General features: G+C 61.5%; 55 protein-coding genes (2 of these 55 only partly in view). 26 read left to right on the top strand and 29 right to left on the bottom strand.

The window, feature by feature from the left end; genetic code table 11:
• From AB4048_RS08685 to AB4048_RS08705, 5 genes are all read left to right on the top strand, one after another.
• Positions 1-662, top strand: partial view of a GntR family transcriptional regulator gene (locus tag AB4048_RS08685; RefSeq protein ID WP_442201536.1) — the 3' portion only. The gene continues 103 nt to the left of window position 1, outside the view; 662 of the gene's 765 nt are visible here — the last part of the coding sequence; its start codon lies off the left edge, out of view; the stop codon is at positions 660-662.
• Between the two features lie 39 nt (positions 663-701).
• Positions 702-956: a type II toxin-antitoxin system prevent-host-death family antitoxin gene (locus AB4048_RS08690; protein ID WP_442201537.1), complete on the top strand. Its 255-nt coding sequence runs from the start codon at positions 702-704 to the stop codon at positions 954-956.
• Between the two features lie 9 nt (positions 957-965).
• A complete protein-coding gene (locus tag AB4048_RS08695) occupies positions 966-1,388 on the top strand; it encodes a hypothetical protein (RefSeq protein WP_442201538.1) in 423 nt (140 codons plus the stop codon).
• A gap of 101 nt (positions 1,389-1,489) precedes the next feature.
• A complete protein-coding gene (locus AB4048_RS08700) occupies positions 1,490-1,786 on the top strand; it encodes a type II toxin-antitoxin system RelE/ParE family toxin (RefSeq protein ID WP_442201539.1) in 297 nt (98 codons plus the stop codon).
• Positions 1,787-1,791: 5 nt separating this feature from the next.
• Positions 1,792-2,094 (top strand): addiction module antidote protein, encoded by a 303-nt coding sequence (locus AB4048_RS08705; RefSeq protein WP_442201540.1) that lies wholly within the window; start codon positions 1,792-1,794, stop codon positions 2,092-2,094.
• Positions 2,095-2,218: 124 nt separating this feature from the next.
• Here the strand turns inward: AB4048_RS08705 and metH are convergent, their stop codons facing one another.
• Positions 2,219-5,986, bottom strand: coding sequence for a methionine synthase (gene metH, locus AB4048_RS08710; protein ID WP_442201541.1), 3,768 nt, complete (start codon positions 5,984-5,986; stop codon positions 2,219-2,221).
• A 107-nt stretch (positions 5,987-6,093) separates the two neighbouring features.
• Here metH and AB4048_RS08715 point away from each other — a divergent pair, with 107 nt between their 5' ends.
• The 3 genes from AB4048_RS08715 (at position 6,094) to AB4048_RS08725 (ending at position 8,213) form a co-directional block, all read left to right on the top strand.
• Positions 6,094-6,435 carry a FitA-like ribbon-helix-helix domain-containing protein gene (locus AB4048_RS08715; RefSeq protein WP_442201542.1) on the top strand — a complete coding sequence of 114 codons (342 nt, stop codon included), beginning with the start codon at positions 6,094-6,096 and terminating at the stop codon, positions 6,433-6,435.
• Positions 6,432-6,875, top strand: coding sequence for a type II toxin-antitoxin system VapC family toxin (locus AB4048_RS08720; RefSeq protein WP_442201543.1), 444 nt, complete (start codon positions 6,432-6,434; stop codon positions 6,873-6,875). The genes AB4048_RS08715 and AB4048_RS08720 overlap by 4 nt, the downstream gene beginning before the upstream one ends.
• A 78-nt stretch (positions 6,876-6,953) precedes the next feature.
• Positions 6,954-8,213, top strand: coding sequence for an AGE family epimerase/isomerase (locus tag AB4048_RS08725; protein WP_442201544.1), 1,260 nt, complete (start codon positions 6,954-6,956; stop codon positions 8,211-8,213).
• 65 nt (positions 8,214-8,278) lie between these two features.
• On the opposite strand, the gene AB4048_RS08730 is transcribed toward AB4048_RS08725, so the two are convergent.
• Entirely contained in the window at positions 8,279-8,773 is a 495-nt protein-coding gene (locus AB4048_RS08730; protein WP_442201545.1) for a heme-degrading domain-containing protein, read from the bottom strand.
• Positions 8,774-8,973: 200 nt separating this feature from the next.
• Between AB4048_RS08730 and AB4048_RS08735 the strand changes: the two genes are divergently transcribed.
• The 4 genes from AB4048_RS08735 to AB4048_RS08750 all read left to right on the top strand — a co-directional run bounded on the left by AB4048_RS08735 (position 8,974) and on the right by AB4048_RS08750 (position 11,217).
• Positions 8,974-9,924 (top strand): polysaccharide lyase, encoded by a 951-nt coding sequence (locus AB4048_RS08735; RefSeq protein WP_442201669.1) that lies wholly within the window; start codon positions 8,974-8,976, stop codon positions 9,922-9,924.
• Positions 9,925-10,015: 91 nt separating this feature from the next.
• Positions 10,016-10,312: a hypothetical protein gene (locus AB4048_RS08740; RefSeq protein ID WP_442201546.1), complete on the top strand. Its 297-nt coding sequence runs from the start codon at positions 10,016-10,018 to the stop codon at positions 10,310-10,312.
• 317 nt (positions 10,313-10,629) lie between these two features.
• On the top strand, positions 10,630-10,836 hold the full coding sequence (locus AB4048_RS08745) for a hypothetical protein (RefSeq protein WP_442201547.1): 207 nt from the start codon (positions 10,630-10,632) through the stop codon (positions 10,834-10,836).
• A 123-nt stretch (positions 10,837-10,959) separates the two neighbouring features.
• A complete protein-coding gene (locus AB4048_RS08750) occupies positions 10,960-11,217 on the top strand; it encodes a hypothetical protein (RefSeq protein WP_442201548.1) in 258 nt (85 codons plus the stop codon).
• 175 nt (positions 11,218-11,392) lie between these two features.
• Here the strand turns inward: AB4048_RS08750 and AB4048_RS08755 are convergent, their stop codons facing one another.
• Together AB4048_RS08755 and AB4048_RS08760 are read right to left on the bottom strand one after the other, a co-directional pair.
• Complete coding sequence (locus AB4048_RS08755) at positions 11,393-11,770, bottom strand: VOC family protein (RefSeq protein WP_442201549.1); 378 nt, start codon at positions 11,768-11,770, stop codon at positions 11,393-11,395.
• A 153-nt stretch (positions 11,771-11,923) separates the two neighbouring features.
• On the bottom strand, positions 11,924-12,829 hold the full coding sequence (locus AB4048_RS08760; RefSeq protein WP_442201550.1) for a LysR family transcriptional regulator: 906 nt from the start codon (positions 12,827-12,829) through the stop codon (positions 11,924-11,926).
• A 193-nt stretch (positions 12,830-13,022) separates the two neighbouring features.
• Between AB4048_RS08760 and speB the strand changes: the two genes are divergently transcribed.
• Positions 13,023-14,069 (top strand): agmatinase, encoded by a 1,047-nt coding sequence (speB, locus tag AB4048_RS08765; protein ID WP_442201551.1) that lies wholly within the window; start codon positions 13,023-13,025, stop codon positions 14,067-14,069.
• Between the two features lie 157 nt (positions 14,070-14,226).
• On the opposite strand, the gene AB4048_RS08770 is transcribed toward speB, so the two are convergent.
• The 6 genes from AB4048_RS08770 to AB4048_RS08795 all read right to left on the bottom strand — a co-directional run bounded on the left by AB4048_RS08770 (position 14,227) and on the right by AB4048_RS08795 (position 20,411).
• Positions 14,227-15,660, bottom strand: coding sequence for an aldehyde dehydrogenase family protein (locus AB4048_RS08770; RefSeq protein ID WP_442201670.1), 1,434 nt, complete (start codon positions 15,658-15,660; stop codon positions 14,227-14,229).
• A 17-nt stretch (positions 15,661-15,677) separates the two neighbouring features.
• A complete protein-coding gene (locus tag AB4048_RS08775; protein WP_442201552.1) occupies positions 15,678-16,412 on the bottom strand; it encodes an MBL fold metallo-hydrolase in 735 nt (244 codons plus the stop codon).
• 4 nt (positions 16,413-16,416) lie between these two features.
• Positions 16,417-17,520 (bottom strand): ABC transporter ATP-binding protein, encoded by a 1,104-nt coding sequence (locus AB4048_RS08780; protein WP_442201553.1) that lies wholly within the window; start codon positions 17,518-17,520, stop codon positions 16,417-16,419.
• Positions 17,517-18,305, bottom strand: coding sequence for an ABC transporter permease (locus AB4048_RS08785; protein WP_442201554.1), 789 nt, complete (start codon positions 18,303-18,305; stop codon positions 17,517-17,519). The genes AB4048_RS08780 and AB4048_RS08785 overlap by 4 nt, the downstream gene beginning before the upstream one ends.
• A 3-nt stretch (positions 18,306-18,308) precedes the next feature.
• Positions 18,309-19,172 (bottom strand): ABC transporter permease, encoded by an 864-nt coding sequence (locus AB4048_RS08790; RefSeq protein ID WP_442201555.1) that lies wholly within the window; start codon positions 19,170-19,172, stop codon positions 18,309-18,311.
• A gap of 150 nt (positions 19,173-19,322) precedes the next feature.
• Positions 19,323-20,411: an ABC transporter substrate-binding protein gene (locus AB4048_RS08795; RefSeq protein WP_442201556.1), complete on the bottom strand. Its 1,089-nt coding sequence runs from the start codon at positions 20,409-20,411 to the stop codon at positions 19,323-19,325.
• A 115-nt stretch (positions 20,412-20,526) separates the two neighbouring features.
• Here AB4048_RS08795 and AB4048_RS08800 point away from each other — a divergent pair, with 115 nt between their 5' ends.
• Positions 20,527-21,150, top strand: coding sequence for a TetR/AcrR family transcriptional regulator (locus tag AB4048_RS08800; protein ID WP_442201557.1), 624 nt, complete (start codon positions 20,527-20,529; stop codon positions 21,148-21,150).
• A 23-nt stretch (positions 21,151-21,173) separates the two neighbouring features.
• Positions 21,174-21,572, top strand: a complete 399-nt coding sequence (locus AB4048_RS08805) for a YybH family protein (protein WP_442201558.1) — start codon at positions 21,174-21,176, stop codon at positions 21,570-21,572.
• A gap of 96 nt (positions 21,573-21,668) precedes the next feature.
• On the opposite strand, the gene AB4048_RS08810 is transcribed toward AB4048_RS08805, so the two are convergent.
• The 9 genes from AB4048_RS08810 to rpoD form a co-directional block, all read right to left on the bottom strand.
• The gene (locus AB4048_RS08810) at positions 21,669-22,034 is read right to left on the bottom strand and encodes a hypothetical protein (RefSeq protein WP_442201559.1); all 366 of its coding nucleotides are present in this window, start codon (positions 22,032-22,034) and stop codon (positions 21,669-21,671) included.
• Between the two features lie 238 nt (positions 22,035-22,272).
• Positions 22,273-22,575 carry a hypothetical protein gene (locus AB4048_RS08815; RefSeq protein WP_442201560.1) on the bottom strand — a complete coding sequence of 101 codons (303 nt, stop codon included), beginning with the start codon at positions 22,573-22,575 and terminating at the stop codon, positions 22,273-22,275.
• A gap of 146 nt (positions 22,576-22,721) precedes the next feature.
• Positions 22,722-23,144, bottom strand: a complete 423-nt coding sequence (locus AB4048_RS08820) for a secondary thiamine-phosphate synthase enzyme YjbQ (protein ID WP_442201561.1) — start codon at positions 23,142-23,144, stop codon at positions 22,722-22,724.
• A 1-nt stretch (position 23,145) separates the two neighbouring features.
• Positions 23,146-24,030, bottom strand: coding sequence for an MBL fold metallo-hydrolase (locus tag AB4048_RS08825; RefSeq protein ID WP_442201562.1), 885 nt, complete (start codon positions 24,028-24,030; stop codon positions 23,146-23,148).
• Positions 24,027-24,953, bottom strand: coding sequence for a cation diffusion facilitator family transporter (locus AB4048_RS08830; protein ID WP_442201563.1), 927 nt, complete (start codon positions 24,951-24,953; stop codon positions 24,027-24,029). The genes AB4048_RS08825 and AB4048_RS08830 overlap by 4 nt, the downstream gene beginning before the upstream one ends.
• A gap of 172 nt (positions 24,954-25,125) precedes the next feature.
• Positions 25,126-25,419, bottom strand: coding sequence for a GYD domain-containing protein (locus tag AB4048_RS08835; RefSeq protein WP_442201564.1), 294 nt, complete (start codon positions 25,417-25,419; stop codon positions 25,126-25,128).
• A gap of 174 nt (positions 25,420-25,593) precedes the next feature.
• The gene (locus tag AB4048_RS08840) at positions 25,594-25,755 is read right to left on the bottom strand and encodes a hypothetical protein (RefSeq protein ID WP_442201565.1); all 162 of its coding nucleotides are present in this window, start codon (positions 25,753-25,755) and stop codon (positions 25,594-25,596) included.
• Positions 25,756-25,909: 154 nt separating this feature from the next.
• The gene (locus AB4048_RS08845; RefSeq protein WP_442201566.1) at positions 25,910-26,887 is read right to left on the bottom strand and encodes a DUF930 domain-containing protein; all 978 of its coding nucleotides are present in this window, start codon (positions 26,885-26,887) and stop codon (positions 25,910-25,912) included.
• A gap of 149 nt (positions 26,888-27,036) precedes the next feature.
• On the bottom strand, positions 27,037-29,097 hold the full coding sequence (rpoD, locus tag AB4048_RS08850; RefSeq protein ID WP_442201567.1) for an RNA polymerase sigma factor RpoD: 2,061 nt from the start codon (positions 29,095-29,097) through the stop codon (positions 27,037-27,039).
• 598 nt (positions 29,098-29,695) lie between these two features.
• Between rpoD and AB4048_RS08855 the strand changes: the two genes are divergently transcribed.
• Positions 29,696-30,490: a class I SAM-dependent methyltransferase gene (locus AB4048_RS08855; protein WP_442201568.1), complete on the top strand. Its 795-nt coding sequence runs from the start codon at positions 29,696-29,698 to the stop codon at positions 30,488-30,490.
• A 53-nt stretch (positions 30,491-30,543) separates the two neighbouring features.
• Here AB4048_RS08855 and tdh read toward each other — a convergent pair whose 3' ends face one another.
• Positions 30,544-31,581 carry an L-threonine 3-dehydrogenase gene (tdh, locus tag AB4048_RS08860; protein ID WP_442201569.1) on the bottom strand — a complete coding sequence of 346 codons (1,038 nt, stop codon included), beginning with the start codon at positions 31,579-31,581 and terminating at the stop codon, positions 30,544-30,546.
• A gap of 174 nt (positions 31,582-31,755) precedes the next feature.
• Positions 31,756-32,943: a glycine C-acetyltransferase gene (locus tag AB4048_RS08865; protein WP_442201570.1), complete on the bottom strand. Its 1,188-nt coding sequence runs from the start codon at positions 32,941-32,943 to the stop codon at positions 31,756-31,758.
• A gap of 358 nt (positions 32,944-33,301) precedes the next feature.
• Between AB4048_RS08865 and AB4048_RS08870 the strand changes: the two genes are divergently transcribed.
• A complete protein-coding gene (locus AB4048_RS08870) occupies positions 33,302-35,035 on the top strand; it encodes a hypothetical protein (RefSeq protein WP_442201571.1) in 1,734 nt (577 codons plus the stop codon).
• A 142-nt stretch (positions 35,036-35,177) separates the two neighbouring features.
• On the opposite strand, the gene recQ is transcribed toward AB4048_RS08870, so the two are convergent.
• Both recQ and dnaG read right to left on the bottom strand, forming a co-directional pair.
• Positions 35,178-37,058 (bottom strand): DNA helicase RecQ, encoded by a 1,881-nt coding sequence (recQ, locus tag AB4048_RS08875; RefSeq protein ID WP_442201572.1) that lies wholly within the window; start codon positions 37,056-37,058, stop codon positions 35,178-35,180.
• Between the two features lie 97 nt (positions 37,059-37,155).
• On the bottom strand, positions 37,156-39,168 hold the full coding sequence (gene dnaG, locus AB4048_RS08880; protein ID WP_442201573.1) for a DNA primase: 2,013 nt from the start codon (positions 39,166-39,168) through the stop codon (positions 37,156-37,158).
• 942 nt (positions 39,169-40,110) lie between these two features.
• Here dnaG and AB4048_RS08885 point away from each other — a divergent pair.
• Positions 40,111-40,959 carry a hypothetical protein gene (locus AB4048_RS08885; protein WP_442201574.1) on the top strand — a complete coding sequence of 283 codons (849 nt, stop codon included), beginning with the start codon at positions 40,111-40,113 and terminating at the stop codon, positions 40,957-40,959.
• A 27-nt stretch (positions 40,960-40,986) separates the two neighbouring features.
• Here AB4048_RS08885 and AB4048_RS08890 read toward each other — a convergent pair whose 3' ends face one another.
• Positions 40,987-41,439, bottom strand: coding sequence for a GatB/YqeY domain-containing protein (locus AB4048_RS08890; protein ID WP_442201575.1), 453 nt, complete (start codon positions 41,437-41,439; stop codon positions 40,987-40,989).
• 333 nt (positions 41,440-41,772) lie between these two features.
• Here AB4048_RS08890 and carA point away from each other — a divergent pair, with 333 nt between their 5' ends.
• The gene (gene carA, locus AB4048_RS08895) at positions 41,773-42,978 is read left to right on the top strand and encodes a glutamine-hydrolyzing carbamoyl-phosphate synthase small subunit (RefSeq protein WP_442201671.1); all 1,206 of its coding nucleotides are present in this window, start codon (positions 41,773-41,775) and stop codon (positions 42,976-42,978) included.
• Between the two features lie 70 nt (positions 42,979-43,048).
• Here the strand turns inward: carA and AB4048_RS08900 are convergent, their stop codons facing one another.
• Positions 43,049-44,446 (bottom strand): MATE family efflux transporter, encoded by a 1,398-nt coding sequence (locus AB4048_RS08900; protein ID WP_442201576.1) that lies wholly within the window; start codon positions 44,444-44,446, stop codon positions 43,049-43,051.
• A gap of 215 nt (positions 44,447-44,661) precedes the next feature.
• Entirely contained in the window at positions 44,662-45,903 is a 1,242-nt protein-coding gene (locus AB4048_RS08905; RefSeq protein WP_442201577.1) for a TCR/Tet family MFS transporter, read from the bottom strand.
• Between the two features lie 206 nt (positions 45,904-46,109).
• Here AB4048_RS08905 and AB4048_RS08910 point away from each other — a divergent pair, with 206 nt between their 5' ends.
• A complete protein-coding gene (locus AB4048_RS08910) occupies positions 46,110-47,090 on the top strand; it encodes a sterol desaturase family protein (RefSeq protein WP_442201578.1) in 981 nt (326 codons plus the stop codon).
• Here the strand turns inward: AB4048_RS08910 and AB4048_RS08915 are convergent, their stop codons facing one another.
• Positions 47,091-48,044: a LysR family transcriptional regulator gene (locus tag AB4048_RS08915; protein ID WP_442201579.1), complete on the bottom strand. Its 954-nt coding sequence runs from the start codon at positions 48,042-48,044 to the stop codon at positions 47,091-47,093.
• A 110-nt stretch (positions 48,045-48,154) separates the two neighbouring features.
• Between AB4048_RS08915 and AB4048_RS08920 the strand changes: the two genes are divergently transcribed.
• Positions 48,155-49,150: an aldo/keto reductase gene (locus tag AB4048_RS08920; protein ID WP_442201580.1), complete on the top strand. Its 996-nt coding sequence runs from the start codon at positions 48,155-48,157 to the stop codon at positions 49,148-49,150.
• A gap of 76 nt (positions 49,151-49,226) precedes the next feature.
• On the opposite strand, the gene ypfJ is transcribed toward AB4048_RS08920, so the two are convergent.
• On the bottom strand, positions 49,227-50,159 hold the full coding sequence (gene ypfJ / locus AB4048_RS08925) for a KPN_02809 family neutral zinc metallopeptidase (RefSeq protein ID WP_442201581.1): 933 nt from the start codon (positions 50,157-50,159) through the stop codon (positions 49,227-49,229).
• A gap of 90 nt (positions 50,160-50,249) precedes the next feature.
• The gene (locus AB4048_RS08930) at positions 50,250-50,738 is read right to left on the bottom strand and encodes a DUF2306 domain-containing protein (protein ID WP_442201582.1); all 489 of its coding nucleotides are present in this window, start codon (positions 50,736-50,738) and stop codon (positions 50,250-50,252) included.
• Positions 50,739-51,018: 280 nt separating this feature from the next.
• On the opposite strand from AB4048_RS08930, the gene carB reads away from it, so the two are divergent.
• From carB to AB4048_RS08955, 5 genes are all read left to right on the top strand, one after another.
• Entirely contained in the window at positions 51,019-54,504 is a 3,486-nt protein-coding gene (gene carB / locus AB4048_RS08935; RefSeq protein ID WP_442201583.1) for a carbamoyl-phosphate synthase large subunit, read from the top strand.
• An 11-nt stretch (positions 54,505-54,515) separates the two neighbouring features.
• Entirely contained in the window at positions 54,516-54,773 is a 258-nt protein-coding gene (locus AB4048_RS08940; protein WP_442201584.1) for a DUF4258 domain-containing protein, read from the top strand.
• Positions 54,770-54,964, top strand: coding sequence for a DUF2283 domain-containing protein (locus AB4048_RS08945; RefSeq protein ID WP_442201585.1), 195 nt, complete (start codon positions 54,770-54,772; stop codon positions 54,962-54,964). Before AB4048_RS08940 ends, AB4048_RS08945 begins: the two co-directional genes overlap by 4 nt.
• A 197-nt stretch (positions 54,965-55,161) precedes the next feature.
• The gene (gene greA / locus AB4048_RS08950; RefSeq protein WP_442201586.1) at positions 55,162-55,638 is read left to right on the top strand and encodes a transcription elongation factor GreA; all 477 of its coding nucleotides are present in this window, start codon (positions 55,162-55,164) and stop codon (positions 55,636-55,638) included.
• 40 nt (positions 55,639-55,678) lie between these two features.
• On the top strand, positions 55,679-56,480 hold the 5' portion of the coding sequence (locus tag AB4048_RS08955) for a glycosyltransferase family 4 protein (protein ID WP_442201587.1). 242 nt of this gene lie beyond the right edge of the window; only the first 802 of its 1,044 coding nucleotides appear in the window; it begins with the start codon at positions 55,679-55,681; the stop codon falls past the right edge of the window.

The raw sequence follows: 56,480 nt of genomic DNA on the forward strand, positions 1-56,480 counted from the left end.
GAGCCGGGACATTGAAGCACGGCGACGCATTGCCGCCCGAGCGCGATATTGCCGAATTCGCCGCCGTCAGCCGGGTGACCGTCAGAAAGGCAATCGACGATCTCGTCACCGAGGGCGTTCTCGTTCGCCGGCACGGCTCGGGCACCTTCGTCGCCCGCCCGGTCTCCAAGGTCGAGCAACGGCTTTCGCAGCTGACCTCGTTCACCGAGGACATGGCGCGGCGCGGCATCAAGGCCCGGTCGGAATGGCTGCACAAGGGCGTTCATACCCCCTCGCCCGACGAAATGATGATTCTCGGTCTTGCGACCGACGTGAAGGTCTCGCGCCTCAGCCGTCTGCGCATTGCCGACGACCAGCCGCTTGCGATCGAGCATGCCAGCGTTTCCGGCGAATTCCTCCCCGATCCCTCGGTCGTCACCACCTCGCTCTACGAAGAACTGGAGCGCCGCCAGGTGCGGCCGGTGCGCGCCGTGCAGCGGATTTCGGCCACCAACATGAAGGAAAGCGACGCCGGCCTGCTCGGCGTCCCCGTCGGTGCCGCCGGTCTGTCGATCGAGCGCATCTCCTACCTCGGTTCGGGCCGCGCCGTTGAATTCACCCGCTCCCTCTATCGCGGCGACGCCTATGATTTCGTCGCCGAGCTGACGATCGGGCCGAGCTGAGAATACAGCTGACCTTCCTATATGGATCAGGAGGCAATCATGGCTCAAACAACCGCTCTTGAATTCCAGCGTAAATTCGGCGAATTCCAGCATCAGGCGCAGCGCGAACCGCTTGAAATCACACGTCATGGGCGACGCGAGCTTGTTCTGATGTCAGCAGATCACTACGACTGGCTGAAAGCCGCGGCGCAACGCACCCATCGCACAGCGGACGCCCTGTCGGTTGTCATCGATGCGGTCGAGCGTGCAGAAATGGACCCCGCACATTCCGACCTCGACGAGCTGCTGAAATAAGGCGGCGGCATGTCGCTTCCCGATCCAAAGCCCGGTCTCGTCGTTCGCTATGACTACCTTTGGACGCGGGAGGCGCAAGTGAGCCGTGCTCAGGGCAAGGACCGTCCGACGTGTATTGTCGCGGCGAGTGACCATCTTATTCGTCCGCGGTACGTCCTGTTACCGATCGCCCATACGCCACCCGCAGGCGACACGGTCGGCATCGAGATACCGCTTCGCGTCAAGCAAGCCATTGGCCTGGACGACGAACCGAGTTGGGTCATCGTCTCCGAGCACAATATTGACGAATGGCCGAACGGCGGACTTGCGCCGATATCAGCCGGCTCTGGAAACTTCGCTTGCGGCTTCATCCCGCCTGGCCTTTTTGAGAGTATCAGGCAGGAATTCCTTCGGTTGGCACGCGCAAGACAAAGCAGCGACGTGCGCGGGTGAAGGGTAGGCGCGACTGGCAGCGCCGGGCTGATATCGCTTTCGCGCCAATGAACGCTAATTCGAAATGCTGCTGAACTGTAGCTTATGAGCTACAGTGTGCTATGATCGAAATTCGGGAAACCGACATCTATGCTAAGCGGTTCTTCCGGCTGAAAGATGAACGGGCGAAGGCTCGCATCAATGCACGCATCTATCGCTTGTCCATGGGAAATCCCGGGGACGTCAAACCGGTCGGCGAAGGTGTAAGCGAACTGCGCATCGATTGCGGCCCCGGCTACCGCGTTTATTTCATCAAGCGAGGCAATATCCTCGTCATTCTCTTGTGCGGTGGCGACAAGAGCACGCAGAGCTCAGACATTGCGGCGGCGAAAACGCTGGCGCGGGACGTAGAGGAATAACGGACATGGCTGTCAAGACAAGCAAATGGGACATTGCAGAGCACCTCGATACCGAGGAAAAGATCGCCCTCTTCCTGGAAGCGGTGTTTGAGGACGGCGATCCCGCGACCATCGCGGCCGCCATCGGCGATGTAGCTCGCGTTCATGGCATGACCCAGATTGCAAAGGATGCCGGGCTGTCCCGTGAAAACCTCTATCGCGCGCTAAGTGCCGAGGGAAATCCCGAGTTCAGCACCATCATGAAAGTGATCAAGGCGATGGGATTTGATCTGTCGGTCACTCCGCACAAACCTGGCGTGCACGCCTAAATCGAACAGCATCGCGGCTTCCAACATATATTTCCAAATAAGATCAATGGATTGCGGCTGGAAGATGAATCATTTCCAGCCGCATTAAGAACTTGAATCAGTTTGCGAACGTCAATGCCGCCCCTCAGGCGGCATCCTCGATCGGCGCGTCGTTTTTCGCCGGGACGTAGTTCAGCACCGGTCCGAGCCAACGTTCTATTTCGGAAACCGGCATGCCCTTGCGAACGGCATAGTCCTCCACCTGATCCCGCTCCACCTTGGCGACACCGAAATAATAGGCGTCGGGATGGCCGATGTAGAGGCCGGAGACCGAGGAGCCGGGCCACATGGCGTAGCTCTCGGTGAGCTGCACGCCCGTCGCCGCTTCCGCGTCGAGCAGGCGGAAGAGCGTCGCCTTCTCCGTGTGGTCGGGCTGCGCCGGATAGCCGGGCGCCGGACGAATGCCGGCATAGGCTTCCTGCAGGAGTTCCTCGCTCGTCAAATGCTCGTCCTTGGCATAGCCCCAGAATTCGCGGCGGACGCGCTCGTGCATGCGCTCGGCGAAGGCCTCTGCCAAACGGTCGGCAAGCGCCTTTACCAGGATCGAGGAATAGTCGTCGTTGGCACGCTCGAAGCGTTCGGCGATGGCGATCTCCTCGAAGCCGGCGGTGACCACGAAGCCACCGACATAGTCCCCGACCCCGCTTTCGACCGGCGCGACGAAATCCGACAGCGCCACATTCGGCCGCCCGTCGCGTTTCGAAAGCTGCTGGCGAAGCGTGTAGAAGGTCGCAAGTTCTTGGCCGCGCCCATCGTCCGTGAACAGGCGAATGTCGTCGCCAACAGCACCCGCCGGCCAGAAGCCGATCACCGCGCGAGGCCGGAACCAATGTTCCGCAACGATCTTTTCGAGCATCGCCTGGGCGTCGGCAAAGAGCTGTCGGGCCGCCTCCCCTTGCTTTTCATCCTCAAGGATCGCCGGGTAGCGACCCTTCAACTCCCAGGTCTGGAAGAAGGGCGTCCAGTCGATGTAACGCGCGAGCTCCGCCACGTCATAGTCATCGAAGACCTTGGTTCCGAGGAATTGCGGCCGTGCGGGCTTGTAGTCCGCCCAGTCAACGCGGGCGGCGTTCTCGCGGGCGCGGGCAAGCGGCAGGCGGATCTTTTCCGCCTCGGCACGGGCGTGCGCCGCCGCGACCTTCTCATATTCCTCCTGCATGGTCGCGAGGTAGCCTTTGCTGTTTTCCGGCGACAGGAGGTTCGAGACGACGCCGACGGCGCGCGATGCGTCGGTGACATAGACAGCCTGACCGCGATCATAGCGCGGATGGATCTTGACCGCCGTGTGCACACGGCTGGTGGTCGCCCCGCCGATCAGGAGCGGCATATCAAAACCCTGCCGCTCCATCTCGGAGGCGACATGCACCATCTCGTCGAGCGAGGGCGTGATCAGGCCTGAAAGACCGATGATGTCGACCTTCTCGGCAATCGCCGTTTCCAGGATCTTCGTCGCCGGAACCATGACGCCGAGGTCGATGATCTCGTAGTTGTTGCAGGCGAGCACGACGCCGACGATGTTCTTGCCGATGTCGTGGACGTCGCCCTTGACGGTCGCCATCAGGATCTTGCCGGCCGATTGCCTCTGGTCCCCGCCGGTCCGCCGTTTCTCCTCTTCCATGTAAGGAAGCAGAACGGCCACCGCCTGCTTCATGACGCGGGCGGATTTGACCACCTGCGGCAGGAACATCTTGCCGGAGCCGAAGAGATCGCCGACCACGTTCATGCCGGCCATCAGCGGACCTTCGATGACGTGCAGCGGCCGTTCCGCATTCTGCCGCGCCTCCTCGGTGTCGGCCTCGATGTATTCGGTGATGCCGTTGACCAACGCGTGCTCAAGCCGCTTTTCTACCGTCCATTCGCGCCAGGAGAGATCCTGTGCCTTCGCCTCCTTGCCGCCCTGCCCGCGATAACGCTCGGCAACCTCGAGAAGACGCTCGGTGCCGTCAGGCCGGCGGTTCAGCACCACGTCCTCGCAGGCCTGGCGCAGGTCAGGGTCGATGTTGTCGTAGACCGCCAGCTGGCCGGCGTTGACGATGCCCATGTCCATGCCTGCCTGGATGGCATGATAGAGGAAGACAGCGTGCATCGCCTCACGCACGGGCTCGTTGCCGCGGAAGGAGAAGGAAAGGTTCGATACGCCGCCGGAAATATGGACAAGCGGCATCGCCTTGCGGATCGTCCGCGTCGCCTCGATGAAATCGACGCCGTAGTTGTTGTGCTCCTCGATCCCGGTGGCGACCGCGAAGATGTTCGGATCGAAGATGATGTCCTCGGGCGCGAGACCTGCTTCCTCTGTCAAGAGCTTATAGGCGCGGGTGCAGATATCCACCTTGCGCCGATAGGTGTCGGCCTGTCCGGTCTCGTCGAAGGCCATGACGACGACAGCCGCACCGTAGTTATGCAGCAACCGCGCCTGAGCGATAAAATTCTCCTCGCCTTCCTTCAGCGAGATCGAGTTTACGATCGGCTTGCCCTGGACGCACTTCAGGCCCGCCTCGATGATCGAGAACTTCGAACTGTCGATCATAACAGGCACGCGGGCAATGTCAGGTTCGGCGGCGATGAGGTTCAGGAATTCGACCATCGCCCGTTCGGAATCGATCAGGCCTTCGTCCATGTTGATATCGATCACCTGCGCGCCGTTCTCGACCTGATCACGGGCGACGTCGAGGGCTGCCGCATAGTCGGCATTGGTGATCAGCTTGCGGAATTTCGCGGAGCCAGTGACATTGGTGCGTTCGCCGACGTTGACGAAGGGAATGTCGTTGGTCAGTTCGAAGGGTTCGAGGCCGGAAAGCGCCATGAACGGGCGGTGCTCGGGGATCGGCCGCGGCTTGTATTTCGAAACGGCAGTTGCGATCGCGGCGATATGCTCCGGTGTCGAGCCGCAGCAGCCGCCGACGATGTTGACGAGCCCCTCGCGGGCGAAGTCCTCGATCTGGGCCGCCATCATGTCAGGCGTTTCGTCATACTGCCCGAACTCGTTCGGCAGGCCGGCGTTAGGATAGGCGCAGACGAACGTGTCCGCGACCGCCGAAAGTTCCTGCAGATGCGGACGCATGGCGTTCGCGCCGAGTGCGCAGTTCAGCCCGATCGTGAAAGGATTGGCGTGGCGCACGGAATTCCAGAACGCCGAAGGCGTCTGCCCCGACAGCGTGCGGCCGGAGAGATCGGTGATGGTGCCTGATATCATCACCGGCAAGCGCACGCCCTTGGCGGCAAATCGCTCCTCGCAGGCGAACACCGCTGCCTTGGCGTTCAGCGTGTCGAAGATGGTTTCAATCAGGATGATGTCGGCGCCGCCATCGATGAGGCCATCGATCTGCTCGCCATAGGCAACGCGCAGATCGTCGAACGACACGGCACGGTAACCGGGATTGTTAACATCCGGCGAGATCGAGGCCGTGCGGTTGGTCGGGCCGATGGCGCCGGCGACGAAGCGACCCTTACCGTCCTCACGCTCGGCGCGGATAGCAGCACGGCGGGCGACTTCCGCACCTTCCTTGTTAAGGTCGTAGATCGCCCCCTCCATCTGGTAGTCGGCCTGGGCGATACGGGTGGAGGAAAAGGTATTGGTCTCGATGATGTCGGCGCCGGCCTTCAGGTATTTGTAATGGATTTCCTCGATCGCGTCCGGCTGGGTCAGGATCAGAAGGTCGTTGTTGCCCTGCTGATGGCAAGCGCAGCCGATGAAGCGGCTGCCGCGAAAGTGATCCTCGTCGAAGCCAAGCCCCTGGATCTGCGTGCCCATCGCGCCGTCGAGAACCAGGATACGTTCGCTCGCCGCCTGTCTCAGAGCCTCGAAAACATCGCCGCGGTGCAAGCTCCCGGATTTGAACAGATCATCGAACACGAGCGAACTCCTTTGGCCTGATTGCGACACAGGCTGATCACATAAAGATATGCTTATGTCAACATATGTACGCCTGAACGGCTGAGGGCGCAAGCAGTCGCAACAGCTTGCACGCGAAGGGCGATGAACCGCGGGATTTGCCGGTTATCTTGATGTTCGCAAGAGGGATTGCTATCATTGCTGCCAATGAGATCAACGGGGATCGGCTCTTGGCTTCGAGCTTGCACGTCCGCAACCTGGATGACGACCTTATCACCAGACTCAAGGTGCGGGCCGCGCGGCATGGTCGCTCAGCCGAAGCCGAGCATCGAGAGATCCTGCGGCAGGCGCTCGAAAATGAAGCGGAACCGACGTTCGACGAACTGGCCGCCGAGTTGCGCCGAATAACTGCGGAAAGGCTCCAGACACCGTCCGAGGTCTTGCTGCGTGAGGGTCGTGACGAGCGGTGACCGAAACGCTGATTGTCGACGCAAGCATCGCGATCAAATGGGTGGTCCAGGAAACTGGAACGAAGAATGCGATCGCGCTACGCAAGGAATTCCGTTTCGCAGCACCGGACCTCTTCGTTTGCGAATGCGCAAACATTCTCTGGAAGAAGACGCAAAGAGCCGAGCTGTCGAAGGACGAAGCGAAGCTAGCCGCGCGCTTGCTGGAACGAAGCGGCGTCGAACTTCATTCTACTCTGCCGCTGATGGGAGAAGCGACGGAACTCGCCATCGATCTCGGTCACCCCGCCTATGATTGCTTTTACGCATGTCTCGCCGTCCGCCGGAACTGCCGCTTCGTAACAGCCGATGAACGGCTATTGACCGCCTTGCGCCAGAGCGCCTCCCCCGCTTTGAGCAGCCTTTGCGTTACGATGGAGGAGATCGTCGCGTCACGCTCCTAGCCAATTCACCGCCGGCCATGACACATCGTCCCGACGGCGCTATAGGCGTAGGTGGCCAAAGATTCCCGGGAGGAAAGCATGAGCATCGGGCAGCAGACACAAGCACTCGGAAACTGGAGCACGCGCGATTATCACCGGCGTTGGCTGCTCGATCAGGCGAACGGGCTTTTCGATTTCTTTCAGTATCGTGGCGTCAATCCCAAAGGCGGATTCTACGATATGGACGATGCCGGCAACCCTCTCGATGCGGTCAATCCCGTGCGCGGCATCCATTCGACGGCGCGCATGGTGCATTGCTTCTCGATCGGCGCCCTGCTCGGCCGGCCCGGCTCGGAAGGCATCGTCGATCATGGCATGGACTATCTCTGGAACCACCACCGCGACACGAAGCACGGCGGCTATCTCTGGTCACTGAACGATGACGGCCCGGTCGACGCCAACAAGCAAGGTTACGGCCACGCGTTCGTGCTGCTTGCCGCCTCCTCCGCCAAGACGATCGGTCATCCGCTGGCCGACGGCATGCTTGCCGACATCACCGAGGTCTTGAACAGCCGGTTCTGGGAAGCCCGCCATGGCGCGATCGCCGAGGAGTTCACTCAAGACTGGCAGCCGCTCGACGGCGGCGGCTACCGCGGCCAGAATTCCAACATGCATCTGACGGAAGCACTGATGGCGGCGTTCGAGGCAACCGGCGACCGCAGCTATCTCGACAAGGCCGAAAGCATCGCCGATCTCGTCATCCGCCGTGCGGCCGGTTCCGTCGGCTGGAGGGTTGCCGAGCACTTCGACACCCAATGGACCGTCGATAAATCCTATTATCACCCGAACGAGATGTTCCGCCCCGCCGGCACGACGCCAGGCCATTGGCTGGAATGGGCCCGCCTCATCCTGCAGCTCTGGTCGCTCGGCGGCAAAAAGCATGCCTGGATGCCGGACGCCGCCAAGGCGCTGTTCTCGCAGTCGATGTCACTGGGCTGGGACAACGACAAGGGCGGGTTTTTCTACACGCTTGATTGGGCCGACGTCCCGGCCAAGCGCAACAAGCTGTGGTGGCCGGCCTGCGAGGGCGCGGCGGCGGCACATTTCCTCAACGAGCATGTGCCGAGCGATTTCCACGAGGAAAGCTACCGCAAGATCTGGGGCGTGATCGGCAACCACTTCATCGACCGCAAGCACGGCGGCTGGCATGAGGAACTGACCGAGAGCCTTCATCCCTCCCACACGCTCTTCCCCGGCAAGGGCGACATCTATCACGCCCTGCAGGCCTGCCTGATCCCGCTCTTCCCCCCGACCGGCAGCTTGACGAAGGTGATCGCGGAGGCCGCCGGCAAGGTCTGAGCCGCGCTTAAAGACCGGCGGCGTTCGGCAGGGTTTCGTTGATCTTGCCGCGCCGCTTTGAGCGATCACGCATCCGGCAGCCCCAGACCGTCCGGTTCGTGTCCCAGCATCAGCGCCAGCGCTTCCACCACCAGATTGTGGTCCGCGCGCTGCGGCAGGCCGGAGACGGTGGCGGCGCCGATGCAGCCCGTGCCGTTGACATAGATGGGAAAGCTGCCGCCGTGCGAGGCATAGTCCTCGGCGGAAAGTCCGTTGCTTTCGATCGTCTTCCCCTGCTTTTGCAGCGAAAGGCCGCTCGCATAGCTGCTGCGGAAATAGCGGAGCACCATGTTGCGCTTGCGCCTGATCCAGCTGGCGTTATCCGGTGTCGAGCCCGGCAGCGCCGCGTAGAACACCGGCATGGAATGGAAGGTGATGTCGATGGCGACGGGGAGATTGCGCTCGGTGGCAAGATCGCAGAGCAGCCTGCCGAGCACTCCGGCCGCGGCCAGATCGAAGGTGTCGAAGCGCAGCGTCTCTTCCTGCTCAGCAATCTTGTGGAGATCATCCTCGATCGTCATGCCGTATCCTCCTTATATGTCGTCCGCCTATCAAGCGCGCCCGGCCCGATTTGTCCACACCCGCAAGCCCTTCTCGCTGCTCCCGGGCTTCAATATTTAAGCATAATTCAATTAGTTATCTTGCTAGCGGCCGTCCTTGCCGCCATTGATAGCGGATCGAGGTCTCGCACTGGGGATATGCGATAATCATGAAGACGAAGATGATCGTGCTTACCTTCCTGGCGGCTTTTCTCCGGGTCATATCGGCTCGCGCGGAAGATCCATCGGAGATGGTGCTGCGCGACGGCTTCGACGGCCAGAACTTCTCCCCCGCCGGCGGCCTCTACTATCGCGACAACTACGAGCAGAGTGCCGGCACCGTCGAATTCCAGTCCGAGGTGAAACGCAGCGGCACCGGCGCGATCAAGCTCAGCATCAAGCCGCTCTGCGCCGCGAATGAGGAAAACTGCAGCGAGCGCGCCGAGATCTGGGAACGCACGAAGCATCGCGTTCCCTATACGAAAGGCGTCTGGTACGGCTTTGCCGTCAAGTTTGCCGATCCTATTCCCACAAGCGACCATCGCTACTTGATCGCGCAATGGAAACGCGAGATCGGCCCCAACGCGAAAGGCGATTTCAGCCCCTTTCTGGCGCTTCGCCTCAACCACGGAAAGCTTTTCGCGACGGTGGAGACGAACTACATCGCCCCGGTAACGAAGGTCAGCGATGGCGATCCCAAGCCCTGCGGCCAAAGCCAGACCCCTGTCTGGTTCCGACCCGACACCAACCAGATGCGCGCCCTTGTCGCCACTGACGGCAAATGGTCGAAGGAGGATGGCGCGGAGTTCGCCGGCTGCACCGACGCAATTACCGTCATCGACCGCGGAAATCCGCTTCCGTCGCCGGACTCGGGCTGGATCGACTTTGCGATCTATACAAAGCCCGGTCCCGACGGCACCGGCCAAATCGAGATCTTCGCCAACGACAAATGGATCGTTACCGTCAAGGGACATATCGGCCATGCCGATGACGGGCTGGGCAAGAACCAGTACTTCAAGTTCGGTCCCTACCGCGCCGCCGACAGCACCGAATGGACCCTCTACTACGACGATTTCCGCCGCTCTCCAAACTGCGCGGACGTGCTTGCAGCCGGGACCTGTCCAAAAGATTGAGAATTAGGCTTTCACCTGAAATGTATCATCCGTCGGGGTGAACTTTTTTCCGTCTCATGGGTTATCTGCCTCATGAGAGGAGACCGCTCATATGCTCACCACAAACCGTGACTGCAAACGTCAGGGCGCCATGAGGGCGATTCCGACGTTGGGAGAAATAGAGGGGCGCATGGCGGTCCTCGAAGTGGTTGCCCAATCGGCATTGACCCACGCTCTCGATGAAGGCGACGATTTGGTAGACGCCAGGATGCTCGCCGAGATCCGCAAGGCAATGCGACAAAAATGCAGCGAACTGAAACTGGACGAAGACGACTCCGAATGCGCGATATCCTTCGCTGAAGAGTTGATCGAAGCGGCAGTGGAAGCGTCTCATCCGCTCCACACATGATCGCTTGGCCATGATCTCGTTACGCCCCAAGGTCATATTGTGGGCGATGGTGGTCCTCACCATCGCTTTGGGCATCGCTCTGTTTATTTTCCCCGCCCGCGATAGCCGGGAACATGCGGAAAACCCTCCGCCTCATCCGCCGGAACAGACGCCCAACTGAAAATCCGTATCGATTTGAGATAAGACGTCTCTGTTTGAGACAGTTTTGTCCCGTATTTCGCCGGCATTAACGCAGCAAGGCTGTTCGCCTTGCAATTGAGCAGAATCTCATCAAGCTATCGCTCAAATGTCCCATCTTAACGAGAAGGTGCAGCGAAATGTCGATGATGGTCAACGCGCTCGATCATGCTGAGGATATCGATGCGCTGGCTGGCGCGCTCTATTGCTGGTGCGCGGAACGCAGCATCAAGATCGAGAGCCAGGAGGGCCTGGCCGCCGCGAGCGTCGCGATCGACCTCTACCTGGCCGGCTACCAAACCCAGGATCGGCTTCTCGACGCACTGCACGATCGCGAACACCACTGACCGTACCGAAACGCCGGATGAGGCATCTTGTCGCATCGGGCCATTCTCCTCCTAAAAACCGGAACGCCCTTCCGAGCACCACGTTTTCATGTGGGCGCTTATGCCCTTCGGAGGAGACTTCCAATGTTGAAATCCACGCTGATCGCTGCCGCCCTCGCCTTAGCCGCGCTGCCCGCCTATGCGGCAACAGCACCGATGGCGAAATGCGACGACGCCTCGATGGCTGCGATGCAGACCAAGGTCGACGGCATGACTGATGCCGCAATGAAGAAGACGGCCATGAAGCAGATGGATATGGCTAAGACCGCCATGAAAGCCCACAAGGCGAAAGACTGCGCCATGCATATGAACAGCGCCATGAAGAGCATGGGCACGATGTAAGGAGCGAAGCCTCGGCTTCGCTGAAGCCTATCCTTGCTTCGATTTCGATTCAGGGAATGTGCAGAGACAAAGACCGCGCCGCAGCGCCCTGCGGAGCGGTCTTCGCTTCGGCCCGAGGCCGCCATGACAGCGCCGCGCGGCTCTTGGGCCGCGTTATGCCGTAGCGTGGCGCACCTTATTCGGGTCGGTGAAAATATGCCTCCAGGCGGTATCCGTCGGGGTCGATGATGAACGCCGCATAGTAAAACTGCCCATAGTCTGGCCGGACGCCTGGCTTGCCGTTGTCCTCGCCACCATTGGCAATCGCTGCGGCATAAAAGGCGTCGACCGAATCGGCCGTCGGCGCGACGAAGCAGAAATGCAAACCGGAGCCGCGATCGGCCGGCACCGGCCTTTCGACCTCGCCAACCCAGAACGCCGCTCTTTCCGCCCCATAGCCGACCATGTTGTCAGCGTTCGAAAGCCGCTCATAACCCAGCGGACGCAGGGCCGCGTCATAAAAGCGGCGCGCCACTTCCAGGCTTTTGACGCCAATCGAGATATGATCGAACATTGAACGGACGCTCCTTTTGTTTTCACCAGCCCCTGCCGTGGCAAGAGGCACCGCAGCATCAGTCAACCTTAGCATCCAGTCAACAAACATGGGGTCGCAACGGCGCTTGGATACCCACGACCCGTCCGCCCCTCAGCACCGCTCGCGGCGGGGCTACTTCCGGTCGCGTTGCAGCTCAGCCTTCAGGAGCCTGAGGAACAGCGCGACAAGGCCACGCTTTGCCTGAACCGGATCGCAGGCGGCCTGAAATGCCGCGCGGTAGCGAAAGATATCCGGCCTGATCGCGCGCATCTGGCCGGCTTCCACATAGGGTCTGGCGTAGTGGTCGGGCAGGTATCCAAGAAACCGGCCCGACAGGATGAGGCGCGCTTCGGCCTCCATGTCGCTGACGGTGGTCTTCGGCGCGGCGCTCGCAAAGATCTTCAGGTCGCGCTGCCCCCAGTAGGAACGCGCCACCAGCTTGTGCTCCTGCACCTCGGCCAGATCGATCGCCTCGTCCGGCCGGTGGAAGAGCAGATGCTCGCGCGCGCAATAGAAGGACTGCGTCTCGCTATAGAGATCGATATAGTCGAGCCCCATCGCCAGGCGCGGAAAGCTCGAAATCGCCACCTGGATCTCGCCCGCCACGATGTCACGCAGCAGTTCGTTCGGCGGCCGGGTTACGATTGAAAGCACCACTTCCGGCGCTGCATCCGCAAACTGCCCGAGCACCCTGTCGAGCCGGCAATTCGGATCCGAAATCGTGTTGTCGGTAATGCCGATCGACAGCGTTCCGGTCATCTTTTCGCGCAGCGCCCGCATGCGCCCGTCGAAGCCTTCCATGGAGCCGAAGAGGCGCTTTGCTTCCTCGTAGACGGACTGTCCCTCCGGGGTCAGATGAAAGCCGCTTCGACCGCGCTGGCAGAGCGTCAGCTTGAGCCTCGCTTCGAGCGCCGCCATATGTGTGGAGATCGTCGAAAGCGCGATGTTGAGCTCACTCTGCGCGGCAGCAAACCCGCCCGCTTCAACCACGGAAACGAAGATCCTCAACAGGCGGATGTCGGAAGCGTCGAACGCCATGGAAGCTCCACGAAGGAGCCCGGCCCTTCGCCTTTCAGTTCTTCAAAATGCCATTTGCAAACAGGAATTTAAAGCCAATGCTCCCTGAAAGTTCAATTTTTCTCGAAGTTTCGTTCAGCAGAAAGTGATGTGAGAGAACGCGATTTTATGGTGCAGTCGCACCACCACCAGAAATCCGCAGAGAGGAACGATTATGGTCGATATAAAGAAGAGCCTGGAGGAGCTGCGCCGCAAATTCGCCGACAGCGCCGACTTCTACAATCCGCGCTTCAAGCGGGTTGCGGATAAGATTTTCAGCGGCGGGACGCGGCTGGCACCCTACTCTGGCGTGCCGACCTTCGCGAGCCTGCCCTATCATCCCGTCAACTTCGCCAAGCCCGACTTCGGCGATCTGCAGGTTGCCGTCGTCGGCGTGCCGATGGATCTCGGCGTCAGCAACCGCCCCGGCTCCCGCTTCGGCCCCCGCGCCATCCGCGCCATCGAACGCATCGGCCCCTATAACCACGTGCTGGACTGCGCACCGGCCTACGATCTGCGTGTGGCTGACATCGGCGACGTGCCCTTCGCCAGCCGCTACCGGCTAGAGCAGTGCCATGAGAACATCGAAACCGCGATCTCGGCGATCGTCCAGGCCGGCGTCATACCCGTCTCTGTGGGCGGCGACCATTCCATGGCGCATCCGATCCTGAAGGCGGTCGGCCGTGACCGGCCGGTTGGCCTCATCCATATCGATGCCCACTGCGATACCGGCGGCCCGTTCGACCAGACCAAGTTCCACCACGGCGGACCGATGCGCAACGCCGTGCTCGACGGCGTTCTCGATCCTGCCCGCACCATTCAGATCGGTATCCGCGGCTCATCGGAATATCTTTGGGAGTTCTCCTACGAGTCCGGCATGACCGTCATCCACGCCGAGGAACTCACCAGCATGGGCATGCCGGCGATCATCGAGAAGGCTCGCCAGATCGTCGGTGACGGCCCGACCTATCTCTCCTTCGATATCGACAGCCTGGATCCAGCGTTTGCGCCGGGCACCGGCACGCCAGAAATCGGCGGCTTCACGACGCGCGAAGTGCTGGAACTGCTGCGCGGCCTCAAGGGGCTCAATTTTGTCGGTGGCGACGTCGTCGAAGTCGCGCCGCAATACGACGGCACCACCAACACCGCTCAGGCCGGTGCACAGGTGCTCTTCGAAATCCTGAGCCTCCTGGTCTACAGCCCAGCGCTTGCGACGCGCTGAAAAATCGCAAGGCTTGAAATAAGAAGGGCGCCGGCTGCAGCCGGCGCCCTTAAATGCTGACAAGGAAGTCACGTGTAAAGCAAGCAGTTCCACGTCCCTCCGTCATACCGGCTCAGGGCCAGGAAGGCGGAAGAAGCGGAAGCGCGAGCCGCAGGCGTCAGGCCGCGTCGGGGCGATGAACCGTCTTCACTTCCAGAAAATCCTCAAGTCCGAACATTCCGCCCTCGCGGCCGTTGCCGGACTGCTTATAGCCGCCGAAGGGGCTGCCGTAGCGATGCGGCGCGCCGTTGATGTGCACCATGCCGGCACGCAGGCGCGAGGCAACGCGTTCGGCGCGTTCCGGATTGCCGGTCTGGACATAGGCGGCAAGGCCGTAGTTGGTATCGTTGGCGATCGCGATCGCTTCATCTTCCGTCTCGAACGGCATGATGGCGAGCACCGGGCCGAACACTTCCTCGCGGGCGATGCGCATGCCGTTGTTGACGTCGGCAAAGATCGTCGGCTTGACGAAGTAACCGGTCTCGAAGCCTTCCGGCTTTCCGGCGCCGCCGACCAGAACGCGCGCGCCTTCCGCGATCCCCGCTTCGATCAGCGTCTGCACCCGACCAAACTGCACGTCGCTGACGAGCGGTCCGATGTGGCCGCCCTCTTCCGTCGGATTGCCGACGCTGGCCTCGCGCCCGACACGCGTCGCAATCTCCACAGCCTTGTCATAGACGGACTTTTGCACCAGGAGGCGCGTCGGCGCATCGCAGGACTGTCCGGAATTGTTGAAGCATTCGAGCACGCTTCCGGTGACGCGATCTTCAAGGTCGGCATCCTCGAAGACGATATTCGGCGACTTGCCGCCGAGTTCCAACGTCACGCGTTTGACGGTTTCGGCCGCGTCCTTGCTGACGGCGATGCCGGCGCGGGTCGAGCCGGTAAACGACATCATGTCGACGTCCTTATGCTTGGAAAGCGCGGCGCCGACGTTGAAGCCATCACCGTTGACGAGGTTGAAGGCGCCCGCCGGGAAGCCTGCTTCATCCACCATTTCGGCATAGAGCATGGCGTTGAGCGGCGTAAACTCGGAAGGCTTCAGCACGCAGGTCGAGCCGGTCGCAAGCGCCGGAACGACCTTCAGCGCGATCTGGTTGATCGGCCAGTTCCACGGCGTGATAAGGCCGCACACGCCGATCGGCTCGCGCAGCATGACGTCGCCGTTCGGCAGAACGTCGCGCGTCTTCAGCCGTTTCAGCGCATCGATGAAGCCCTGCAGGTGGCCGACGCCGACATCGGCCTGCTGCTCGCGGCTCATGGTGATCGGCGCTCCGAGTTCGAGCGTGATCGTCTGCGCCATTTCCTCGTAGCGGCGCTTGTAGATCTGCAGGAGCTTTTCGAGCAGCGCCAACCGTTCCTCGACGCTGGTGCGGCTATAGGTGGCGAATGCCTTCTTGGCCGCGGCGACCGCGCGGTCGATATCGGCCGCCGTACCCATGGAGATCACGGCAACCGGCTTTTCGGTCGTTGGATTGATGACGTCGAGATCGTTCGCAGCCAGGGGGGCAACCCATTCGCCGTTGATGTAGAATTTACGCTTGTCGAGCATGTCGTCTTTCACTCCCGTCAGATCTTCTTCTGCTTTTCGTTCAGCCAGTCGGTGATCAACTGGCGGTATCGCTCTCCGCTGAAACTCGGAAAGTGCCCGCCATGGACGATGCGCGCCGGAATTTTCAACAGACGCTCCATCGAAGCGAGGTAATCCGCCGCGTCGGAGTGGTATGTGTCCTCTATCAGAGGTCCGTCATAAAGAATATCGCCGGAAAACAGCGCGCCGGTGTTTTCCTCCCAAAGCGCGATGCCGCCGGGCGAATGGCCGGGCGTGTGGACGATCTCGAACGTGCGGTCGCCGAGATCGATCACGTCGCCATCTTCAAGAATGCGCGTCGCCGGCGCCCGCTTCACGCCGTAGCATTTCGAGCAGTAAGGCTCAGGCGGCAGCGCGTCGAAGATGCCGTCGGTGACGTAGGGATCCGCAAGCGTGTTTTGCCGCGTCGGATCAGCGAGGAGATCAGCCTCCGCCGAATGCACGGCGCGACATTCGAACTCGTGGTGGCAGCCGATATGGTCGAAATGGGTGTGGCTCGCCACCGCAATCAGCTCCCGCTCGGTGACCAGCGGAACCCATTCGCGCAACGACACGACGCCCATGCCGCTATCGATCAGCATGTCGCGATCGCGTCCGCGCACATGCCAGACATTGCAGCGGTAGAACTCATGGATGAACGGTTCGGATATGAGCGTGACGTCGTCCGCCAGCCGTCTCACTTCATACCACTTGTCCGGCGCGATGCGTTCCATGATCTTAGCTTCTGCCTGCATGTTCGGGCGGCAACGCTACGATATCGCCGACATTGACCGCAAGTCCGATCGGCTGGCCTTCCACCACCGCCGCCGACTGCGGCATGTGCGCGACGATGCTCATCTCCGGCGCGCTCGTCGGCGTCAGGTGGCAGCGGTAGTGCGTGCCGAAGAAGGCGCTGCCCGAAATGGTCGCCTGCCCGAGCGCAGTGACCGGCTCGCCACCTTCTCCCGCCCGCCGGAAATGTTCCGGGCGAATGCAAAGCGTCGTTGCCTGACCGGCGGAAGGCGCGCACGCCGTGAAGCACTGTTTTGGCAGGACGATCTCGCCAAGCGCCGTCTCGACGAGGCCGCCACCACGATCGGCGCTTCTGATCTTGCCGGGAATGAAATTCACCTCGCCCATGAATCCGGCGGCAAACAGCGAGCGCGGACGCATGTAGATATCGGCTGGCGGGCCGAAATCCTCGATCCGGCCATGATTCATCACCACGATCCGGTCGGCGATCGCCATCGCCTCCTCCTGGTCATGCGTGACGTGAACGAAGGTCGTGCCGACACGCTTTTGGATCGCCTTGAGCTCATCCTGCATCTGGCGGCGCAGTTTGAGGTCAAGCGCCCCGAGCGGCTCGTCGAGCAGCAGCACGTCCGGATCGACGGCAAGCGCCCGGGCGAGCGCCACGCGCTGGCGCTGGCCGCCGGAAAGCTCGTGCGGCTTCTTCTCCGCCGATGTCTTGAGCCCGACCAGATCGAGAAAGCCCTTCGCCTTCTCCTCGCGCTCGGCCTTGCCGACGCCACGCATCCTCAGACCGAAGCCGACATTGTCCTTGAGCTTCATGTGCGGAAACAGCGCATAGTCCTGGAACATCGTCGTTGTCGGACGCTTCGCCGGCGCGACATAGGTCATGTCCTTGCCGCCGATGCTGACACGACCCTTGGTCGGTGCGAGGAACCCGCCGAGGATCGACAAAAGCGTCGTCTTGCCGCAACCCGAGGGTCCGAGCAGCACGATGAATTCGCCAGCCTCGATGTCGAGGGACACGTCGTCGAGCGCCGTGAAGGAACCGAAGGTTTTCGTGGCGTTGGCGATGGAAACCGGAGCGGTCATGATTTTTTCGTCCTTCCGAACAGGCTCAGCTCCAGCACCACCAGCACGGCGACGGAGACCAGGAAGACCAGCGAGCCGATGGCATTGGTTTTCGGGTTGAGGCCGGAGCGCAAGAGGCTCCAGATTTCGACGGGCAGCGTCACGTCGAAGCGCGACAGCAAGAAGGCGATGATGAACTCGTCCCAGCTGAACGTCACCGACAGAAAGAAGGAGGCGAGGATCGACGGCAGCAGCATCGGCGCCGTCACCAGCGCCATCACCTTGAAGTCGTTGGCGCCGAGATCGCGCGCCGCGCGCTCGATGTTGATGTGGTGATCGCCCATCGAGGAATAGATGATGGCGAAGCATAGCGGCAGGTTGATGACCACATGGCCGATGCCGACCGTCCAGAGCGACAGCGGCAGTCCGAGCGTGTTCAACACGGTCAGGAGCCCAAGCGCGATGATCAGATAGCTCACCGTCATCGGCGCAATCAAAAGGCCGCGCTGCAAGGCCGAGCCCGGCAGCTTGAAGCGGGCAAGCGCATAGGCAGCCATGAAGCCGAACAGGCAGGCGACGAAGGACGACCCCATCGCCACCAGGAACGAATTGACGAGGGCTGCCATCAGCTTGCGATCGGCGAAAACCGCTTCGTACCATTGCAGGGAAAAGCCGTTGAAGGGCGGCACCGGCAGGCGGCCGTCCTGGAACGAGAAGAGGACAAGAACCACGACCGGCAGGAAGATGAAGCCGTAGATCAGTGCCGCATAGGTGAAGGAGGCAGCGGTAGTGAGGGACTTGCGCATGGCTCACGCCCTCTCGATTTTCAGCCAGCGGGCGCAGGCAGCGTATGCCGCGGTGACCACGAGCATCAGGATGATCGACAGCGCCGCAGCCATCGGGAAATCCGCCCGGCGTCCGAGCTGCAGCATGATGATTTGCGGCAAGACCAGTTCGTTGTTGCCGCCGAGGATCTGCGGCGTCACGTAGTCGCCGATGCAGAGCACGAAGGTCAGGAACGCGCCGGTCATGATCCCCGGCAGCGTCAGCGGCAGCACGACATGCCAGAAGGTCTGCAGGGCGTTGGCGCCGAGATCGGCGGCGGCCCGTCGGTAGTTCGGCGACAGCTGCACGAGGTTTGCGTATATCGTCAGCGTCAAAAGCATGACGAAGAAATGCACGAAGCCGATGACGGTGGCCGTGCGGTTGCTGGCGAGTTCCAGCGGCTCGGAAATCAGCCGCGCCGAGATCAGCGCCTGGTTGATGACCCCACCCTTCGACAAGACGAGCAGCCACGAATAGGAGCGCACGACGTAGGAAGTCCAGAACGGCAGAACAGCCATGATCAGCGCGGTGCGCTGGTAGCGCTGCGGCACGCGCTCGGCGATGATCCAGGCAAGCGGATAGGCCAGAAGCACCGACAGCACCGTGACTGTCGCGGTGATTTCCAGGGAATTGATCAGCGCCTGAAACAGGGCGTCCTTTTGGAAGAAGGCGATGTAGTTGCTGAAGTTCCAGACCTTCACGATCTCTCCGGCCTGCTGCGCCCATAGGCTCATGGCGGCCATGAAAAGGAAGGGGGCGACGAAGAAAGCGAGCGTCCAGAGCAAGGCCGGGGCGACGAAACCCCAGGCCTTCCTGCGTTCAGCATCTTCGAGGGTAGAGGCGACCATGGGCCAAAAACTCCGTGCTATAGCCCCGCGTCCGCCTTGCCTGGCGCCTTCACTGCGGGGAAGAGGAACGAGTGGCAAGCTCAGTCGTACCCTCTCCCCGTCAGAACGGGGAGAGGGTTAGGTGAGGGCAATTTTCAGAAAGCGGTCTGCTTACTTCTGCAGCATTTCCGTCCAGACGTCCTGCATCTTGGCGTCGAGATCGGGGCTCGGGATCGGGTAGAGCTGGGCCTTCTTCAGGTAGGTCGCCTGCTCGTCCCAGCGCAGCGCCGTCTTCTGTTCGGCGGTCAGGTTGGCGCCAGCCTTCTCGTTGGCGGGCATCGCCCAGTAGCAGGAAGAGGTTGCAAGCCGCGCCTGCCCTTCGGGGCTTACGATATACTGCACGAACTTCAGCGCCAGGTCCTGCTTCTTGGAGTCTTTCATCACGCCGATCGACTGCGCCCAGCGCACCGCGCCCTGCTCGGGGATCGTCCAGTCGAGATTAGGCTTGTCCTTGACGAGGCCTGCCGTCAGCCATTCGCCACCGCCGAAGACGATGTCGACTTCGCCGGTCGCAAGCGCGGTCTGCGAGGATACGACGTCGCTCACCTGCTTGGCATTCTTCTTCAGATCGAAGAGCTTGTCGCGGATGGCGGGAAGATCGGCTTCCTTGAGGTCGGCCGTCTGCTTGCCGAGCGCAATACCGGTGAGACCGATCATCGGCAGATAGTAGTCGTAGACGGCGATGTGACCCTTGTACTTGTCCGACCAGATCTTGTTGATGTCCTTCATGTCGGCAGGATCGACCTTGGACTTGTCGTAGGAGACCGTGTTGTAGCCGAACTTCTCGGTGACCGCGTAGGTCTTGCCGTCGCGTGTGTTGTTCGCCTCCATCCGGACTTCCGGGAAGATATCGGCATTTGGCAGCGCGCTTGCCGGCATTTCGGCGAGGATGTTCTTGTCCACGGCGCGCTGGACGTCGACGGCATCGATCACCAGCACGTCCCAGTCACCCGGACGCGACTGGTCGATGATCGACAGCCCAGCGCCGGTGCCCTCGTATTCCTTGAGATTGACCTTGACGTTGTTCGCCTTCTCGAAAGGCTCGATCAGCGCCGGATCGGTGTGGTCGCACCAGACGAGTGCGTTCAGCTCGTCCTGCGCCAACGCCGGCGTGGCAAGCGCGGAAACGGCCATAAGCGAAAGCGTGGCGACGGACGAAAGAAATCGGCGCGAACGGGCGCCTTCGGCGAATTGGCTCATCTTAGTTCCCTCTGTTGGATGGCGCTCATTCTGGCGCCTTCATCAAAAAGATTGAATGAGTTCATTTTTTAAGTCAATATCAATTTTGAGGGTGTTCAAAAAAGGAAAAGGCGGCATGGCGGGACTTCGCGCTAGGCAGAAGGCCGACAAGAACAGACGGATACTGGAAGCGGCCACCACGCTCTTCCGCGAGGTGGGCTACGATAGCGCACGTATCGAAGACATCGCCATGCGGGCCGAAGTCTCGGTCGGCACGTTCTACAACTACTTCGAGAACAAGGGCGACATCCTCGTCGCCGCCGTTTCGATGGAAGTGGAGGAAGTGCTGGAGGCCGGCAAGTCGATCGTCGAAAATCCACCTGCAACGACGCTCGCGGCACTGCAGACGCTGATCAACCAGTATTACGACCATTCCCTCGTCTATCTGAGCAAGGAAATGTGGCGGACGGCGATGGCGATTTCGATCCAGCAGCCGGAAAGCCCCTTCAGCCGGCGCTACACCGAACTCGACAGCCGGCTCTGCGACCAGGTCTCGATGCTCGTCCAGAAGCTGCAACTGCGCGGCGCCGTCATGCCCGGCATAGATGCCGCCGCGGTTGGGCAGATGGTATTCAACAACCTCAATCTGATGTTCATCGAGTTCGCCAAGGACGAGACGATGCCGCTTGACGCGCTAAAGGAAAAGGTCGCGCGCCAGACGAGGCCGCTGGCGAACCTCATCAGCAGCCCGAAGATTTGAAAGCAATCAACAGGAAACCAGACATGCAGCAACTGGAAGACGCCGTGCTTGCGGCCGCCGACCACCTTGTGGACGCCTTCTCGAGCCACGATCGGGAACGCTATTTCGCCGCTTTCGCGCCGGAGGCGACCTTCATATTCCACAATCTCGACCGCGTGCTGAAAAACCGCGCCGAATACGAGGCGGAATGGCAACTCTGGGAAAGCCGCGACGGCTTTCGCGTGAAGGGATGCCGATCGAGCGGGCGCAACGTCCAGATCGCCGGCACCACGGCTATCTTCACCCACAGCGTCGAAACCGAACTCGCCTTCAACGGCGAGCCGGTTCAGGCGAAGGAAAGGGAGACGATCGTCTTCGAAAGGCAGGCGGACGGCGCCTGGCTCGCAATTCACGAGCATCTATCGCAGATGCCGCAAGCGTAGGGCGTCGTTCAGCCAACAAAAAACCGCCCGTGCCAATGCGGCAGCGGGCGGGTTCTTTATGAAAGTCTCCGTCGATCGCGACGAGGAGGACGTTGATCAGCGGCCCATGATCGGGCAGCCGCGGACGTTTGCGAAAACGATCGTGTCGGGACCGAGGCGGCTGAAGCCATCGACGATGACGCGGCGCGGGGTCACGTCGACGACACGCGCGCGGCGGAAGCCGTAGTCGCGGGCGATGTCTTCCGCACGGCGCGGATCGCAGCCACGCGGACCGTAGGCCGGACGACCGTATCCGTATCCCGGTGGGGGCGGTGCCGGGCGATAATAATCCGGCGGCGGCGGACGATGCGCCGGGCCAACATAGATATCGAGCCCCTGGGCGGCAGCGTTGGTCACGGTGCCGGAAAGCGCGGTTACGCCGATGACCATGGCGAGCCCGAGCTTCGCGAAAAATTGCTTCATTTAATCCTCCAATGAGCGAGATATGCATCTCGTGCCGGCCGTCGCCTCATTCGAAGCGATGCACCGGATAGTAATGGGTGGAAACTGAATGGGTTTGGAACCACCCATTCATGCGCGGTTCACTAGGAACAGCGCAGCGACCGCATCACCCAAAATCGGTATATGTTGGCGAAAGAAAGGCCGCCTTTGCTTTCCAAAGGCGGCGCACAGATTTTATCGAAATATGAGACCGGCCGGATCAGCGACGCGCCAGCGGGCAGCCGCGCTCGTTCCAAAACGTCACCCGCTGCAGGCGGTTGCGACGGTCCCTGCCCTCGACGACGATCCACCGCGAATTCAGGCTGACCACCCGCACGCGGGACAACCCCATGCCGCGCGCGCGGCTTTCGGCCTGCGAGCCCGTGCAAAAACCGCGAGAACGCGAGCTGACCTGCTGGACATAAGCCGACAGATCATTGGCGTGTGCCTGGGGAAGGCTAGTTGCGATCGAACCGATCATCACGAGCGCGGCAACGCCGATCTTTGCGAATATCGTGGACATGAATATCTCCTGATTAAACTGGAATTTAAGATCCGGCCTGAGCCAGACAGGAGGCAACATATCGCTAGCGATCTGAACGTCGCGAGAACCCGGTATTCACATTGAGTTCATCGGCCCGCAAGCGTCGGATATGGTTAAGATTTTGCTTAGTTGGAGAGATGCAGAACGACCTCGCGACGGTGTGGCCTGTCGCGATGCTCGAAAAGATAAAGACCCTGCCAGGTCCCTAGCATCAACCGCCCCGCATGCACGGGAATGCCGAGCGATACTTGCGTCAGTGCCGACTTGATATGAGCCGGCATGTCGTCGGGGCCTTCGGTCGTGTGAACGATCCAGCGCATCGAGGGATCGGATGCAGGCGGAACGAGGCGGCGGAAAAACCCGTCCAAATCGGTCTTTACATCCGGATCGGCATTCTCCTGGATCAGCAGCGAGCAGGAAGTGTGGCGCACGAAGACCGTGAGCAACCCTTCCCTGGCCCCTGCCTTGCGGACAAAGTCAGCCGCCTCGCCGGTGAACTCATAGAGGCCCTGGCCATGCGTCGAAATCGTCAGCAAGGTTTGAGGCATGCTAGCCCGCCCCGACAGTATCGAGAGCGACGACATTCTTGGCGTGCACGGCCTCGTAGGGCTCGAAATAGAGGATAGCCCGAGAAGCCAGATCGTCTGCAACGAACGCCTTTAGCGATCCGCCGCTCGCCCGCGCCGCCGGATCCAGAAGCCGCTGCAGGTAGCGCCGGTTCGCGTCGATGAGGCTTGGCTCGTAGCCGCCGGCAGCGATGCGGGCGGCGTCGCCGTGGCTCGGTAGAATGTGGCGAATGGCTAAGCTGCGCAGACGCTCCAGCTCGCGGACATGCTCGGCTGCGCGCGACGGTTCGGCGATGTAGGTGACCGTGTCTTCCACCGTATCCCCGGCAAGCAGAATACCGTCATCCGGCAGCCAAAGAACGTTACCGTCGGCGCTGTGGATCTCGAAGTGATGCAACTCGACGCGGCGGTTTCCGACCGAGAGCGCCAATTGCCGTTCGAACACTCGGTTCGGTAGCACGAGCGGCGAAAGCGGTGGCTCCCGGGCAGCGAGCTTCTCCCTGTTGGCCGCAAGCAGATCGGCCGTCGCTCGAAGCGCGATGATCTCGCAGTCGGCAAACGCCGCATTTCCAGCGACATGATCCACATGCCAATGGCTGAGTACGACGCGGATGGAGGTGACGCCCAGCGCTTCGAGATGCGCACGGATCGCTTCCGCATGGGAAAGCGAGATGTGGGTGTCGTAGACCAGAGCCTCGCCGCCATCGACGACCGCATAGGAAGCGACGCCAAGCCCATAGGCGGCGTCATCAAGCCAGTTCGGCTCAGCCGAGTGGAGCCGGCGCCCCTCGATGCGTCCGTCATAGTAGGCGAACACGCCCGGGTAGGGTTCGAGAACCCTCATTGTCGAGGTCATATCGCGCGTCATTCGGCCCACTCCGGATCTGCTGTAAAGGCGATGGTCAGCCAGCGGTTCTGGCCTTCTCCACCGATGGCAGCTCCGATCTCGTCACGGAGCCCGTCCCATTCTTCGATGCGCTTCGCTGGCCAGTTCTGCGGCACAATGAAGTAGAGCTCAACCTGAATAGCGCGCCCCACCTTGGCGACATAGGCACGATAAGACAAAAAACCATGCTTGCTGGCGGTATCGATCGCAACCCGATCGACATGCCGCTTCAAGTCGAGCGGGGCGATCAGCAGCATGTCTGAAAACGCCTGACGTACGGTGCCGACCGGCATCGGAATGATGATCAAGCAGACAATGGCCAGCACGGCCGGATCGACATAGGGAGCGATCCACGCAAGTCGGCTGCCCTCGGCGAAATACCCGATGATGAAAGCAATCAGCAGCGCCAACGTGATCCCGCCGGACATGATCCAGGCCTTCACATCAAGCGCTATGAAATCCGAATTCAGTTGGCGATTTGCGCGCATCCCGATGACGGCCATGGTGATGCAGGCCACTAAGACCACTGCGGCGTATACGATCGCAAATCCGAATTCCAAATCGTGGCCACCGCTGAGCACGCTGATGACCGCGTTGATCAAGGCGTAGATCGCGACCGAGATCAGCAGCACGCCGTTGAGCCCGAGGACCATGGGCTCCAGGTGCCAGAAACCCATGGTGAAGCGCTTTTTGAAACCCCGCGCGAGAGCATCGTCCTTCGCCGATTGCACGATCAGGTTGGAGACCCAGAGCGCAAGCGCCGTCATTCCGGCATCGGCGAGCGAATAGGCGCCGTCAAAAGCGATGGAGAAGGATCCCGACAGGACCCCGAACACAATCCCGCAGACCGCAATCAAGACGGTGACGGCGATCGAGGCACGCAGCACGCCCTGCTCAGTCAGCATTCTCATCGCCCGGGGTTGATTCGATTTTGAATGCATACAGGCGAATTCGCACCGGTTCCAGTGAGGGACTTGGACTGACCGACGGGCAGCCTTCGGACAGCGCTGCAGAACCCGGCCGCACAGGCGGCCGAGTTCTGGCGCGGAAACAGGCTATTGTCTCGCGATAGACAGATCAGCCGAGCGAGTGGATGATCTCGCGATAGGCAGCCTCGGGAAACGCTTTGAGGGTGCGGGTGCGCACGTTGCCGCCCTGCCCTAGCGTCAGCGCGAAACGGGCGAGTACGGCGTCATCCGGCGCCTCGCAGACCGCCACCATGTCGTGATCCCCCATGGTGAGATAGAATTCCTTGAAATTGCCGCCCATTTCGCCAAGCGCCTTCCTGGCCGCGTCCAGCCGCTTCGGCGAGTCGCGAACATTCCTGACGCCTTGCTCAGTCCAATTGATCAAGAGAATATACGTGGTCATTTCGTACCTCCCGTTCGATGGAGGCATGGCCGTGTCGGCGCCACACTACGCCTGAACTCTTTCCTTACTCGAAAACCGACCCGCGATGCGTCGCAACGACCTCCATCGTGGAAGAACTATAGTCCTCGCGCGGAAGCTGAACAAGCAACAGGAGACGACCGATGGCGCGAGCAATCAATGAACGACATCGCCACGCTGCTCGCCCCTCAGGATCTCCAGCGTTTCTTCCAGAGAGGCGACGAGAATATCGGTGAGTTCATCACCCTTGTTCTCGAAGAAAACGAGGCAGGCGGCTTCGTCCAGGCTCTCCAGAAAGCTGTCCCCATCGACTGTCATGTCATTTCCCTCTCCTGCCGAAATCATTTCCGGCCTCCTGGGCAAATTAGCCGCCCAGTCTTGCGTAAGCCTGACGCGCCAAGCTTGCGCATTTCCACCTTAACAATTTGAATATGCAGGTCTTTCTATAAGCGTCGATTGAAGGGTGTCACGATTAGTATTCGGGAAAGCCACGGCTTTGCCATTCGCTCTTCGGAATAGGCTTCCCAACGCTGAAAGCAAATGAAACGACCTTCATGGCCTCGCTATCCACCTCGCATTTGAAGCTCAGCTCGCGCCAGCCCTGAGCATCCCGGAAGCTGCCGTTCGGGAGATCGAACACGTTGCCTTGAGGGCGAACAACCCGAGGGAATAGAACGGGGTTATAGGCCGGCGAGCCATGCTGCAGCTGCGCGACGAGTTCGGTCCCGCAAAGCCGGTCGAAGCGCTCATTGCGCGACACCATGCCCATGGCGAGCCGGGCGATAGGATCGGAAGTCTTTGAGCGTGAGAATATCTTCCTTGCCTGCGTGAGCTTGCGCCCCGTACTGGGCTTGCCGGATACGTTTGCCTGCTTGTCCTGCGGCTTTGCCGTATCCTGCGTTGGTTTCTCGGCCGCAGGTGGCGTCTCCGGGGGACGGTCGTTCAGATCCACCTTCATATCGGCGGGGTTGTTCGTGGCCAGCAGCTGCGGCTCGACGGGTTTTGGCGCGGGCACCGGCGGTTCTGGTTTCGCCGGCTCAGCCGCGGTCTCGGTCGGCGGCGGATCGGCTGGCTTGTCCTCTGTCGACTTTGCCTGATCTTCGGTCGCGTCCCCGTCGGTCGATATCTTTGGCCCGCTATCCTTCTGGCCGAACTCGACGGCGGGCTTGAGAGAGGGAATAGACTGCTTCTTCTGAGGCTCCGGCGGCTTGGGCGGAGGTTTTGGCGGATCCGGTTTTTTCGCCTCTTCCTGCTTCGGCGGCGGCGGTGGCTCCGGGGGCTTTTCTTCCGGCGGCGGCACAAGCTCGACCTTTACCGCGTTGTCCTCCGGCGTCGGCAACTGTTGCGGCAACTTCACGAAGATCAGCCCGGCCAGCACGACATGCAGCAGGATCGAGACGGCAATGATCCGTCCGAATGTTTCTCGCTGCTTTTCGGATAACTTCCCCATGATCCCGCGCGATGTTCCAGCACCTGAGCCGATGTGGCTTTTTAAAAAGGCATGATCAAGCCGCAAACGAAAAAGTGACATCGTTTAGGCAAAGAAAAGCCCGACCAGGATGACCTGACCGGGCTCGTGATCGCGATTATGTCGACGCCTTAGCTATCCAGGAAGCTTCTCAGCTTCCTCGATCTGCTCGGATGCTTCAGCTTGCGCAACGCCTTTGCCTCGATCTGGCGGATACGTTCGCGGGTGACCGAGAACTGCTGGCCGACCTCTTCGAGCGTGTGGTCGGTGTTCATGCCGATGCCGAAGCGCATTCGCAGCACGCGTTCTTCGCGCGGCGTCAGCGAGGCGAGAACGCGGGTGGTGGTCTCGCGCAGGTTCGCCTGAATGGCGGCGTCGATCGGCAGCAGCGCGTTCTTGTCCTCGATGAAATCGCCGAGGTGGCTGTCCTCTTCGTCGCCCACGGGGGTTTCGAGCGAGATCGGCTCCTTGGCGATCTTCAGGACCTTGCGGACCTTTTCGAGCGGCATCGCGAGCTTTTCGGCCAGTTCCTCCGGCGTCGGCTCGCGGCCGATCTCGTGCAGCATCTGGCGCGAGGTGCGAACGATCTTGTTGATCGTCTCGATCATGTGCACCGGAATGCGGATCGTACGGGCCTGGTCGGCGATCGAGCGGGTAATCGCCTGCCTAATCCACCAGGTGGCATAGGTCGAGAACTTATAACCGCGGCGATACTCGAACTTGTCGACCGCCTTCATCAGGCCGATGTTGCCTTCCTGAATGAGGTCGAGGAACTGCAGACCGCGGTTCGTGTACTTCTTGGCGATGGAGATGACGAGACGAAGGTTCGCTTCGACCATTTCCTTCTTGGCGATGCGTGCTTCACGCTCGCCCTTCTGCACCATGTGCACGATGCGGCGGAATTCCGAGATCGAGATACCGGTTTCGGTCGCCAGATTCTGGATTTCCTGGCGGATGTCACGGATCGTGGTGTTTTCGCTCTTGGCGAATTCCTTCCAGCCGCGGGCGGCCAGATTGCCGATCGACTTCATCCAGTTCGGATCGAGCTCAGCGCCCTGATACTGCTCCAGGAAAGAGTCGCGCTTTACGCCGTAGGATTCGGCCAGACGCAACAGGCGGCCCTCGTTCTGCACGAGACGCTTGTTGATGTCGTAAAGCTGCTCGACCAGCGCGTCGATGCGGTTCTGGTTGAGCGACAGCGACTTGACCGACTTGACCAGTTCGTCCTTGAGTTCCTTGTAGCGGCGCTCCTGAGCGGACGACAGCGTGCCGGAAGCCGACAGCCGTTGTTCGACCTGCTGGTCCTGCAGCTTGCGCAGCTTCTTGTAGGTCTCGGCGATCGTGTCGAGGGTGAGCATGACCTGCGGGCGCAGTTCCGCTTCCATCGCGGCGAGCGAAAGGCTGGACTCGTCTTCGTCCTCTTCCTCTTCCTCGGGCGGCAGGCCTTCGCCGCCGACATCGGTGATGTCGTCGTCGCCAGCACGACCGCGGCGCGCCTTTTCCTTCTCTTCGGCAGCCTTGCGGTCCGCCTCGATCTTCTCGGGGCTCTGGAACTGCGGTGCAGCCTTCGCCTCAGGACCGGAATAGGTCGTTTCGAGATCGATGATCTCGCGCAGCAGCGTCGTGCCTTCGTTGAGTTCGTCGCGCCAGATGATCAGGGCCTGGAACGTCAGCGGGCTCTCGCAGAGGCCACCGATCATCGTCTCGCGGCCGGCCTCGATGCGCTTTGCGATGGCGATTTCGCCTTCGCGCGACAACAGCTCGACAGAACCCATCTCGCGCAAGTACATGCGCACGGGGTCGTCGGTGCGGTCGGTCGGCTCTTTCTTCTTGGCCGCCGCGAGCTGAGTGCCGGTGGACGGAGAAAGCTCGCCGCCCTCGCCATCCTCGTCGCTCGAGTTGTCGTCGTCGTCGCTGCTCGCGCCGGCGGTGCCCGCTTCCTCAGCTTCCTCGTCTTCGATGACGTTGATGCCCATGTCTGAGAGCATCGCCATCGTGTCTTCGATCTGTTCGGACGTCACTTCCTCGGACGGAAGAACGGCATTGAGCTCGTCCATCGTCACGTAGCCGCGCTTCTTGGCGGCCTTGATCATCTTCTTGACCGCGTCATCGGAAAGATCGAGAAGCGGGCCGTCGGAGGCGCCGTCGCGTTCGACTTCAGCTTCTTCGTTTTCTTTGACTTTGGTTGCCATTTATATCGTCGCTTTCCCTGACGCTCAAAACTTCGCTTAGGTGAATGGCCGTGTCCTGGCCAGGCGTGCACGACGCCAGCCGCGAATCACCCATACTCAACTAACGGATTGACGTTTAATGCCTGATTAACCACGATCGCCGGCACTGGACAGCGAGGCTGGATTGCGCATGGTTTTCCGGCCATGGTCGTTAGATCCGCCTGACACACCTTCACCGTTTCTCCGAAGACAAACGGTGATTCCCACAATTTCCCCTCTCGTCAAGCTTTTCTCGAAAAAAAGCCGCCGAAAAAAGACAAAAGGGATTATCCACAGGCTTTTTCACAGCCCCGCCAACCGATGACCCATAAATAGGGAGCGCTTTGGCAATGGCAAGGGCGAGGCACAAAACTTGCGTGTCGGCAAGATTTTTCGATGCCTTTGCGGCTCGGTCCGACGAAAATCATCCCCCTGCGACGCCAAAACGCCGCCGCCTGCTTTCCTGGGGACCTGCCGTCCGATTTCCAAGGCTGGAATTGGCCCCCTCGGCGCTTGTTGAGCATTTATTGAAGGCGCATTGTGCTTTTCCTTATGCCCGAAACAGATGGTGCACCTCCAAATGTCCGAAGCCAGCCAGATATTCACCGACGGAAAAGCCTATGAACGCATGATGGGTCGATGGACCCGCCGCGTCGGAAGGGCGTTCTTCGCGTGGCTCGACGTGCCTGATGGCCTGAGGTGGCTCGACATCGGTTGCGGCAACGGCGCATCGACGGAAGAACTCATCGCGCGCTGCGCCCCCGCGGCAGTCGAGGCGATCGACCCGTCCGAATACCAGCTGGCCTATGCACGCACCCGCGACGGAGCCGGGATGGCAAACTTCCAAAAAGGCGACGCGCAGGCCCTGGCTTTCGACAACGACAGCTTCGACGCCGCGATCATGGCTCTGGTGATTTCATTCCTTCCCGATCCGGCGAAAGGGGTCTCGGAGATGAAGCGCGTGGTCAGGCCGGGCGGATGGGCCGCCGCCTATATGTGGGATATTCCCGGTGGTGGGGCGCCGATCCAACCGCTCCACGACGCACTGCATTCGCTGGGCATCGACGCACCGCGCCCAACCAGCAGCGGTGCTTCGACGAAGGACGCCCTGCAAGAACTCTGGGAAGCGGCGGGACTGGCTTCGGTCGCCACCCGGACGCTGCGCATCGAAGTCGCTTACTCCAACTTCGATGATTTCTGGGATTCGAACGCCGTGCCGGTTGGGCCAATCGGCAAATCGCTTGAAGAGCTGTCGCCGCAGGTCAAAGCCCAACTGCGCGAGCGGCTGCGCGAACAGCTACCGACAGCGCCCGATGGACGCATCGCCTACGAAGCGTTCTGCAACGCCGTGACGGGTCGCGTACCCGAGCGATAGAGCGCCTATTTTGGCTGAATTGCCCGAGGTGAAAGCAGGCTACCCGCCTGCCGCTATTGCCAATCCATGACCACCTTGCCGGAGTTGCCCGAGCGCATCGCCTCGAAACCGTCCCGGAATGCGTCGATCTTTATACGGTGGGTGATGACCGGGGAAACGTCGAGGCCACCTTGGACGAAGGCGATCATCTTGTACCAGGTCTCGAACATCTCGCGGCCGTAGATGCCCTTCAGGTTCAGCATCTTGAAGATGACCTTGTTCCAGTCGATCTCGAAGCCGGCCGGCGCGATGCCGAGGATGGCGATTTTGCCGCCGTTGTTCATCTTGTCGATCATGTCACGGAAAGCAGGGGCCGCCCCTGACATTTCGAGCCCGACATCGAAGCCTTCCGTCATGCCGATCGCCTTCATGACGTCGGAAAGATTTTCCCTGGAGGCATCGACCACGTGGTCGATGCCCACCTTGCGGGCGAGTTCCAGCCGGTTGGGATTGATATCGGTGATCACCACTTTTCGCGCGCCCGAACGCTTGGCGACCATCGCCCCCATGATCCCGATCGGCCCGGCGCCGGTCACCAGGACGTCCTCGCCGACGAGATCGAAGGAAAGCGCGGTGTGGACCGCATTGCCGAACGGATCGAAAATCGCCGCGATCTCGTCGGGAATATCGTCGGGGATCGGCACGACGTTCGCCTCCGGAATGCAGACAAACTCTCCGAACGAGCCGGGACGGTTCACGCCAACGCCGAGCGTGTTGCGGCACAGATGCCCCCTGCCCGCCCGGCAGTTGCGGCACTTGCCGCAAACGATGTGGCCTTCGCCCGAGACACGCTCGCCGACATGGTACTTGGTGACCGCCGAGCCGATCTCGGCGATCTCGCCGCAGAATTCATGGCCGACGACCATCGGCACGGGAATAGTCTTCTGCGCCCACTGATCCCAGTTCCAGATGTGAACGTCCGTACCGCAGATGGCGGATTTCTTCACCCGGATCAGCACGTCGTTCGGCCCGACCTCCGGCACCGGCACGTTTTCCATCCAGAGACCCACTTCGGGCTTGGCTTTGACGAGGGCTTTCATCATGTTGGTCATCAGTTGCGTTCCCTTGCTTGGCCGGCCAGATCCGCCCCTCATCCGCCTGCCGCGACCTTCCCCCGCAAGCGCGGCGAAGAGGACCAGCGGCACCCTCGGCGCTTCCCGAGGCGCGTCCCCTCTCCCCGTTCTTACCGGGAGAGGGTTAGGGTGAGGGGCAGCCCCAATCTTAAATTAAATCACGCCCAGTTCCCTGCCCGCTTCCGCAAAAGCTGCAATCACGCGCTCGACGTCGGCGCGGGAATGCGCAGCCGACATCTGCGTGCGAATGCGGGCCTGGCCCTTTGGCACGACGGGGAACGAGAAGCCGATGACGTAGACGCCCTTCTTCAGCATCAGCGCCGCCATGTCCTGCGCAAGCTTGGCGTCACCGAGCATGACCGGGATGATCGGATGGCCTTCGCCGGCGAGCGTAAAGCCGAGCTTCGTCATTTCGGCGCGGAAGAGCGCTGCATTGTCGAAAAGATGCCGGCGAAGCGCATCGCCATGCTCGATCAGGTCGAAGACCTTGAGCGACGCCGCGGCGATCACCGGCGCCAGCGTGTTCGAGAACAGATAGGGTCGCGAGCGCTGACGCAGCCAATCGACGACTTCGGCTTTGCCCGAGGTGTAGCCGCCGGAAGCGCCACCCAGCGCCTTGCCGAGCGTGCCCGTGATAATGTCGATGCGGCCCTCAACGCCGCAATGTTCCGGCGAGCCGCGCCCGTTTCTGCCGACGAAGCCGACCGCGTGGCTGTCATCGACCATGACCATGGCGCCATATTTCTCCGCCAGATCGCAGACGCCTTCAAGGTTGGCGATGATGCCGTCCATGGAGAAGACGCCGTCGGTTGCTATCATCTTGAAGCGGCAGCCTTCGGCCTTTTTCAATTCCTCTTCGAGCGCGGCCATGTCGTTGTTGGCGTAGCGGAAGCGCTTCGCCTTCGAAAGCCTGACGCCGTCGATGATCGAGGCATGGTTCAGCGCATCGGAAATGATCGCATCCTCTTCGGAAAACAGCGTTTCGAAGAGACCGCCATTTGCGTCGAAGCAGGAGGAATAGAGGATCGTGTCCTCCATGCCGAGGAACGACGAAATGCGAGCTTCGAGCTGCTTGTGCTCCTCCTGCGTGCCGCAGATGAAACGCACGGAGGCCATGCCGTAGCCATAGCGATCGAGCGCCTGCTTGCCGGCCTCGGCCAGTTCGTCATTGTCCGCAAGCCCGAGATAGTTGTTGGCGCAGAAATTCAGCACCCGCTCGCCCGAGGAGACGGCGATCTCGCCCCCCTGTTTCGACGTGATGACGCGCTCGGATTTGTAGAGGCCAGCCTGATTCAGGCCGACGAGCTCGGATTTGATGTGATCGAGAAAACTTGCCGCCATGACCATGTCCGCTTTTGCCCTCCGCTATCGAGACGGGCGATGTTGATTGGCAAAAAACATAGCATGGGACGGGTCGCCGCGCCTACGGCAGCCGCGACGACGGCTTAGGGAAAACCGTCGCAACATGTATAGCTTGCATTTTTTCAGTCCGGGCGTACGCTCTTGTCGAGGGTTCCCCCTATCGCATCCAGAGACCATGCCGTGAAACGACCGGTTTCCCGCAGCGCTGTTTCTTTTGGCGTGCCGGGCCGGTTGCGTAACGGCAGGCGACAGCAAACGGCGATTGGCCCCGCATCACAGCCGCAATTTCCAGGTCAGGAATTTCAAAGGTCAGGTTTGTCCAAACGGAGGATCGAGCATGGGTAGACGCAGCCAGAATGACGCAATCGGGATCTGCCATTTTTCCCTGCTGCTATCGGGAGCGGCAATCGGCCTTGGCCTTCTCGCCGCCGTCCCGGCCAACGCGCAATCCGTCGGCCGATGCGGTTTTCAAACCGCAAAACTGGAATTCAAGGGCTCGCCGAAGGAACAGGCTGAATGCCTTCTCAGGAAGGTACGAAAATTCGGCAATGTCGACGCGGCAACCGCCGTTTTGCCAGCGCCGCTCGACGAGCAGATCGGCCAGCCGACCGGCGACCTCAAAGCTAAGCTCGAGGCCTATCTCACCTCGCAATCGCTCGACGTAGCTAAACTCGGGGGCGGATTGAACCGGCCGGTTTCGACGGCAAGGGCAGGCGCCGCCGATGCGCCGCACGCCCGCTATTTCGTGATCCACGACACCAGTTCGCCGTTTCTCGGCGAGGGAACGACCTTTCCGCCGAACGATGCGCCCATCTTGAACAAGCTTTCGGGCTATGCGGGGCCCGAGGCCGTCGCGCACATGTTCGTCAATCGCAAGGGCGAGACGCTGACCGGTCACGATTTCTCGGTGCCGTGGCGGGCCACGAAGCTTGAAACCGAGGTCATCGGCAAGCCCTCGAAGGGCCTGTTCCTGCATATTGAATTGATCCAGCCGCGCCATCGCGATCCGTCGGGCGGGAGAAGAAACGACGCGCTGGCGCCGATGCCGGGGTTCACGCCGGAACAGTACGCCAAACTCGCGCTTCTCTACGCAATGGCAAGCGCGCGGGCCGGCGTGTGGATGACACCCGCCTTTCACGCCGCCATCGATCAGGGCCTGAGCGACGGCCATGACGACCCACAGAATTTCGATCTCGCCGCGTTCGCCACTGCCCTTACCGATCTTCGCGCGAAGCTCGGGGCGGCAGCGCCACCTGCCTCGACCGAAGCCCCGGCAACCCCCGCCACCGCCCCCGTGGAGACAGCCGCGCTGACTGAGGAAGCCATTTGCGCGCGCCTGAATGAGGCGGCCGCCACCGTCAGGGACAAGGGACAGGATCTGATCGCCAGCAATGGCCGCAGTTTCAAGCAACTCTACGACGAATGCGACAGCGGCAACACCTTTGCCGGCAGGACCCTTCCCTCGCACAACGGCAGGCAGTTGAAATGCTCTACTGACAAGAACCGCGTCACCTATCTCAAGAAATTCGACGACGGAACGATCCTCTTCAATGCGAAGATGTCGGTCGATGCCGACGGGTCTCCGGTCATCGGCGGCAGCGGCTGGCCGAACAACGTGCAGACCTGGCTGACATTCGATTCAGGACCGGCGACCGAGCGCTTCGTCAACGCCGAGGAAGTGCCGTTCGTCGTGGTTCCGCTGGCGGTTCCGAATTCCGATATCGGGTTCCTCAGGCAGACCGGCATCGGCAAGGGCGACCTGGCGGTCGCGTTCAAGGAAGGAAAGTGCTCCTTCGGCGTGGCGGGCGATGCCGGCCCATGGTTCCGTATCGGCGAGGCGTCGCTGAAGACACACGAGGATCTCGGCAATCCGCAATGCGCCAATGCCGGCCAGCGTCCTTGCACAAGACTGCGGGGCGGCAGCGGGATCGGGATCGGCAGCGACGTGACTTACCTGATCTTCCCGAATACGCGGCCGGTTCCATTGACAAGCCAGAACGTCAACGAGGTTTCCCGCCGGCTTGGCATCGAGAAAACGCAGCAGTTTCTCACCAAGTACCATAATCCGTAAGCAGTGGATGACGATCGTAGAGTGTCGGCCCACCCGACGCCCTAGCGCAATTTCAGGAAAGTGTGACGCGGCTTTCCGTCCGGAATTGCGTAAAAACAAACAGTTAGAACGCTTCCGTGTTTCTAAGAAAAACGGAAACGGTCTATTCGTGGTGTGCGAGAATGATGTCGAGAAACGCGTCGCCAAACCGCTCCAGCTTCGACTGGCCGACCCCTGAGATGCCGAGCAGCTCCTTGCGGCTGCGCGGCCGCTCTGTCGCAAAGGCGATCAGCGTCGTGTCGGGAAAGACGACATAGGGCGGAACGCCGAGCGACCGGGCGATTGTCGTCCGTTCGGCCCTCAACGCCTCGAAAAGGCTGCCGTCGCCACCGGAAAGTGCGGATCGGCGCTCGGATCGATCTGTGTTCTTCGCGCGACGCCCCGCGGCAGCCGGACGGTCCTTGCGGAAGAGCACCTGCCGCTCGTGCTTGAATACGGCGCGCGCCTCCGGCTCCAGTTTCAACGCTCCGAAAGCAGCGTGGTCGACGCTGATGAAGCCGCCGGCCAAAAGCTGCCGGAACACCGATTGCCAGCTGCGCGCCGGCATGTCCTTGCCTGCGCCGAAGACAGGCATGTCGGTATGGCCGAAGCGCTCGGTCTTCTCGTTGACGGCTCCCGTCAGGACATCGATCACGTGCCCGGTGCCGAAGCGCTCGCCGGTGCGGTAAATGGCGGCAAGCGCCTTGATCGCAGCCTCGGTTCCGTCCCAGGTCTCGACGGGCTTCAGGCAGGTATCACAATTGCCGCATTTGCCGGCATGCGTTTCGCCGAAGTGGGCAAGGATCGCCTGACGCCGGCAGCCGGCGGTTTCACAGATGGCAAGGAGCGCATTGAGCTTTGCCCGTTCAACGCGTTTGATCTCGTCGGCGGCCGCACCTTCGTCGATCATTCGCCGCCTTTGGATGACGTCGGCCATGCCGTACGCCATCCACACCTCGGACGGCAGGCCGTCGCGCCCCGCACGGCCGGTCTCCTGATAATAGGCCTCGACGGAACCCGGCAGATCGAGGTGCGCCACATAGCGCACGTTCGGTTTGTCGATCCCCATGCCGAAGGCGACCGTCGCCACGAGGCACAGGTTTTCCTCCTTCAGGAAGGCGTCCTGATTGGCGTCGCGCAGCGCCCGATCCATACCGGCGTGGTAAGGAAGCGCGCGAATGCCCTGCCCGTTCAGCCATTCCGCCGTGTCCTCCACCTTCGCGCGCGACAGGCAGTAGACGATGCCGCTGTCACCCTTGTGGGCGGAGAGGAAGCGCAGCAGCTGTTGACGCGGCTGGTCGCGTTCGACGATCTCGTAGGCAATGTTCGGTCGGTCGAAACTGGTGGTGAAGACCCTTGCGCCGCCGAGCGACAGGCGTTCGATGATGTCCTCGCGCGTGTGCGGATCGGCAGTCGCCGTCAGCGCGATGCGCGGCACGCCGGGATACTCGGCGGCAAGCCTGCCGAGTTCGCGGTATTCGGGGCGGAAGTCATGCCCCCATTGCGAGACGCAATGCGCCTCGTCGATCGCGAAGAGGGCAATCTTCGCGCCCGCCAGCATCTCGCGGAAACCATCGGTGACGATGCGCTCGGGCGTCACGTAGAGAAGATCGAGCCCACCGGAGGACAAGGCACGACGCACGTCGAGAAATTCCTCGCGCGTCAGCGAGGAGTTGAGCGCGGCGGCGCGAATGCCGAGCTGCTTGACCGCTTCCACCTGATCCCGCATCAGCGCGATCAACGGCGAAACCACGATACCGACGCCCTCGCGGCAAAGCGCCGGGATCTGAAAGCAGAGCGATTTGCCCGCGCCCGTCGGAAACAGGACCACGGCATCGCCGCCGTCGACGACGTGGTCAACGACCTGCTGCTGCTTGCCGCGAAAGGCAGGGTAGCCGTAGATCCTGTTCAGGACGGCAAGCGGCGTCGCGCCGTCGCTGGAAGCACCGCCGAATAGTGCCTTTCCGGCCGAAAACCGCGGGGCGTCGCTTGCTGCTTGAGACATTCTGACCTTTTTCAGGGTACGCTTTTGCGGGAATCACCGCCGCTTTATCGATTTTGACGTGCCGCACGCCGCGCGGCAACCGCATATGCTGCGCACTTCATTTGGTTGCGGCGCCTTTCACCCGGCCCGACATGATGCCGAAGCCGTCGATGATCGCTTCCTGGTTTTCGAGCCGTACACCTTCCAGATGCACCTCCTGCAGGGCGCGCATCAGCTGCTCGATGCTGTCGCCGTCTCCTGCCTCGGTGGCATCAGCGATTTCGCGCTCCAGCTCGATCTTCTGCCAGCGCAGCGCCTTGGACCGTTTGTGCAGCGCCAGCGCCTGGAGATAACCCTCGCGGGCATCCTCCGTCGCCGCCCCCTCCGTCGCCGTCCAGAGGCGTGCGTTGCGGATTTGCTGGTCCATGACTTTCAACAGCGTGCCAAAATCCTGCTCCAGCATCTCGACTAGATGCTCGCGGGTCAGATGCGGGCCGGCAACCGCGCCCGCCACGCCGAGCATGGCCGACCACAAGCGCTGCAGATCGCGGCTCTCGTAGTCGATCGCGGCGATCTCGTCATATTCCTCCTGCAGCAGCTGCGGGTGGTTGACGATGGTGAGCGCGAGCACGCTTTCGCGCAGCGCCGGGGCGTCCTGATGTCCCTTGATCATGCCTGAGCGCGTCAGCCGATCGGTTGCTTTCGTGGAGGGTGGCCGACCGCCCCTCGCCTCGCCGCCACGCCCGGTAAACCCGCGTCCACCGCCGGTTTCGAAACCGCGCTGACCGCCATTTCGGTTTTGGAACTGCGGTTGGAAGAACGCGTTCAGCCGGTTTCGGATATCCTGCTGGTAGTGGCGGCGGACATTTTCGTCGGCAATGACGGCCACGATCTGCTTCAGCCGCGCTTCCAGCTCGGCGCGCGCCTCCGGCGTATCGAACTTGCCGTTAGCGGACTCGCGGTTCCACACCATTTCCGCCAGCGGCCGTGCCTGCGCCATGACAGCATCGAAGGGCGCGCGACCGTCCTGGCGGACGAGATCGTCCGGGTCCTTGCCGTCAGGCAGCAGCGCGAAACGCACCGAGCGTCCGGGCTTGAGATGCGGCAGCGCAAGGTCGGCCGCCCGGTTTGCCGCGCGCATGCCGGCACCGTCGCCGTCGAAGCAGAGAACCGGCTGCGGCGTCATCTTCCACAGAAGCTCGAGCTGGTTCTCGGTGAGCGCCGTGCCAAGCGGGGCAACGGCGTTCTCGACGCCTGCCTGGTGCAGCGCGATGACATCCATGTAGCCTTCGACGGCGATGATCGTGCCTGCCGAGCCGTCGTCCTGTGCGCCGTTGCCCGTGCGGCCGGCGCCGGGCATGGCTCGGCGCGCGCGGGCGAAATTGTAGAGCACGTTGCCCTTATGGAAGAGCTCTGTTTCATTGGAGTTCAGATACTTGGCCGGCGCGTCGGGCGACATGGCGCGGCCACCGAAGGCAATGACCTTTTCGCGCGACGACAGGATCGGAAACATGATGCGGTCTCGGAAACGGTCATAGGAGACCGGGATATCCGACCCGTGCACGACGAGGCCGCAAGCCTCGATCTGTTCCTTCGGCACGCCCTTGCCGGCAAGGAATTCCTTCAGCGCGTTGCGGCTGTCCGGCGAATAGCCGAGCCGGAAGGTCTCGATGGTGCGTCCGGTCAGGCCGCGGTCGCGCAGGTAAGCGCGTGCCCTTGCACCGTTTGCCGTCTGCAATTGGTCCTGAAAGAAGCGTGTCGCCAGCTCCATGACGTCCTGGAGCGTGGTGCGCTCCTTCTCCCGCTTTTCCATGACTGGATCGGCGATCGGCATGGGGATACCCGCCATGTCCGCAATCTGCTGCACCGCCTCCGGAAAGCTCAGACCTTCGAGATCGGTGAGGAAACGGAAATGATCGCCCGTCACCCCGCAGCCGAAGCAATGGTAACGTCCCTTGCGGTCTTCGCAGTGGAAGCTTGGCGACTTCTCTCCATGGAACGGGCAGCAGGCCCAGTAGTCGGCGCGAGATACATTGGTCTTGCGACGGTCCCACGTCACACGCCGGCCGATCACGTCCGAAATGGGAACGCGGTCGCGGATCTCGTCGAGAAACGTGGGGGAAAATCGCATCAAAAACCTCTGGCTCCGTTCCTTATAGTGAGCCCCGAGCAATATTGCCACGACCGACATGCATCACACCCGCTATTCACAGGGCTGAAATCGTCGGATATTCGGCCCGAAAAGCTCTCCCGAGGGCGATAACCGCGCGGATTGGCCCGCGCATGCGCGACGAACGCGACTGAACGGATCAAATCGGCGTGAACTGAACGGGCGTAGATCGTCTATCTGATAGCAAAAGGATGCGCTTCCCGCAGATCCGCCGAGGACACGGTTGTGTTCTTCAAGGCTTGTGGCATGGGAGATCGGACCTGCATCAATGCCAACCACGCCCACTTCATACTCCACGAAAAATATCGGGATAACAAATAGATGGAGCGAAAAACGCGTGATCTCGGCCAGCGCCGCGGCACGGGTTGCTCCGTCCCGGCCAATTCCGGCGCGCGCTGCTGGCAAGCAAAAGCGTCACAATTGCGGCGCGATGTTAAGGGCGGAACATTATATTTTTGTAATTTGAAACCTTTGTTGCGAGGCAATAACTTCCCTCTTACGGACCGGGATATGCCGGCGAAGACTTCAGTGGCTTCGCGACGCGACATTACCTGACGGCCCGCCGAACCGGAGGCCAGACTGCAGGCCGAGAACCCGAGAAGCGCGCTTAGCCTGCGATCGTAATCTTTCCATTTCCAATCCCCATGCGAGGCACCATCCCTACCCCCGGCGCCGCCTTTCATGGGTGCGTTCGCTCCCCGATTTGGGCCCCACCCTGCGTCATCGGATGGAGCAAAACGCAAGAAGGCAGGAGCTCCCAAGCTCCTGCCTTCTTAAATATATTAGCAAAAATTATTCCCGTTAAGGTTAAAGTGACGCAAATCAAGCTTAACGTGGCGTAAACGCCGTTGACAACGGCGACATGGATGACAGATGTGTCCGTACAACCTACGGATTCCATCAATGCCGTTTACAGCCAAAGAGCTTGCTTCCAGCGACCAATTCCTCTCAGCAATATTATATTGCGCAAACGAGCTGATCGCCATCTACTCCGAAAGCCCACGGATAGCGTCGATCTTCGCGGCGCATCAGCGTTGGTTGCTCGCCCAGGCCGGCTTCGCACTCTATAACGGCCTTCCGGACGATCCGGCCAAGGCGCTCTATTCGGCGCGTTTCGTCGATTTCGTCGTCAAGCACAAGATCGCCAGCCGCAATACTGCCGTCGCCTTCCTTCAGGAGATGCTTGCCTCCCGATTCCTGCGCCCGGTCCCCGGAAATTCGGACCGCCGCACCCGCCTGCTCGAGCCGACAGATATAGCAATCACGCACTTCGTGCGGTGGACGCACACACATTTGTCGATTCTGGACAGCCTTGACGGCAAAGGCCGCGCGGCGAAGCTCGCGGCCGACCCTTCGTCCTTCGCCAGTATCCAGCCCCGCATCGCCAAGGCGATCCTTGCCAACGAGGCGGTCCGCAATCCAGGCACGACCTTCAACATCTTCACCTGGGCAAACTCGGGTGGCGTCATCATGGATTATCTGGTCGCGAAAACTGCGGCGGCTGAAAAGGATGATGAGAAGATCGTCATCGGCCCCATCTCCATGAAGGAGATCCGCGAGCGCTTCATGATCTCCAATACGCATCTGAAGCGACTGCTGAAGCAGGCCGCGGAGATGGGAAGCGTCGGCTGGACGGGCGTGCCGGGCAAGAGCAGCTTCTGGCTTTCGCGCGAATTCGTCGCGGAATACTGGAACTATCAAGCCGAAAAGTTCGCGATTATCGACGCGGCTGCCGAATCCGTCTTCGGATAAGGCGCCGCGCGGAGCAATCGAAAGCGATTACTTCAAGAGATCCTTGAGGACCCCCGAGGCCTTGCCGAAGTCCATCCGCCCGGCATAGCGCTCCCGTAGCACCGCCATGACCTTGCCCATGTCCTTCATGCCCTCAGCGCCGATTTCGGCAATGACCGCCGCCGAGGCCTGCCGAGCTTCATCCTCGGAAAGCTGCTCGGGCATATAGGCCTTAATGACGATGACTTCTTCCCGTTCCTTCGAAGCCAGTTCCGGGCGACCGCCCTCGTCGTAGATCTTCGCGGACTCTTCGCGCTGCTTGATCATCTTGGCGAGGATCTGCAGGATCTCGTCGTCGCTTGCCGCTTCCTTGCCGATGCCGCGATTGGCGATGTCGCGGTCCTTGATGGCGGCCAGGATGAGACGCACGGTCGAGAGCCGAGGAGCGTCCTTGGCTTTCATGGCTTCTTTCTGTGCGCTGGCGAGCGTTTCGCGGATCATGGTGATGCTCCTTGGACAAGCGGAATGCCTGTCCCATGCGTTCGTGGTTGAGTGCGAGTGTCATAACCAACTCGGCAGGGCCGATCAACGCAATTACCGGCGGAATTCACCGCAACGGCAATTGACCCGCAATGCACCTTTGGCTATTTACCGTCACCTGCACGAAAATCGATATCAGGGACACGCGCGCCGCCAGTTTGCGCGCGCTCTACCTGCGAAGTGAGACAGCGTCCTTTGCGAGCCTTATCTGGCACGCGGCGCTTTATGTCTGCGAACCATATTGGCGAGAATGCCCAGCTCCATGCTGCGGCCGACGCCGGAAACGGGATGACTATGACCGCAACAGCCCCTTGGACGACCGAAAAGCCCACCGCCTTGCTCGTTCTCGCCGACGGAACGGTGATCGAAGGCAAGGGCATCGGCGCGACCGGCAAGGTCCAGGCCGAAGTCTGCTTCAACACGGCACTCACCGGCTATGAGGAAATCCTGACCGATCCCTCCTATCTCGGCCAGATCGTTACCTTCACGTTCCCGCACATCGGCAATGTTGGCACCAACGAGGAAGACATCGAAGACCTGACGCCGGCCGCCCGCCACGGCGCCGTCGGCGTGATCTTCAAGGCCGATATCAGCGAGCCCTCCAACTACCGCGGAGCCAAGCATCTCGACCAGTGGCTGAAGGCGCGCGGCATCATTGGTCTCAGCGGCATCGACACGCGCGCGCTGACCGCCTGGATCCGCGAGAACGGCATGCCGAACGCAGTGATCGCCCATGACCCGAACGGCGTCTTCGACGTCGAACAGCTGAAGAAGGACGCCAAGGCCTGGAGCGGTCTCGTCGGCCTCGATCTCGCCAAGGTCGCCACCTCCGGCCAGTCCTCGCATTGGGCGCAGACGCCCTGGGTCTGGAACGAAGGCTATGGCGAACTTGCCGCCGATGACGCGAAGTACCACGTCGTCTGCCTCGACTACGGCGTCAAGCGCAACATCCTGCGGCTGTTTACCGGCCTCGGATGCAAGGTGACCGTGCTTCCGGCAACCGCGAGCTCCAGCGACGTGCTTGCACTGAAGCCGGACGGCGTCTTCCTTTCGAACGGCCCTGGCGATCCGGCGGCAACGGGCGAATACGCCGTTCCCGTCATCAAGGATCTGCTGAAGACCGACATTCCGCTCTTCGGCATCTGCCTCGGCCACCAGATGCTTGGCCTGGCGCTTGGCGCGACGACCGCAAAGATGCATCAGGGCCACCATGGCGCCAACCATCCCGTGAAGGACCACACGACGGGCAAGGTCGAGATCGTCTCGATGAACCACGGCTTCGCGGTCGATTCCAATTCCCTTCCGCAGGGCGTCGAAGAAACGCACGTTTCGCTCTTCGACGGCACCAATTGCGGTCTGCGCGTTTCCGGCAAGCCGGTGTTCTCGGTCCAGCACCATCCGGAGGCCTCGCCTGGCCCGCAGGACAGCCACTACCTCTTCCGCCGCTTCGTCAACCTTGTGCGCGAGAGAAAAGGCGAGCCGGCGCTGGCCGAGCGCTGATATCAAACAGCAAAGCCCCGGCGAGATATCTCGACCGGGGCTTTTTCTTGGGGACTTGAGGCTCGACCGCTCAGGCGAGCGTCTCTTCCTTGCGAACGAGCATATAGAACCGCGCGCAGAGCATGGCGGCCGCGGCCGCAAGTCCGATCAGGAAGCCATACCAGATGCCGATGCCGCCGAAACCGAGCGGGAAGGCAAGCAGCCAGGCGAGGAAGAAGCCGATCGGCCAATAGGCGATGAGCGCCATGATCATCGGCACGCGCGCGTCCTTCAACCCACGCAGCAATCCGTTTGCGATCACCTGCAGCCCGTCCACCAGCTGGAAAAGGCCGGCGACGACGATCAGAGGCGCGGCATAGGCAAGTACGCGCGGCGCATCGGCGGAGCTGACGTCGAGGAACCAGCTGCCCAGATATCGCGGGATGATCGCAAAGGTTATGCCGCCGGCGATCGCGATCGCGCAGGAGAGCACGACGACAGCGATCGACGCACGCACCAGCGCGGTATGGTCACCTCGGCCATGCGCGACGCCGACGAGAACGGTCGCCGCCTGCGAGAGCCCGAGCGGGATCATGAAGGCAATCGAGGCCCATTGCAGGGCAATGCCGTGGGCGGCGAGCTCAATGGTGCCGATGCGCCCCATCAGCAGCGATGCGGCCGTGAAAAGACTTACCTCCGCAAGAATGGTGACGCAGATCGGCAGGCCAAGGCGCACGACGTCCCACAGAGCGTGCCAATCCGGCCGCCAGAGCCGCACCAGCATCTCGTAGCGCCGCGTTTCCTCCCGCACCTGCACATAGGCAAGGATGAACAAGAAACCGGCGAGCTGCACGGCGACGGAAACAATCGCCGCCCCCTGCATGCCGAGTGCCGGCAGGCCAAAATGCCCGAGCACCAGCGCGTAGGCGAAAAACGCATTCATCGCCAGCGTTACGATGGTGACGTTGAGGATGACGCCCGCGCGACCGATGGCGCTCACCAGCGCCCGCACGACGTTGAAAAGCAGCCCAGGCAGTACGGCGTAGTGGCCGATCGCGATATATTCACCGGCGAGCTTCACCACCTCCGGCTTCTGGCCGGTTGCGATGAGAATGGATTCCGCGTGATAGAAGACCGGCTGCATCAGCAGCCAGTAGCCGGTGACGACCCACAGGCCCATGCGCAGCGAACGGCGGACGGAGACGACGTCGCCGCGGCCATAGGCCTGTGCGACCATGGGCACGACCGCGATCGCAAAGCCCGAGCCGAAAATCAGGATCGTGAACAGGAACTGCGCCGAGATAACCATAGCCGCAAGATGTTCGGCGCCCAGGCGTCCGACGATCATCACGTCGGTCGTGTTGATGCCGAGCTGCGCCAACTGCGCGCCGATCAGCGGTATGCCGAGCGCCAGGGTGGCGCGGAAATGCGCAGGCCACGAATTGTTGTTGTCGCGCGCTAACCGACGCGCATCGAGCGGCGTATCCATGTCCGAAACTCTTGAATCAAAACATCGCCGACGAAATCAATTCGAACAGGCGATGTGCTGTTTATATTGGCCGGTGACCGATCGGCGGCAACCGGCGCGAGCTCGCAAGGGCAAGCGCGGCCGGATAGCAAATATCGCGAACGATACATAAAAGCCAGCCGAAGGCGTCAATGTGCTGAAAAATTCACCAAAGCATCAATTATCTTGATGGTTTGCTAGGCAGATTCCGAAATCGCCGCGCTCTGCGACAGGCGAACGCGGGAGGCAAAGACGACGATCGCAACCAGGATGAAGAATCCCGCCATCGCATAAGGCGCGCCGGCAAAGGTAAAAGGCGCGTCCGCGCCCGTGAAGTGGCCGAATAATTGCGTGAAGATCAACGGACCGATGATCGTGGTGATGCTGCTCAAGCTTGCAAGCGCGCCCTGCAGTTCGCCCTGTGCCGACGGCGGCACCTGAGCGGATGCAATGCTGCGCAACGGAGGATCGGCAAGCGCTTCCAACGCGCTTGCGGCAATCACGGCGTAGACCATCCAGCCTTCCCAGGCGAGCGCAAAGCCGAGAAGACCGACACAGGAAAAAGCAAGCCCGACCACCGCCGTCCGCCGCTCCCCAAGTCTCGGCACGATGCGCGGCAGAACCACACCCATCACGAACGCGCTGCCGATGCCGTAGACGCCGAGCGACAATCCGATCTGCCCCTCGTTCCAGCCGTAGCGATAAGCGCTGACGAAGGACCAGACAGCGGGATAGACCGCATGCGCCAGCCAATAGAGGAAAAAGACAAGGCCGATCCAACCGATACCCGGGTAACGCCGCATCTGCCTGAGCGCTCCGAGCGGGTTCGCCCGCTTGAGTTCGAAGCGCCGGCGGTTTTCAGGCGCAAGCGTCTCCGGCAAGAGGAAGCAGGCAACGAAAAAATTGACGAAGGATAGCGCGGCCGCGCCGAAGAACGGCACGCGCGGACCAAGCTCGCCCAGAAAACCGCCGATGACAGGCCCGAGCACGAAGCCCGTTCCGAAGGCCATGCCGATCAGACCGAAATTCTTCGCCCTGTTACTGTCGTCGCTGATGTCGGCGATAAAGGCGGAACAGGTCGCGAAGCTGGCGCCGCTAATGCCCGCAAGCACGCGGCCGACGAACAGCATCCAATAGCTGACCGCAAGCGCGCAGATCAGGTTGTCGAGCCCGAATGTCAGCACCGATGCGAGCAGCACCGGCCGGCGCCCGAAGCGATCACTGAGATTGCCGATCAGCGGCGCAAATAGAAACTGCATGCCGGCATAGACGAGAAGCAGCCAGCCGCCGTCGACAGCCGCCTCGCTGATCGTCGCGCCGGTCAGCTGCTCCAGATAGGCCGGCAGCACCGGCATGATGATCGCGATGCCGATGACGTCCAGAAGCAGAATGACGAAGACGAGAGCAAGGCCGCGCCGGGCGAGTTTCGGATCGATCATGCGGTCTGCCCTACGATATTGCGGATTTCTGACGGCAAGGAGCGCATCAATAAGCGGCCGCAGCCGCCATTGCCCCTTCCCGAAGCATGGCCCAATCAACCACAAACTTTCATTTCGCGCCATGATGATCGGCGCAACACGCCATGGACGGCGCTTCCCCTTGCGCGCTATAGACAAGACCGTCGGAACGACCGAGAGAGCGGCGGATGGCATCTGGCGGCAAGGGTATCCTCTATTCGATCACGTCGTGCCTGCTGTGGCCGATGTTCTTTGCGCTCGGTCTCGCCGGAGCCTATTTCGCGTTTCAATCCTCCACGCCACTGCTTTGGTTCAATGTCGTGTACCTTCCGATCGTCGCTCTCATCGCCCTTGCGGAGCGCATCATGCCCTACGAGAGAAGCTGGCTCTCCAAGGACGGGGAGACATTCAACGACGTCGCCCACACATTGCTGACCAAAGGCACGGTACAGGTTGTCGCGGCAATCGGCGCGACGCTGCCGATGGGGGTGGCGACCCTCGCAACACCGTTCCTGAGCGCGCCTTTTCCCTACTGGCCCCATGACTGGCCATTGGTGCTGCAGATTGTCCTCGGCCTTTTCGTCGCCGAACTCGGACTCTATGTCGCCCATCGGGCCGCGCACGAAAATATGTTCATCTGGCGGTTTCACGCCCTGCATCACAGCGTCGGCCGGCTTTGGGTCGTCAACACCGGGCGGTTCCATTTCGTCGATTCGCTGTTCAAGATCGCTCTCAGCCAGGCGCCACTCTATCTTCTGGGCGCGCCACTGCCGGTGTTTTTGTGGATCGGAGCTGTTACCGCCTTCATCGGCCTCCTGACGCACTGCAATCTCGACGTCCGCACCGGCCCGTTGGACTACGTCTTCAGCACGCCGCGGCTTCATCGCTGGCACCATTCGCGGGTGCTGGTTGAAGGCAATACGAACTACTGCGAGAACCTGGTGCTGTGGGATCAGATTTTCGGCACCTATTTCAATCCTTCCCGGCCGTCCCCGATCGATATCGGCATCAGCGGCCGGATCTCGGAAAGCTTTTGGGGCCAGCTCACGCAACCCTTTTCGGCGAAGGGGGCAAAGCAGATTCTCGGACGTGCTCCGAAGGTCGCGCCCGAAGCTGCCAAGGAACCCTTCGTCAGCGACCAGCCGCAAACAAGCAGCGCCCGCGATTGATCAAACGCGGCGGTCTCGCCCGTGCGCCTCGGTGCCGGCGGTCGCGTTTCTTTCGAGCATGCGCTGCTCATGCTTCAGGAAATCGATGAAGGCGCGCAGCGGCGCCGGCATGTGGCGCCGGCTGGCATAATAGAGAAACGGTCCGGTAAAATCCGTATCCCACTCGGTAAGGATGCGCACAAGGCTGCCCTCGGCGATTGCGGGCGCCAGGAACTCCTCGAAGCTGCGAATGATCCCAAGCCCATGAACCGCCGCGCCCAGCTCCAGGGCGATCGCATTCGCGGCGAGACAGGCCGGTGGAGAAATGGCGATCGTTTCCCCTTGCCTTTCGAACTCCCACGGCAAGGCGGTGCCGCTCGCGAAGCGATGGCGAATGCAGCGGTGATCGAGGATGTCGCGCGGGTGCTGCGGCGTGCCGTTCGCCGCCAGATAGCCCGGCGATGCCGCGGTCACATATCGCTGCGTACGGGGGCCGATGGGCACCGCGATCATGTCGCGCTCCAGCCGCTCGTCATAACGCACACCGGCATCAAAGCCCGCAGCCAACACATCGATGAAGCTGTCCTCGGCCAGGATCTCGACGGAAATGCCGGGATGGGCGCTCAGGAACCGGTTGATCAGCGGCGGCATGATGACGGCGGCGGCAACGATCGGTACATTCAATCTCAGCGTTCCGCCGACGCTGTCGCGAAAGCTGTTGATGTCGTCGAGAGCGGTGGCAATGTCGCTCATCGCCGGCGACAGGCGTTCGATCAGCCGTTCGCCGGCCTCGGTCGGCGTGACGCTGCGGGTGGTGCGGTTTAGGAGACGGACACCGACGCGCTCTTCCAGCCGGCGAACAGCTTCGCTGAGCGACGAGGCCGAAACGCCGCGCTTGCGAGCGGCCTCGCGAAAGTTCCGCTCGCGGGCAACCGCGGCAAAGGCGTCGAGATCGGCAAGCGGCAGCTCCGTCATTGTACAAAATCCCGTACAACCTGTTCACATATATCTGTGTTATCGCACAAAGCCGATTGCGATAAAAGTATTCCGGAGGCGCCGAAGCGCTGAACGCGAAGGAGAACGAGATGCAGAAACACCAACTGGGCAAGACCGGCCCCGAAGTATCCGCCGTCGGCCTCGGCTGCATGGGCATGTCGGGCATGTACGGCCCGGCCAACCGTGACGAGAGCATTGCCACGCTCCATGCCGCCCTCGATGCCGGGATCAATCTCCTCGACACCGGAGATTTCTACGGCATGGGCCACAACGAAATGCTGATCGGCGAGGCGTTGAAGAGCCGCAACCGCGACGACGTCCTGCTCAGCGTCAAGTTTGGGGGCTTGCGCGATCCGGCTGCCGGCTGGAGCGGGTTCGACGCGCGTCCTGTCGCGGTCAAGAACTTTCTCGCCTATACGCTCCAGCGCCTCGGCGTCGACTACATCGACATCTATCGCCCTGCGCGCCTCGATCCGGCGGTGCCGATCGAAGAAACGATCGGCGCGATCGCGGATATGGTGAAAGCCGGCTACGTGCGCCACATCGGCCTTTCGGAGGTTGGCGCCGATACGATCCGCCGCGCCGCCGCCGTCCACCCGATCGTCGATCTGCAAATCGAGTATTCGCTGATCTCGCGCGGCATGGAAGACAAGATCCTACCGACCTGCCGGGAACTCGGCATCGGCATCACCGCCTACGGCGTGCTCTCGCGCGGCCTGATCAGCGGTCACTGGCAGAAGGGTGACGGCGGGGCGAAGGGTGATTTCCGCTCCTACAGCCCGCGCTTCCAGGAAGGCAACGTCGAAAAGAATCTAGAACTGGTCGAGGCGCTGCGCGAAATCGCCGATGCCAAGGGAGTTTCGGTCGCCCAGATCGCGATTGCCTGGGTCGCCGCGCAGGGCAAGGACATCGTTCCCGTGATCGGCGCCCGCCGCCGTGACCGCCTTACCGAGGCACTCGGCTACGCGGCGGTGAACCTGTCGGCGGACGACTTCGCTGCCATCGAACGGGCCGTGCCGAAGGGATCAGCCGTCGGCGGCCGCTACGTCGAAGCGCAGCTCGCGCATCTGGACAGTGAAAAGTAGAACTCGTCCGAGTTTCAAAGACCGCTCCACCGGCAAGGGGGAGCGGTCTCGACCAAATCAGAAGACCTGGAGACGATCACACCGGGTTCGAGAACGTGTCGCAAGCCGAGATCTTGCCGGAATCGAAGCCCTGCTTGAACCAACGCACGCGCTGCGCAGAAGTGCCGTGGTTGAAGCTTTCCGGCACGACGTAGCCCTGGCTGCGCTTCTGCAGCGTATCGTCGCCGATCTGTTGGGCCGCGTTCAACGCCTCTTCGAGGTCGCCTGCTTCCAGAATTCCTTTCTGCTGGGTGAACTTGCCCCAGACGCCGGCCAAACAATCCGCCTGTAGCTCGACGCGCACCGACATCTTGTTGGCCTCGGCCTCGCTCAAGTTCTGCCGCATCTGGTTGAACTTCGGCAGTATCCCGAGCAGGTTCTGGACGTGATGGCCGACCTCGTGCGCGACCACATAGGCCTGCGCGAAATCGCCCGACGCACCGAACTGATCCTTCATCTGCTGGAAGAAGGCCATGTCGAGATAGACCTTGTGATCGCTCGGGCAGTAGAATGGACCACTCGCCGCCGAGGCAAGTCCGCAGGCCGAATTGATGCGGCCGGAGAAGAGCACCAGCTTCGGCTCCTCGTATTCCTTGCCCATCGCCTGGAAAATGCCGTGCCAGGTATCCTCGGTCTCGGCGAGGATCGTCGCCACGAACTGCTTCATCTCGTCATTGGCGGGTGCCGGCGCCGAGCCGTCGCTCTGTTCGTACCCAGGGCCGGATGCCACGGTGCCGCCGTTCTGGTCGAGAACCTGCAGCATGTCGATGCCCATCGCCTTCAGCACCAGATAAATGACCACCAGAAAGATGATCATACCAATGCTCAAACCGCCGCCGGCGCGTCTCATGCCGCCACCGGGAAATCCCATGCCACCGCCACCGCGGCCGAACGGATTGCTGTCGAGACCGCCGGACGAACCGCGATCGTCCTCGATATTGTCGGACTGCCGACGCCCTTTCCATTCCATCTATACCTCCCCGTGGCCTGCTGGCCGCGAACTGATCATTTTCAGGTATATATCCGTCACCGACGGGAAAACCAGCAGATTGCACGCTTTCTATCGGGCGTCTTCCCCAACGCGCCTGCGCCAGGCAGACCAGCCGAGAAACAAAGCCGCGACCGCCAGAATGACGAGGGGCAAGATCTCATGACCGGTGAAGACGACCGCATTCATGATGCGCCCCGGCAACAGGGTGAAGACGCCGGCGCCGACGATGCCGCCGTAATAGAGGCCCGATACGGCGCGCTGATGCGCGGCGATGTCGTGACGGCGAGCGGCGGCGTAGGCCTGCCAACTGGCGTAGAGCACATAGATCGACAAAAGGTGGATCGGACCGAAGCCGTAAAACATATTGAGCGAATGGATGAAGAAACTGGAGAAAGCCGTCGCCACCATCAGCACAAGCCAGATCTTTCCAAGCAGACGATGACCGCGCGTGCCCTTCGGCCCCATCAATTGATAGGCGCCGAGCAGCGCTGCCGGCAGAACGACCGCCACGTGGAGGCGAATGGCAAGCGAAGCATCAAGAAGCGGCTCAAGTGTCATGACCAATCCCGATTGAAGCCAGAGACCGCCGAAGGATTGCATCGGCCGCAATCGTCATCGCAAGACGGTGCACCGAAACTTATGGCGATCCATCGGATTCGATTGCACGACAGATTGCGATGAAGCGAAATTCCTGTCCACCACGCGATTTAAGGGGTTCCGTTTGCAAAAACATTTGCCTATAAGCCGCTTCTAGCCTGAAAACACCATCGATATGCGCCCGGCCGGTGACCTCCCACCCTGGCCGGTTTTTCGCGCAGCTAGAAACGGATGAGAGCCCATGCCGAAGCGCCAAGATTTGAAATCGATCCTCATCATCGGCGCGGGTCCGATCGTCATCGGCCAGGCATGCGAATTCGACTACTCCGGCACCCAGGCCTGCAAGGCGCTGAAGGAGGAAGGCTACCGCGTCATCCTCGTCAATTCGAACCCGGCCACCATCATGACCGACCCCGGTTTGGCGGACGCCACCTACGTCGAGCCGATCACGCCCGAGGTCGTCGCCAAGATCATCGCCAAGGAGCGCCCGGACGCGCTGCTGCCGACCATGGGCGGCCAGACAGCTCTCAACACGGCGCTTTCCTTGAAGCGCATGGGCGTTCTCGACCGCTACAATGTCGAGATGATCGGCGCCAAGCCGGCCGCGATCGACATGGCCGAGGACCGCGCCCTGTTCCGCGAGGCAATGGCCCGCATCGGCCTTGAGACACCGCGCTCGATGCTGGCGAACGCCACCGACATCAAGGACACCGACCGCAAGACCCACGAGGTTGAGCGCGCCAAGCTGAAGGCGCAGCTCTCCGGCGCCGAACTCGACAACGCGCTCGACGCACTCGAAAATCAGTGGAACCTCGGCGAGAACGACCGCAAGCAGCGCTATATGAACCATGCGATGGCGATCGCGGCGCAGGCGCTTGACCAGGTCGGCCTGCCCGCCATCATCCGCCCCTCCTTCACGCTCGGTGGCACTGGCGGCGGCATCGCCTACAACCGTTCGGAATTCTTCGACATCGTCGGCGGCGGCCTCGATGCCTCGCCGACGACCGAAGTGCTGGTCGAAGAGTCGGTGCTCGGCTGGAAGGAATATGAAATGGAAGTCGTCCGCGACAAGGCGGACAACTGCATCATCATCTGCTCGATCGAAAACATCGATCCGATGGGCGTCCACACCGGCGATTCCATAACTGTCGCACCGGCGTTGACGCTGACGGACAAGGAATACCAGATCATGCGCAACGCCTCGATCGCGGTGCTGCGTGAGATCGGCGTCGAAACCGGCGGCTCGAACGTGCAGTTCGCGGTCAACCCGAAGGACGGCCGCCTCGTCGTCATCGAAATGAACCCGCGCGTATCGCGCTCCTCGGCTCTGGCGTCGAAAGCGACCGGCTTCCCGATCGCCAAGATTGCTGCCAAGCTCGCCATCGGCTACACCCTCGACGAACTCGAGAACGACATCACCGGCGGCGCGACACCTGCCTCGTTCGAGCCGTCGATCGACTATGTCGTCACCAAGATCCCGCGCTTCGCGTTCGAAAAGTTTCCAGGCGCCTCGCCGGTGCTGACGACAGCCATGAAGTCGGTCGGCGAAGTCATGGCGATCGGCCGCACTTTCGCGGAATCGCTCCAGAAGGCGCTTCGCGGTCTCGAAACGGGTCTTACCGGCCTCGACGAGATCGAAATCCCCGGCCTCGATGAGGAGAGCGACAATCACAACGCCATCCGCGCCGCCATCGGCACGCCGACGCCGGATCGGCTCCGCATGGTCGCCCAGGCGCTTCGTCTCGGCATGAGCCCGGAAGAAGTGCACGAGAGCTGCAAGATCGATCCCTGGTTCATCGCCCAGTTCAAGGCGATCGTCGACATGGAGGCTCGCATTCGCGAACACGGCCTGCCGGAAGACGCGACGAACCTGCGCATGCTGAAGGCGATGGGCTTCTCCGACGCCCGCCTCGCGACGCTCACCAAGAAGCGCCCGAAGGAAGTGGCGGAACTCAGAAACAGCCTCAACGTCCGGCCGGTGTTCAAGCGCATCGACACCTGCGCCGCCGAGTTCGCCTCGCCGACCGCCTACATGTACTCGACCTACGAGACGCCCTTCGTGGGCGTGGCGCGCTCGGAAGCGGAAGTCTCCGACCGCAAGAAGGTCGTCATCCTCGGCGGCGGTCCGAACCGCATCGGCCAGGGCATCGAATTCGACTATTGCTGCTGCCACGCCGCCTTCGCGCTGAAGGATGCCGGCTACGAAGCGATCATGATCAACTGCAACCCGGAAACGGTCTCCACCGACTACGACACCTCCGACCGCCTCTATTTCGAGCCGCTGACGGCAGAAGACGTCATCGAGATCCTGAAGACCGAGCAGGAAAACGGCGAAGTCGTCGGCGTTATCGTGCAGTTCGGCGGCCAGACACCGCTGAAGCTTGCCGAGGCGCTGGAAAAGAACGGCATCCCGATCCTCGGAACCGCGCCCGACGCGATCGACCTTGCCGAGGACCGCGACCGCTTCCAGAAGCTCTTGATGAAGCTCGACCTCAATCAGCCGAACAACGGCATTGCTTACTCGGTCGAACAGGCACGCCTTGTCGCTTCCGAGATTGGCTTCCCGCTGGTGGTGCGCCCCTCCTACGTGCTCGGCGGCCGCGCCATGCAGATCCTGCATTCTGAAGGCCAGCTGCAGAGCTATCTCCTCGACACCGTGCCGGAACTGGTGCCGGAGGATATCAAGCAGCGCTATCCGAACGACAAGACCGGCCAGATCAACACGCTGCTCGGCAAGAACCCGCTTTTGTTCGACAGCTATCTGAGCAACGCCATCGAAGTCGATGTCGATTGCCTTTCCGACGGCAAGGACGTCTATGTCGCCGGCATCATGGAGCACATCGAGGAAGCCGGCATCCATTCCGGCGACTCGGCATGCTCGCTGCCGCCGCGCTCGCTGCCCGTCGAGCTCCTGGATGAACTGGAGCGGCAAGCGAAAGCGATGGCCAAGGCGCTGAACGTCGGCGGCCTGATGAACGTGCAGTTCGCCATCAAGGACGGCACGGTCTACGTGCTGGAAGTCAACCCGCGCGCTTCGCGAACGGTGCCTTTCGTCGCCAAGACCATCGGCGCGCCGATCGCCAAGATCGCCGCCCGAGTCATGGCCGGCGAGACGCTCGACGCGGCTTTCGCCGCCTATGGCGAAAAGCCCGATCCGCGCAAGCTGAAGCATATCGCCGTCAAGGAAGCGGTCTTCCCGTTTGCCCGCTTCCCCGGCGTCGACACGCTGCTCGGTCCGGAAATGCGCTCGACCGGCGAAGTCATCGGCCTCGACACGGATTTCGCGCTGGCATTTGCCAAGTCGCAGCTCGGTGCCGGCGTCGAACTGCCGCGTGAGGGAACCGTGTTCGTCTCCGTCCGCGATGACGACAAGGCGCGCGTCCTGCCGATCGTCCATATGCTGGTCGATATCGGCTTCAAGGTTCTGGCGACCGGCGGCACCCAGCGCTTTCTCGCCGAAAACGGCATTACCGCCACCAAGGTCAACAAGGTGCTCGAGGGCCGCCCGCATGTGGAGGACGCGATCCGCAACCGTCAGGTCCAGCTGGTCGTCAATACCACCGACGGCAACAAGGCGATCTCCGATTCGAAGTCGCTGCGCCGCGCCACGCTGATGCAGAAGGTCCCCTACTACACGACGTTGGCCGGAGCCGAAGCCGCCGCCCAGGCGATCAAGGCATTGAAGGCCGGCAATCTGGAAGTGCGGCCGCTGCAGAGCTATTTCTGAGTAGGTCCGCAATGACGAAGCCCTTGCTCTACACGTATCACGCCGAGACGGTGATTAGCGAGCGAGGGCTTGATAAGCGCTGGGTCGAGGCGGTCGTCAGGCGACCGGATTGGCGCGCTCCTGATCCGTCTGGATCGGACATGGAGCGGCGCTTTGGCCGCATCACGGAACGCGATGGACGGTATCTTCGCGTTGTATGCGTGGAAAATACCGATTATATCCGTATAATCTCGGCATTCCTTGATCGAGGCGCCAGGAGACCTGAATGAACCCCTCCGTGAAATATGACGTCGATTCCAACGCCGCATACATTCGCTTTTCCTCCGAACAAGTATCGGAAAGCGCAGAGGTTTCTGAAGGGATTGTCCTCGACTACGACAGCGAAGGGCGGATAGTGGGCATGGAGGTTCTCGATGCCCGCGCCCACCTGCCGCCTGCTTTGCTGAGCCAGGCGGCGTAAAGTCTAATTCTGCCTGGAGCACGTCGCTACGCCGAAAACCGGCAAGGAAAGCCCTCCGAATTTGCTGGATATCGATGACGGCAATCTGATATAGGTTGTTAGTTGAATGACTGTAGCACGGTTCCGAAGCTTCCACTTCGGGACCTGTTTTCTTTTGTGTGTGCCGCTAGGCCACACGCGCAGTGAAGGACTAGAAAATGGTTGAAAAGGTACCGATGACGCAGAACGGGTTCGTCAAGCTGCAGGAAGAACTGCGCTGGCGTCAGCAGGAAGAGCGCCCGCGAATCATCGAGGCAATTTCCGAGGCGCGCGCCCATGGCGACCTGTCGGAAAACGCCGAGTACCATGCCGCCAAGGAAGCGCAGAGCCACAACGAAGGCCGCGTCGCCGAACTGGAAGACCTGACGGCTCGTGCAGAGGTCATCGACCTGACGAAGATGTCGGGCTCCAAGATCAAGTTCGGCGCCAAGGTGAAACTCATGGACGAGGATACCGACGAAGAACGGATCTATCAGATCGTCGGCGATCAGGAAGCCGATGTGAAGGCCGGCCGTATCTCGATCTCCTCACCGATCGCCCGCGCGCTGATCGGCAAGGAAGTCGGCGATTCGATCGAAGTCAACGCGCCGGGCGGCTCCAAGGCCTACGAGATCCTCGCCGTTTCCTGGGGTTGATCGACCATTGCGCGATCGTGACGCATCGCAAGCTCCCGACATGCGCGAAATCGAGATTATCGCGCCGAACTTCAAGCGCCGGCTCTCCGGCGTGACGTCGACCATCGTCCAGCTGATCCCGAAACAGATCGAGCTCGGATGCCGTATCGTCACGCTCGGGCCGGGCCTGCCCGCCCACTTGCCGAAACTTGACCTCTCCCGGCTTCCCGGCCTGTGGCTCCGCCCGCGCCGGCATGCGGTGCGTGTCTGGCACGCGCGGCGCAACAACGAGATGCTCGCGGGCCTCGTTCTGAAGTCGCTTCTCCGGATGCCGCTCAAGCTCGTCTTCACGTCAGCCGCCCAGCGCCGCCATTCGCGCTATACTCGCTGGCTGATCCGGCGCATGGACGCCGTCATTGCGACGAGCGACCGCTCCGGCAGCTTTCTCAAGGTGCCGCACACCGTCATCCAGCACGGCGTCGATCTCAAACTTTTCCATCCGCCGGAAACGGCCGACGACCGCATGGCGGCAACCGACCTGCCGGGCAAGTATCTGATCGGCTGCTTCGGCCGCGTCCGCCACCAGAAGGGCACTGACCTCTTCGTCAAGGCGATGATCGAGCTTTTGCCGCGCCATCCCGATTGGACCGCCGTCGTCTGCGGACGGGTCACCGCCGAGCACAAGGGCTTCGGCGAGGAGCTGACGAAATCGGTTGCCGACGCGGGCCTCAGCGACCGCATCCGTTTCCTCGGCGAGGTCCCCGACATCCGCCCCTGGTATCGGCGCGCGACGCTCTACGTAGCCCCTTCCCGCAACGAAGGTTTCGGCCTGACGCCGCTCGAGGCCATGGCCTCGTGCACGG

The organism is Rhizobium sp. RAF56 (assembly GCF_052113965.1).
Classification (GTDB): domain Bacteria; phylum Pseudomonadota; class Alphaproteobacteria; order Rhizobiales; family Rhizobiaceae; genus Rhizobium.

Bases quoted from the DNA above. Each gene is read 5' to 3' on its own strand.
- AB4048_RS08910 (WP_442201578.1), top strand. From the start codon at position 46,110: ATGGCATCTGGCGGCAAGGGTATCCTCTATTCGATCACGTCGTGCCTG.
- AB4048_RS08920 (WP_442201580.1), top strand. From the start codon at position 48,155: ATGCAGAAACACCAACTGGGCAAGACCGGCCCCGAAGTATCCGCCGTC.
- AB4048_RS08800 (WP_442201557.1), top strand. From the start codon at position 20,527: ATGGCGGGACTTCGCGCTAGGCAGAAGGCCGACAAGAACAGACGGATA.
- AB4048_RS08855 (WP_442201568.1), top strand. From the start codon at position 29,696: ATGTCCGAAGCCAGCCAGATATTCACCGACGGAAAAGCCTATGAACGC.
- AB4048_RS08760 (WP_442201550.1), bottom strand. From the start codon at position 12,829: ATGGCGTTCGACGCTTCCGACATCCGCCTGTTGAGGATCTTCGTTTCC.
- speB (WP_442201551.1), top strand. From the start codon at position 13,023: ATGGTCGATATAAAGAAGAGCCTGGAGGAGCTGCGCCGCAAATTCGCC.
- AB4048_RS08835 (WP_442201564.1), bottom strand. From the start codon at position 25,419: ATGACCACGTATATTCTCTTGATCAATTGGACTGAGCAAGGCGTCAGG.
- AB4048_RS08890 (WP_442201575.1), bottom strand. From the start codon at position 41,439: ATGATCCGCGAAACGCTCGCCAGCGCACAGAAAGAAGCCATGAAAGCC.
- AB4048_RS08740 (WP_442201546.1), top strand. From the start codon at position 10,016: ATGCTCACCACAAACCGTGACTGCAAACGTCAGGGCGCCATGAGGGCG.
- rpoD (WP_442201567.1), bottom strand. From the start codon at position 29,097: ATGGCAACCAAAGTCAAAGAAAACGAAGAAGCTGAAGTCGAACGCGAC.
- AB4048_RS08690 (WP_442201537.1), top strand. From the start codon at position 702: ATGGCTCAAACAACCGCTCTTGAATTCCAGCGTAAATTCGGCGAATTC.
- carA (WP_442201671.1), top strand. From the start codon at position 41,773: ATGACCGCAACAGCCCCTTGGACGACCGAAAAGCCCACCGCCTTGCTC.
- AB4048_RS08815 (WP_442201560.1), bottom strand. From the start codon at position 22,575: ATGTCCACGATATTCGCAAAGATCGGCGTTGCCGCGCTCGTGATGATC.
- AB4048_RS08730 (WP_442201545.1), bottom strand. From the start codon at position 8,773: ATGACGATCGAGGATGATCTCCACAAGATTGCTGAGCAGGAAGAGACG.
- AB4048_RS08790 (WP_442201555.1), bottom strand. From the start codon at position 19,172: ATGGTCGCCTCTACCCTCGAAGATGCTGAACGCAGGAAGGCCTGGGGT.
- AB4048_RS08840 (WP_442201565.1), bottom strand. From the start codon at position 25,755: ATGACAGTCGATGGGGACAGCTTTCTGGAGAGCCTGGACGAAGCCGCC.
- AB4048_RS08930 (WP_442201582.1), bottom strand. From the start codon at position 50,738: ATGACACTTGAGCCGCTTCTTGATGCTTCGCTTGCCATTCGCCTCCAC.
- AB4048_RS08830 (WP_442201563.1), bottom strand. From the start codon at position 24,953: ATGCTGACTGAGCAGGGCGTGCTGCGTGCCTCGATCGCCGTCACCGTC.
- AB4048_RS08780 (WP_442201553.1), bottom strand. From the start codon at position 17,520: ATGACCGCTCCGGTTTCCATCGCCAACGCCACGAAAACCTTCGGTTCC.
- AB4048_RS08745 (WP_442201547.1), top strand. From the start codon at position 10,630: ATGTCGATGATGGTCAACGCGCTCGATCATGCTGAGGATATCGATGCG.
- AB4048_RS08770 (WP_442201670.1), bottom strand. From the start codon at position 15,660: ATGCTCGACAAGCGTAAATTCTACATCAACGGCGAATGGGTTGCCCCC.
- AB4048_RS08705 (WP_442201540.1), top strand. From the start codon at position 1,792: ATGGCTGTCAAGACAAGCAAATGGGACATTGCAGAGCACCTCGATACC.
- AB4048_RS08825 (WP_442201562.1), bottom strand. From the start codon at position 24,030: ATGACGCGCGATATGACCTCGACAATGAGGGTTCTCGAACCCTACCCG.
- AB4048_RS08870 (WP_442201571.1), top strand. From the start codon at position 33,302: ATGGGTAGACGCAGCCAGAATGACGCAATCGGGATCTGCCATTTTTCC.
- AB4048_RS08845 (WP_442201566.1), bottom strand. From the start codon at position 26,887: ATGGGGAAGTTATCCGAAAAGCAGCGAGAAACATTCGGACGGATCATT.
- AB4048_RS08725 (WP_442201544.1), top strand. From the start codon at position 6,954: ATGAGCATCGGGCAGCAGACACAAGCACTCGGAAACTGGAGCACGCGC.
- AB4048_RS08735 (WP_442201669.1), top strand. From the start codon at position 8,974: ATGATCGTGCTTACCTTCCTGGCGGCTTTTCTCCGGGTCATATCGGCT.
- ypfJ (WP_442201581.1), bottom strand. From the start codon at position 50,159: ATGGAATGGAAAGGGCGTCGGCAGTCCGACAATATCGAGGACGATCGC.
- AB4048_RS08750 (WP_442201548.1), top strand. From the start codon at position 10,960: ATGTTGAAATCCACGCTGATCGCTGCCGCCCTCGCCTTAGCCGCGCTG.
- AB4048_RS08820 (WP_442201561.1), bottom strand. From the start codon at position 23,144: ATGCCTCAAACCTTGCTGACGATTTCGACGCATGGCCAGGGCCTCTAT.
- carB (WP_442201583.1), top strand. From the start codon at position 51,019: ATGCCGAAGCGCCAAGATTTGAAATCGATCCTCATCATCGGCGCGGGT.
- AB4048_RS08700 (WP_442201539.1), top strand. From the start codon at position 1,490: ATGATCGAAATTCGGGAAACCGACATCTATGCTAAGCGGTTCTTCCGG.
- recQ (WP_442201572.1), bottom strand. From the start codon at position 37,058: ATGTCTCAAGCAGCAAGCGACGCCCCGCGGTTTTCGGCCGGAAAGGCA.
- tdh (WP_442201569.1), bottom strand. From the start codon at position 31,581: ATGACCAACATGATGAAAGCCCTCGTCAAAGCCAAGCCCGAAGTGGGT.
- AB4048_RS08695 (WP_442201538.1), top strand. From the start codon at position 966: ATGTCGCTTCCCGATCCAAAGCCCGGTCTCGTCGTTCGCTATGACTAC.
- AB4048_RS08865 (WP_442201570.1), bottom strand. From the start codon at position 32,943: ATGGCGGCAAGTTTTCTCGATCACATCAAATCCGAGCTCGTCGGCCTG.
- AB4048_RS08810 (WP_442201559.1), bottom strand. From the start codon at position 22,034: ATGAAGCAATTTTTCGCGAAGCTCGGGCTCGCCATGGTCATCGGCGTA.
- AB4048_RS08755 (WP_442201549.1), bottom strand. From the start codon at position 11,770: ATGTTCGATCATATCTCGATTGGCGTCAAAAGCCTGGAAGTGGCGCGC.
- AB4048_RS08795 (WP_442201556.1), bottom strand. From the start codon at position 20,411: ATGAGCCAATTCGCCGAAGGCGCCCGTTCGCGCCGATTTCTTTCGTCC.
- AB4048_RS08805 (WP_442201558.1), top strand. From the start codon at position 21,174: ATGCAGCAACTGGAAGACGCCGTGCTTGCGGCCGCCGACCACCTTGTG.
- AB4048_RS08900 (WP_442201576.1), bottom strand. From the start codon at position 44,446: ATGGATACGCCGCTCGATGCGCGTCGGTTAGCGCGCGACAACAACAAT.
- AB4048_RS08885 (WP_442201574.1), top strand. From the start codon at position 40,111: ATGCCGTTTACAGCCAAAGAGCTTGCTTCCAGCGACCAATTCCTCTCA.
- greA (WP_442201586.1), top strand. From the start codon at position 55,162: ATGGTTGAAAAGGTACCGATGACGCAGAACGGGTTCGTCAAGCTGCAG.
- AB4048_RS08785 (WP_442201554.1), bottom strand. From the start codon at position 18,305: ATGCGCAAGTCCCTCACTACCGCTGCCTCCTTCACCTATGCGGCACTG.
- AB4048_RS08905 (WP_442201577.1), bottom strand. From the start codon at position 45,903: ATGATCGATCCGAAACTCGCCCGGCGCGGCCTTGCTCTCGTCTTCGTC.
- AB4048_RS08945 (WP_442201585.1), top strand. From the start codon at position 54,770: ATGAACCCCTCCGTGAAATATGACGTCGATTCCAACGCCGCATACATT.
- AB4048_RS08775 (WP_442201552.1), bottom strand. From the start codon at position 16,412: ATGGAACGCATCGCGCCGGACAAGTGGTATGAAGTGAGACGGCTGGCG.
- dnaG (WP_442201573.1), bottom strand. From the start codon at position 39,168: ATGCGATTTTCCCCCACGTTTCTCGACGAGATCCGCGACCGCGTTCCC.
- AB4048_RS08915 (WP_442201579.1), bottom strand. From the start codon at position 48,044: ATGACGGAGCTGCCGCTTGCCGATCTCGACGCCTTTGCCGCGGTTGCC.
- AB4048_RS08940 (WP_442201584.1), top strand. From the start codon at position 54,516: ATGACGAAGCCCTTGCTCTACACGTATCACGCCGAGACGGTGATTAGC.